53 protein-coding genes and 1 other annotated feature (1 of these 54 running past the window's edge) are annotated in these 57671 nt (G+C 43.4%); of the genes, 41 read left to right on the top strand and 12 right to left on the bottom strand.

Going from position 1 to position 57671, the window contains the following annotated elements:
• Positions 1-294: 294 nt before the first annotated feature.
• Complete coding sequence (locus DET59_RS00005; RefSeq protein WP_113967505.1) at positions 295-1029, top strand: glycerophosphodiester phosphodiesterase; 735 nt, start codon at positions 295-297, stop codon at positions 1027-1029.
• A gap of 14 nt (positions 1030-1043) precedes the next feature.
• Here DET59_RS00005 and DET59_RS00010 read toward each other — a convergent pair whose 3' ends face one another.
• The gene (locus DET59_RS00010; RefSeq protein WP_113968006.1) at positions 1044-1283 is read right to left on the bottom strand and encodes a DUF2627 domain-containing protein; all 240 of its coding nucleotides are present in this window, start codon (positions 1281-1283) and stop codon (positions 1044-1046) included.
• Positions 1284-1417: 134 nt separating this feature from the next.
• Here DET59_RS00010 and DET59_RS00015 point away from each other — a divergent pair, with 134 nt between their 5' ends.
• From DET59_RS00015 to DET59_RS00105, 18 genes are all read left to right on the top strand, one after another.
• Positions 1418-3487 carry a sigma-54 interaction domain-containing protein gene (locus DET59_RS00015; RefSeq protein WP_113968007.1) on the top strand — a complete coding sequence of 690 codons (2070 nt, stop codon included), beginning with the start codon at positions 1418-1420 and terminating at the stop codon, positions 3485-3487.
• Positions 3488-3623: 136 nt separating this feature from the next.
• The gene (yqiS, locus tag DET59_RS00020; protein WP_113967507.1) at positions 3624-4532 is read left to right on the top strand and encodes a phosphate butyryltransferase; all 909 of its coding nucleotides are present in this window, start codon (positions 3624-3626) and stop codon (positions 4530-4532) included.
• Positions 4533-4571: 39 nt separating this feature from the next.
• Positions 4572-5669 (top strand): branched-chain amino acid dehydrogenase, encoded by a 1098-nt coding sequence (gene bcd, locus DET59_RS00025; RefSeq protein ID WP_113967509.1) that lies wholly within the window; start codon positions 4572-4574, stop codon positions 5667-5669.
• A 136-nt stretch (positions 5670-5805) separates the two neighbouring features.
• Positions 5806-6927: a butyrate kinase gene (gene buk, locus DET59_RS00030; protein WP_181778004.1), complete on the top strand. Its 1122-nt coding sequence runs from the start codon at positions 5806-5808 to the stop codon at positions 6925-6927.
• Between the two features lie 19 nt (positions 6928-6946).
• On the top strand, positions 6947-8371 hold the full coding sequence (gene lpdA / locus DET59_RS00035; protein WP_113967512.1) for a dihydrolipoyl dehydrogenase: 1425 nt from the start codon (positions 6947-6949) through the stop codon (positions 8369-8371).
• Between the two features lie 220 nt (positions 8372-8591).
• Entirely contained in the window at positions 8592-9590 is a 999-nt protein-coding gene (locus DET59_RS00040) for a thiamine pyrophosphate-dependent dehydrogenase E1 component subunit alpha (RefSeq protein ID WP_113967514.1), read from the top strand.
• A 14-nt stretch (positions 9591-9604) separates the two neighbouring features.
• Complete coding sequence (locus DET59_RS00045; protein ID WP_113967516.1) at positions 9605-10588, top strand: alpha-ketoacid dehydrogenase subunit beta; 984 nt, start codon at positions 9605-9607, stop codon at positions 10586-10588.
• A 47-nt stretch (positions 10589-10635) separates the two neighbouring features.
• Positions 10636-11955 carry a dihydrolipoamide acetyltransferase family protein gene (locus tag DET59_RS00050; protein ID WP_113967518.1) on the top strand — a complete coding sequence of 440 codons (1320 nt, stop codon included), beginning with the start codon at positions 10636-10638 and terminating at the stop codon, positions 11953-11955.
• Positions 11956-12467: 512 nt separating this feature from the next.
• Positions 12468-16820 carry a S8 family serine peptidase gene (locus DET59_RS00055; RefSeq protein ID WP_113967520.1) on the top strand — a complete coding sequence of 1451 codons (4353 nt, stop codon included), beginning with the start codon at positions 12468-12470 and terminating at the stop codon, positions 16818-16820.
• A 752-nt stretch (positions 16821-17572) separates the two neighbouring features.
• Positions 17573-19354, top strand: a complete 1782-nt coding sequence (locus DET59_RS00065; protein WP_113967523.1) for a methylmalonyl-CoA mutase family protein — start codon at positions 17573-17575, stop codon at positions 19352-19354.
• The gene (scpA, locus tag DET59_RS00070; protein WP_113967525.1) at positions 19341-21497 is read left to right on the top strand and encodes a methylmalonyl-CoA mutase; all 2157 of its coding nucleotides are present in this window, start codon (positions 19341-19343) and stop codon (positions 21495-21497) included. Before DET59_RS00065 ends, scpA begins: the two co-directional genes overlap by 14 nt.
• Positions 21497-22534 carry a methylmalonyl Co-A mutase-associated GTPase MeaB gene (gene meaB / locus DET59_RS00075; RefSeq protein ID WP_113967526.1) on the top strand — a complete coding sequence of 346 codons (1038 nt, stop codon included), beginning with the start codon at positions 21497-21499 and terminating at the stop codon, positions 22532-22534. The genes scpA and meaB overlap by 1 nt, the downstream gene beginning before the upstream one ends.
• Positions 22535-22651: 117 nt before the next feature.
• Positions 22652-23089, top strand: a complete 438-nt coding sequence (locus tag DET59_RS00080; protein ID WP_113967527.1) for a BrxA/BrxB family bacilliredoxin — start codon at positions 22652-22654, stop codon at positions 23087-23089.
• 416 nt (positions 23090-23505) lie between these two features.
• Positions 23506-24282, top strand: coding sequence for a transporter substrate-binding domain-containing protein (locus DET59_RS00085; RefSeq protein WP_113967529.1), 777 nt, complete (start codon positions 23506-23508; stop codon positions 24280-24282).
• Positions 24283-24350: 68 nt separating this feature from the next.
• The gene (locus DET59_RS00090) at positions 24351-25010 is read left to right on the top strand and encodes an amino acid ABC transporter permease (RefSeq protein WP_113967530.1); all 660 of its coding nucleotides are present in this window, start codon (positions 24351-24353) and stop codon (positions 25008-25010) included.
• Positions 25003-25719, top strand: coding sequence for an amino acid ABC transporter ATP-binding protein (locus DET59_RS00095; protein WP_113967532.1), 717 nt, complete (start codon positions 25003-25005; stop codon positions 25717-25719). The genes DET59_RS00090 and DET59_RS00095 overlap by 8 nt, the downstream gene beginning before the upstream one ends.
• Positions 25720-25826: 107 nt before the next feature.
• Positions 25827-26813 (top strand): aromatic acid exporter family protein, encoded by a 987-nt coding sequence (locus DET59_RS00100; RefSeq protein ID WP_113967534.1) that lies wholly within the window; start codon positions 25827-25829, stop codon positions 26811-26813.
• Positions 26814-26834: 21 nt separating this feature from the next.
• Positions 26835-27338 (top strand): L,D-transpeptidase, encoded by a 504-nt coding sequence (locus tag DET59_RS00105; RefSeq protein ID WP_113967535.1) that lies wholly within the window; start codon positions 26835-26837, stop codon positions 27336-27338.
• Between the two features lie 50 nt (positions 27339-27388).
• Here the strand turns inward: DET59_RS00105 and prli42 are convergent, their stop codons facing one another.
• A complete protein-coding gene (prli42, locus tag DET59_RS21455; protein ID WP_148969555.1) occupies positions 27389-27484 on the bottom strand; it encodes a stressosome-associated protein Prli42 in 96 nt (31 codons plus the stop codon).
• 190 nt (positions 27485-27674) lie between these two features.
• On the opposite strand from prli42, the gene mce reads away from it, so the two are divergent.
• The 8 genes from mce (at position 27675) to DET59_RS00145 (ending at position 36505) form a co-directional block, all read left to right on the top strand.
• Entirely contained in the window at positions 27675-28088 is a 414-nt protein-coding gene (gene mce / locus DET59_RS00110) for a methylmalonyl-CoA epimerase (protein WP_113967537.1), read from the top strand.
• 4 nt (positions 28089-28092) lie between these two features.
• Positions 28093-29640 carry an acyl-CoA carboxylase subunit beta gene (locus DET59_RS00115; protein WP_113967538.1) on the top strand — a complete coding sequence of 516 codons (1548 nt, stop codon included), beginning with the start codon at positions 28093-28095 and terminating at the stop codon, positions 29638-29640.
• A 76-nt stretch (positions 29641-29716) separates the two neighbouring features.
• The gene (locus DET59_RS00120; protein WP_113967540.1) at positions 29717-30841 is read left to right on the top strand and encodes a tripeptidase T; all 1125 of its coding nucleotides are present in this window, start codon (positions 29717-29719) and stop codon (positions 30839-30841) included.
• Positions 30842-31225: 384 nt separating this feature from the next.
• Positions 31226-31696 (top strand): chemotaxis protein CheW, encoded by a 471-nt coding sequence (locus tag DET59_RS00125; RefSeq protein WP_113967542.1) that lies wholly within the window; start codon positions 31226-31228, stop codon positions 31694-31696.
• Between the two features lie 21 nt (positions 31697-31717).
• Positions 31718-32971 carry a DNA polymerase IV gene (locus DET59_RS00130; RefSeq protein ID WP_113967544.1) on the top strand — a complete coding sequence of 418 codons (1254 nt, stop codon included), beginning with the start codon at positions 31718-31720 and terminating at the stop codon, positions 32969-32971.
• Positions 32972-33171: 200 nt separating this feature from the next.
• Positions 33172-34578: an NADP-dependent phosphogluconate dehydrogenase gene (gene gndA, locus DET59_RS00135; RefSeq protein WP_113967546.1), complete on the top strand. Its 1407-nt coding sequence runs from the start codon at positions 33172-33174 to the stop codon at positions 34576-34578.
• A gap of 352 nt (positions 34579-34930) precedes the next feature.
• Entirely contained in the window at positions 34931-35950 is a 1020-nt protein-coding gene (locus tag DET59_RS00140) for a serine hydrolase domain-containing protein (RefSeq protein ID WP_113967547.1), read from the top strand.
• Positions 35951-36025: 75 nt separating this feature from the next.
• A complete protein-coding gene (locus DET59_RS00145; RefSeq protein WP_181778005.1) occupies positions 36026-36505 on the top strand; it encodes a GNAT family N-acetyltransferase in 480 nt (159 codons plus the stop codon).
• Between the two features lie 172 nt (positions 36506-36677).
• Here the strand turns inward: DET59_RS00145 and DET59_RS00150 are convergent, their stop codons facing one another.
• Complete coding sequence (locus DET59_RS00150; protein ID WP_113967551.1) at positions 36678-37298, bottom strand: cyclase family protein; 621 nt, start codon at positions 37296-37298, stop codon at positions 36678-36680.
• Positions 37299-37314: 16 nt separating this feature from the next.
• Positions 37315-38817 carry a glucose-6-phosphate dehydrogenase gene (gene zwf, locus DET59_RS00155; protein WP_397540904.1) on the bottom strand — a complete coding sequence of 501 codons (1503 nt, stop codon included), beginning with the start codon at positions 38815-38817 and terminating at the stop codon, positions 37315-37317.
• A 313-nt stretch (positions 38818-39130) separates the two neighbouring features.
• On the opposite strand from zwf, the gene rnz reads away from it, so the two are divergent.
• The 3 genes from rnz to DET59_RS00170 are packed head-to-tail and all read left to right on the top strand — an operon-like array spanning position 39131 to position 41389.
• The gene (gene rnz / locus DET59_RS00160; RefSeq protein ID WP_113967554.1) at positions 39131-40057 is read left to right on the top strand and encodes a ribonuclease Z; all 927 of its coding nucleotides are present in this window, start codon (positions 39131-39133) and stop codon (positions 40055-40057) included.
• Between the two features lie 10 nt (positions 40058-40067).
• Positions 40068-40607, top strand: coding sequence for a histidine phosphatase family protein (locus tag DET59_RS00165; protein WP_113967556.1), 540 nt, complete (start codon positions 40068-40070; stop codon positions 40605-40607).
• Positions 40608-40633: 26 nt separating this feature from the next.
• Positions 40634-41389, top strand: coding sequence for a GNAT family N-acetyltransferase (locus DET59_RS00170; protein WP_113967557.1), 756 nt, complete (start codon positions 40634-40636; stop codon positions 41387-41389).
• A 61-nt stretch (positions 41390-41450) separates the two neighbouring features.
• Here DET59_RS00170 and namA read toward each other — a convergent pair whose 3' ends face one another.
• The 3 genes from namA to proC form a co-directional block, all read right to left on the bottom strand.
• Positions 41451-42467 carry an NADPH dehydrogenase NamA gene (gene namA, locus DET59_RS00175; protein ID WP_113967559.1) on the bottom strand — a complete coding sequence of 339 codons (1017 nt, stop codon included), beginning with the start codon at positions 42465-42467 and terminating at the stop codon, positions 41451-41453.
• 99 nt (positions 42468-42566) lie between these two features.
• Positions 42567-43718 (bottom strand): glycosyltransferase, encoded by a 1152-nt coding sequence (locus DET59_RS00180; RefSeq protein WP_113968008.1) that lies wholly within the window; start codon positions 43716-43718, stop codon positions 42567-42569.
• Between the two features lie 73 nt (positions 43719-43791).
• Positions 43792-44610: a pyrroline-5-carboxylate reductase gene (gene proC / locus DET59_RS00185; RefSeq protein ID WP_113967561.1), complete on the bottom strand. Its 819-nt coding sequence runs from the start codon at positions 44608-44610 to the stop codon at positions 43792-43794.
• A 51-nt stretch (positions 44611-44661) separates the two neighbouring features.
• Positions 44662-44884, bottom strand: a binding site (T-box leader).
• Positions 44885-45133: 249 nt separating this feature from the next.
• Here proC and DET59_RS00190 point away from each other — a divergent pair.
• The 7 genes from DET59_RS00190 to DET59_RS00220 all read left to right on the top strand — a co-directional run bounded on the left by DET59_RS00190 (position 45134) and on the right by DET59_RS00220 (position 51368).
• Positions 45134-46093 carry an MBL fold metallo-hydrolase gene (locus DET59_RS00190; RefSeq protein ID WP_113967563.1) on the top strand — a complete coding sequence of 320 codons (960 nt, stop codon included), beginning with the start codon at positions 45134-45136 and terminating at the stop codon, positions 46091-46093.
• Positions 46094-46109: 16 nt separating this feature from the next.
• Positions 46110-46904, top strand: a complete 795-nt coding sequence (locus tag DET59_RS00195) for an SDR family NAD(P)-dependent oxidoreductase (RefSeq protein ID WP_113967567.1) — start codon at positions 46110-46112, stop codon at positions 46902-46904.
• 49 nt (positions 46905-46953) lie between these two features.
• The gene (locus tag DET59_RS00200; protein ID WP_113967569.1) at positions 46954-47478 is read left to right on the top strand and encodes a DUF3221 domain-containing protein; all 525 of its coding nucleotides are present in this window, start codon (positions 46954-46956) and stop codon (positions 47476-47478) included.
• 254 nt (positions 47479-47732) lie between these two features.
• Positions 47733-48584, top strand: coding sequence for a GRP family sugar transporter (locus DET59_RS00205; protein ID WP_113968009.1), 852 nt, complete (start codon positions 47733-47735; stop codon positions 48582-48584).
• A 12-nt stretch (positions 48585-48596) separates the two neighbouring features.
• Positions 48597-49382, top strand: a complete 786-nt coding sequence (locus tag DET59_RS00210; protein WP_113967571.1) for a glucose-1-dehydrogenase — start codon at positions 48597-48599, stop codon at positions 49380-49382.
• 365 nt (positions 49383-49747) lie between these two features.
• Positions 49748-51010, top strand: a complete 1263-nt coding sequence (locus tag DET59_RS00215; RefSeq protein WP_113967573.1) for a Y-family DNA polymerase — start codon at positions 49748-49750, stop codon at positions 51008-51010.
• Between the two features lie 25 nt (positions 51011-51035).
• Positions 51036-51368, top strand: coding sequence for a YolD-like family protein (locus DET59_RS00220; RefSeq protein WP_113967574.1), 333 nt, complete (start codon positions 51036-51038; stop codon positions 51366-51368).
• 54 nt (positions 51369-51422) lie between these two features.
• On the opposite strand, the gene DET59_RS00225 is transcribed toward DET59_RS00220, so the two are convergent.
• Complete coding sequence (locus DET59_RS00225; RefSeq protein ID WP_113967576.1) at positions 51423-51638, bottom strand: CDGSH iron-sulfur domain-containing protein; 216 nt, start codon at positions 51636-51638, stop codon at positions 51423-51425.
• Positions 51639-51769: 131 nt separating this feature from the next.
• On the opposite strand from DET59_RS00225, the gene DET59_RS00230 reads away from it, so the two are divergent.
• Positions 51770-52102, top strand: a complete 333-nt coding sequence (locus DET59_RS00230) for an iron-sulfur cluster biosynthesis family protein (RefSeq protein WP_113967578.1) — start codon at positions 51770-51772, stop codon at positions 52100-52102.
• 108 nt (positions 52103-52210) lie between these two features.
• Here DET59_RS00230 and DET59_RS00235 read toward each other — a convergent pair whose 3' ends face one another.
• The 4 genes from DET59_RS00235 to DET59_RS00245 all read right to left on the bottom strand — a co-directional run bounded on the left by DET59_RS00235 (position 52211) and on the right by DET59_RS00245 (position 55261).
• The gene (locus DET59_RS00235; RefSeq protein WP_142675552.1) at positions 52211-53089 is read right to left on the bottom strand and encodes an aminoglycoside phosphotransferase family protein; all 879 of its coding nucleotides are present in this window, start codon (positions 53087-53089) and stop codon (positions 52211-52213) included.
• A gap of 23 nt (positions 53090-53112) precedes the next feature.
• Complete coding sequence (locus tag DET59_RS00240; protein ID WP_113967581.1) at positions 53113-54039, bottom strand: alpha/beta hydrolase; 927 nt, start codon at positions 54037-54039, stop codon at positions 53113-53115.
• 129 nt (positions 54040-54168) lie between these two features.
• Positions 54169-54300 (bottom strand): hypothetical protein, encoded by a 132-nt coding sequence (locus tag DET59_RS21905; RefSeq protein ID WP_258549516.1) that lies wholly within the window; start codon positions 54298-54300, stop codon positions 54169-54171.
• A 58-nt stretch (positions 54301-54358) separates the two neighbouring features.
• On the bottom strand, positions 54359-55261 hold the full coding sequence (locus DET59_RS00245; protein ID WP_113967583.1) for a hydroxymethylglutaryl-CoA lyase: 903 nt from the start codon (positions 55259-55261) through the stop codon (positions 54359-54361).
• A gap of 173 nt (positions 55262-55434) precedes the next feature.
• Between DET59_RS00245 and DET59_RS00250 the strand changes: the two genes are divergently transcribed.
• The 3 genes in view from DET59_RS00250 to DET59_RS00260 are tightly spaced (at most 35 nt apart) and all read left to right on the top strand, a layout consistent with a single transcriptional unit that may run on beyond the window.
• Positions 55435-56622, top strand: a complete 1188-nt coding sequence (locus DET59_RS00250) for an acetyl-CoA C-acetyltransferase (protein ID WP_113967584.1) — start codon at positions 55435-55437, stop codon at positions 56620-56622.
• A 35-nt stretch (positions 56623-56657) separates the two neighbouring features.
• A complete protein-coding gene (locus tag DET59_RS00255; protein WP_098353600.1) occupies positions 56658-57350 on the top strand; it encodes a CoA transferase subunit A in 693 nt (230 codons plus the stop codon).
• Positions 57351-57368: 18 nt separating this feature from the next.
• Positions 57369-57671: the start of a CoA transferase subunit B gene (locus DET59_RS00260; RefSeq protein ID WP_113967586.1), read on the top strand. The gene runs 360 nt beyond the window's last position; only the first 303 of its 663 coding nucleotides appear in the window; its start codon is at positions 57369-57371; its stop codon lies off the right edge, out of view.

Here is a 57671-nt window from a genome sequence, read left to right on the forward strand (position 1 = left end):
TCCTGCGGAAGTACGGTCGTGCCGAGACCCCGGAAGCGAAGCTGAGGAGGCTCGGCCGAACGTCCGCGGAAAGCGGAGCAGTTCCCCTCACCATCTAGCATAAACCTGGTTGACAGAGCCCTGGCAGATTCTATGCTAGAAAATAACAATCTTTGCGAAAAGAGCCTTTTTATAAAGGTTTCATCCTTTGAGGAGATTTAAAATAAGTATATAATGGGAGTAGACAAACATTCACAAGGAAGATAAAGAATGTACATACAGGAATAGATTATCTTAAGAAAAGGGAGTGCACTCATGACGCTAATCTTTGCACACCGGGGCTCAGCCGGGACTCACCCGGAAAATACGATGGACGCATTTTATGAAGCCGAAAGAGTAGGGGCGGACGGTATTGAATTAGATGTTCAGCTAACCAAAGATGGAGAAATCGTCGTCATTCATGATGAAACGGTTGATCGCACAACCAATGGGAAAGGGTTTGTCAAAGACTATACGTGTAAGGAAATTCAAAAGCTGCAGGCGAATTTCAAATTTAAAAGTAAGTTGTTCAAAAAAAATCGTGTACCCTCATTGAGAGAGGTATTTCAGTGGTTAAAGGGCAATGAAATGCTTTGTAATATTGAATTGAAAAACAGCATTATAGACTATCAGGGCTTGGAAGAAAAAGTGATCGGATTGATTAGGGAGTTTGGGTTTGAGGATCGAATCATCATTTCTTCCTTTAATCACTATTCGATCGTGGCCTGCTACCGATTGGAGCCTGCAGTTGAAATTGCTCCATTGTACTCATCGGGTCTATATATGCCCTGGATTTATGCCAGGTCCATCAGGGCGAAAGCGATACATCCCAATTTAAAGGCTGCCCCCGATGAGATCATTATAGAAGCCATGAAAAACGGGATAGCTGTCAGGCCCTATACGGTAAATAAGGTGGATCAGATGGAGAGACTTCTCAGTATCGGCTGTTCAGGGATTGTGACGGACTTTCCTGATCGGGCATTGAAGTTAAGGAATCATAAAAAAAGCTAGCGTAGAAAACTACGCTAGCTTTTTTTCGTGAATCGGGACTGTACTTTATTGCGCTTTCGATCACGGTGCAGAACAAATCCCGCAATAAAACCGAGACCGCAAATAAAGAATAGCAAACCGATCACGAATTGCAGCCATAAATAAGGAATGGGTGACTGCAGAATACCAAATAACATATCTCTCATCAATTTAATCCCCAGTGCAGCAAGTGCGCCGGGAATCAACATTATAATAAGGGCAATTAGTCGGACCATGAGGTGCATAACTCCTTTTTTCGCTTCCATACTAAAATTCTAACTCCAACTAGAAAATTGTCAAGTTTAGAAAAGTAGTGTAACATTATGGTTGTGAAAAAAATTGCAGGTATTGATAGTCGGGGTGAAAAATGTTGCAAGAGGTTCTAATTGTCGGTGGGGGTAAAGGTGGAACGGCGATTTTAAAAATCCTCCACGAAGCTTCCGTCATGAAAGTGATTGCAGTTATAGACCTAAATGAAAACGCTTCAGGTATATTGTTGGCTAAAGAGATGGGGATACCAGTTGGTACTGATTGGCGACAATTCCTGAATGATACTGTTGATATCGTCATTGAAGTGACCGGTGAACAAAAAGTGTTTGAAGATATAAGAGACATGCGGGGGAAGAATACAGTCATTATTCCAGGCAGTGTTGCCTTTCTTATCTCAAAGCTTCTCGAAGATAAGGAAAATCTCATTCATCAATTAACAAGTGAGTCGTTTAAAAGAGATCTTATTTTTAACTCGACTGATGATGGTATGGTCGGGATTGATGATCAAGGAAATGTGATGCTCTATAATAAAAGCGCAGAGCGGATGATTGGGAAAGATCAGGAAGACGTTATCGGGATGCATATCTCTGACGTGATTCCCGAGAGTAAATTAACCACCACGATGGAAACACGGCGTACTGAAACCAATCAAGAAGTGGTGTTGGATAATGGGCTGAAGATCATCTCCAATCGGATTCCGATGATTACCGACAATGATGAGATCATCGGTGCTTTTTCTGTATTTAAAGACATCACGGAGGTCGTGAATCTTGCCGAGGAAATAACGAACCTCAAAGAAATCCAGACCATGCTTGAGGCTATCATTCATTCCAGCGATGATGCCATTTCTGTAGTCGATGAAGAGGGGAAAGGAATACTGATAAACCCTGCTTATACACGAATCACAGGGCTCACCCAAGAAGAAGTAATCGGAAAACCGGCGACAGCAGATATTTCCGAAGGGGAGAGTATTCACTTAAAAGTCCTTCAAACAAGAAGGGCCATCAGGGGAACAAGAATGCGGGTCGGTCCAAAACGGAAAGAAGTGATCGTTAACGTAGCTCCTATCATAGTGAACAATAAGCTCAAAGGGAGTGTCGGTGTCATCCATGATATGTCTGAGATTCAGTCACTCACCCAGGAGTTGGATCGTGCGAGAAGAATCATTCGGACCCTTGAAGCGAAGTATATGTTCGAAGACATCATCGGGGACTCAGAGGAAATGATGATTGCCGTAGAACAAGCGAAATTGGGGGCGAAAACGCCTGCCACTGTTCTTCTTAGGGGTGAATCCGGTACGGGAAAAGAATTATTTGCACACGCGATACATAATGCGAGTGATCGAAAGTTCAACAAATTCCTGCGGGTCAATTGTGCTGCATTATCGGAGAATCTATTGGAAAGTGAATTATTTGGATATGAAGAAGGTGCCTTTTCTGGAGCAAAGCGGGGAGGCAAACGAGGATTATTTGAAGAAGCCAATAATGGCAGCATATTCCTGGATGAAATTGGGGAGTTGAGCGCCAACACTCAAGCCAAGTTACTGAGGGTCCTGCAGGAGAGCGAAATTGTTCGGGTTGGGGGGACAAAATCCATCCAGATTAATGTCCGGGTCATTGCGGCGACGAATGTGAATTTGGAAAAAGGAATCGCTGACGGTTCTTTCAGAGAAGATCTTTACTACCGGCTCAACCGAATGCCCATTCAAATACCTCCACTGAGACATCGTAAATCAGATATTCCGCTCATTTCTGAAACCCTGATCACCAAGATCAACCAGGATTACGGCAGAAATGTTGAAGGAGTTACTGAAGAAGCGATGAACAAGTTAATGAATTACCATTGGCCAGGGAATGTCAGAGAGCTTGAGAATGTATTGGGTCGAGCGATCATCTTTATGAATTACAATGAAGTAATGATTGCCGGCAAGCATTTACCTCAGCTGGAGAATACATCAAAGAGGCATCTTAAAGAGGTTGCGGCCGATCCATCAGGAAGCCTCAAAGATTTGGCCACTCAAGTAGAACACTATGAAAAAAATATAATTCAGAAGGTTTTAGAGCAGAATAATGGTAACAAAACGGCAGCAGCCAAAGCGTTAAATGTTTCAGTTCGAAATTTGTATTACAAAATTGAAAAATATAACATTGAAATAACTAGCATGAAATAATTTGCGTAGTATGAAGAAAGTTGCATGGTTAAATATTTGGAAATGAAGCGTTTTCAACACTTCAAAAGTTGGCACGGTTCTTGCATATAGTTTAATGGGAACATAATAACAGAAAAAAGGGGTTGAAACGACATACATGAATCTACAATCTTTGGTGGAAAAAGCAACCCAGATAGAAAATTCCACTGTAGCGGTCGCAGCTGCAGAAGATAAAGAAGTCCTTGGGGCTGTCGCAATGGCAGTTGAAAAGAATATGGCCGAATTTTTATTGTTTGGTGATAAAGAAGAAATTCTGTCTCTTTTAGAAGAGGTCGCGCCACAGCTTCGGTCACACGGCAACATTAAAATCAAGCACGCTTTTTCTCCACAGAAAGCAGCGGAACTTGCTGTGAAGGCTGTAAAGGAAAACGAAGCAAGTGCTTTAATGAAAGGAAATGTTCCTACTGCTGTCATTTTAAAGGCAGTGTTAAATAAAGAGTGGGGACTCCGTACAGGTAATGTATTATCACATGTTGCAGCTTTTGAGGTGGCTGGGTTCGATAGATTGACATTAATAACGGATGCAGCTATGAACATTGCACCTGATTTGCAGCAAAAAGCGCAAATTATTGAAAATGCCGTTGGGATTGCCCGATCAATCGGTGTCATCCATCCGAAAGTTGCCCCGATAGCCGCGGTTGAAGTAGTGAATCCGGCCATGCAGGCAACAGTGGATGCCGCTTCCCTTACGATGATGAATCAAAGAGGTCAGATCCGTAATTGTGCCGTCGACGGACCGTTAGCCCTTGATAATGCAGTTTCCCATCATGCTGCTGAACATAAAGGGATTGAAAGTGAAGTCGCAGGACAAGCTGATATCCTGCTTGTTCCGAATATCGAAACGGGTAATGCTCTTTACAAGTCCCTGATCTACTTCGCAAAAGCGAAAGTCGGGGCTGTGATTGCGGGAGCAAAAGCACCCATTGTGTTAACATCCAGAGCAGACAGTGCAGAAAGCAAGTTATATTCATTGGCACTGGCTATATGCTCTGCTTCAAATAAATAAGAAACATTAAACATAATTAGACTTTAGGGGGAAATAAAAATGAAAATTTTCAGCTATATGGAACAATATGATTATGAGCAATTGGTATTCTGTCAAGATGAAGCATCAGGGTTAAAAGCGATCATCGCCATTCATGATACTACACTTGGGCCTGCACTTGGAGGAACCCGTATGTGGACATACGAATCTGAAGAAGCAGCGATTGAAGATGCTCTGCGTCTTGCCAAAGGAATGACGTACAAGAATGCAGCTGCAGGGCTTAACTTAGGTGGAGGGAAAACGGTTATCATCGGTGACCCACGCAAAGATAAGAATGAAGAAATGTTCCGTGCGTTTGGACGCTACATCCAAGGATTAAACGGTCGTTATATTACTGCAGAAGATGTTGGTACTACCGTTGCTGATATGGACTTGATCCATGAAGAAACAGATTATGTAACAGGTATCTCACCAGCCTTTGGTTCTTCAGGTAACCCTTCTCCTGTTACGGCCTATGGAGTATACCGTGGAATTAAAGCTGCAGCGAAAGAAGCCTTTGGAACAGATTCACTGGAAGGGAAAACAATCGCTGTTCAAGGAATCGGTAATGTTGCGTACAATATGTGCCGCCATCTTCACGAAGAAGGAGCAAATCTGATCGTTACAGATATCAATAAAGAAGCTGTTCAACGTGCTGTAGACGAATTCGGAGCAAAAGCTGTTGATATCAACGAAATTTATGGAGTTGAATGTGACATCTTTGCCCCATGTGCATTAGGAGCGATCATCAACGACGAAACCATTCCACAGCTAAAAGCAAAAGTCATTGCAGGGGCTGCGAATAACCAATTAAAAGAAACTCGTCATGGTGACGCGATCCATGAAATGGGTATCGTTTATGCACCTGACTATGTCATCAATGCAGGTGGAGTCATCAACGTGGCGGATGAATTATACGGCTACAATAGTGAAAGAGCGATGAAAAAAGTGGAGCAAGTGTACAACAACGTTGAGCGGGTTATTGAGATCGCTAAACGTGATAATGTTCCAACTTACGTAGCTGCTGATCGTATGGCGGAAGAAAGAATCGAGAAAATGCGCCGTTCAAGAAGCCAGTTCTTACAAAATGGTCAACATATTTTAAGCAGACGTGGATAATTAGAAGAAAAAACGCTTTACTTCTAACAAGAGTAGAGCGTTTCTTCCCTGTTAATGCGAACATCGAACAGATTAAGGGGTTATCTATCATAGGGGAAAAATTCTACGTACAAACATTACAATAATAGCTACCCAAATGGAGGTAACAACAGTGCAAGAGAATAAATATCGAATATTAGTCATTAACCCTGGATCGACATCAACCAAAATAGGTGTTTTCGATGATGATCGATCTATCTTTGAAAAGACGATTCGTCATGATACAGAAAAGATTAATGAATTTCCAACTATTATCGATCAGTATGAATTCAGAAAAGATACCATTCTTCAGACGTTAGATGAAGAAGGGATCAACATTTCAAAACTAAGTGCTGTTTGTGGCCGTGGGGGCCTTCTTAGACCGATAGAAGGTGGCACATACTTAGTGAATGATGAAATGCTCAAGGATCTTAAAGAAGGATTCTCGGGTCAGCATGCTTCAAACCTTGGTGGGATTTTAGCGTTTGAAATTGCCTCTGGATTGAACATTCCATCTTATATTGTCGACCCAGTGGTGGTGGACGAGCTACAATCACTTGCCCGGGTTTCAGGATTTTCACTCATTGAAAGAAAGAGTATTTTCCATGCGTTAAATCAGAAAGCGGTAGCAAGAAGAGTCGCAAAGGAACTCGGAAAGAAATATGAGGACCTAAACCTGATCATCACTCATATGGGTGGTGGAATTACCGTCGGTGCCCACCGAAATGGGAAAGTGGTGGATGTGAATAATGGTTTACATGGCGATGGCCCATTCAGTCCTGAAAGAGCAGGTACTGTTCCAGCGGGTGATTTAGTTGACCTATGCTTCTCAGGTGATTATTACCGTGATGAAATCATGAAAAAACTCGTTGGTCAAGGTGGCTTAGTCGGTTATCTTGGAACAAACGATGCGGTAAAAGTAGAGAAGATGATCGAAAATGGCGATGAAAATGCCAAAGCCGTGTACGATGCGATGGCGTATCAAATTGCAAAAGAGATAGGCTCAGCAAGTGCCGTCCTTAATGGGAAAGTAGACGCCATTGTGTTGACGGGGGGTCTAGCTTATGGGAAAGAGTTTGTCAAAGCGATAAGCAATCGAATCAATTGGATAGCAGATGTCGTGATTCAACCAGGAGAAAATGAACTGCAAGCTCTTGCGGAAGGGGCATTAAGGGTCTTACGAAGTGAAGAAGACTATAAGGTGTACCCTGGAAATGTAAAAGAAGAAGCAAGAGTATAAGAGCAAGGAGGACTCAAGATTGGCAGAAGAATATGATTTAGTCATTCTAGGGGGAGGCACAGGTGGCTATGTAGCCGCCATACGTGCTTCTCAACTTGGATTAAAAACAGCAATCGTTGAAAAAGGAAAACTGGGGGGAACATGCTTACACAAAGGATGTATACCTAGTAAAGCTCTTCTTCGCAGTGCTGAAGTATATGCTACAGCTAAACACAGTGAAGACTTTGGTGTGAAAATCAATGGAGTAGAGTTAGATTTCTCAAAAGTTCAATCCAGGAAAGACGGGATCGTTGAGCAACTTCACAAAGGCGTTCAACACTTGATGAAACAAGGCAAGATCGATGTCTTTGAAGGACTTGGACGTATTTTAGGACCTTCTATTTTCTCCCCGATGCCAGGGACGATTTCTGTTGAAATGAACAACGGGGAAGATAATGCAATGTTGATCCCTAAGAATGTGATCGTCGCAACAGGTTCCAGACCTCGTTCATTACCGGGACTTGATATTGATGGAGAATACGTATTATCCTCGGATGAAGCGCTTTCACTTGAAGCTCTTCCTAAATCGATCATCATCGTTGGCGGTGGGGTCATCGGTATTGAGTGGGCTTCCATGCTGTCTGACTTTGATGTTGAGGTAACCGTTGTGGAATACGCTGATAAAATCGTACCAACCGAAGACCATGAAGTTTCCAAAGAAATGCAGCGCTTAATGAAGAAAAAAGGCGTCAAAATCGTGACAGGTGCAAAGGTGCTTCCTGAATCCTTAGAAAAAGGGGACGGAGAGGTCACCATTAAAGCTGAGCATAAAGGAGAAGAAAAATCCTTTACAGCAGAGAAGATCCTTGTATCCGTGGGTAGACAGGCGAACGTCGAAGGCATTGGCTTAGAGAACACAGATATTAAAGTGGAAAAAGGCTTTATTGAAGTGAATGATTTCTTCCAAACAAAGGAATCTCATATATACGCGATCGGGGATGTCATCGGTGGACTTCAATTAGCTCATGTAGCATCTCACGAAGGAATCACAGCAGTGGAACATATGGCGAATGAGAAGCCTCATCCCATTGACTATTCACTGATTTCAAAATGCATCTACAGTAATCCTGAAATTGCAAGCGTAGGGATCACGGAGCAGGAAGCGAAAGAAAAGGGATATAACCTGAAGACCGGGAAATTCAGTTTCAGAGCTATCGGGAAAGCACTTGTTTATGGTGAATCGGATGGATTCGTCAAGATCATTGCAGACAAAGATACCGATGATATTCTGGGCGTGCACATGATTGGTCCACATGTTACAGACATGATTTCAGAAGCGGGGCTTGCTAAAGTATTGGACGCAACCCCATGGGAAATCGCGCACACCATCCACCCTCATCCTTCCCTCTCAGAAGCGATCGGAGAAGCAGCACTCGCTGTAGATGGAAAAGCGATTCATTCATAGAAAAGCGAAGCCGACTGTTCTGGCCCGACAAGCACAATGGGGAAATCCCAAAAGGCGTATTTTGCCTTATGGGATTTATCCATTGTGACCTCGAGGGCCAAGGAGGCGCAGCTGGACAAATAGAAAAGCGAAGATGGCTTATTGGCCGTCTTAAAAAACATAATAAGGTAGAGATCTTCTCTACCTTTTCAACCATTAGATTGTCTAGGAGGTAAATAAAATGGCAGAGAATCGTCATGAAGAGTTAGGCCTTTCCAATGAGAAAGTATTAGAAATGTATGAAACCATGCTGCTTGCCAGAAAAATCGATGAGCGCATGTGGTTACTGAACCGTTCGGGTAAAATCCCATTCGTTATTTCATGTCAAGGTCAAGAAGCGGCTCAAGTTGGTGCTGCATTTGCTTTAGATCGTGAAAAGGATTATGTACTTCCGTACTATCGTGACATGGGTGTTGTATTAACATTCGGGATGACGGCCCGTGAATTGATGCTATCAGGTTTTGCAAAAGCAGAAGATCCAAATTCAGGTGGACGTCAAATGCCTGGTCACTTTGGTCAAAAGAAAAATAATATCGTAACGGGTTCTTCTCCTGTAACCACTCAAGTGCCACATGCCGTTGGTATCGCTCTTGCCGGCAAAATGGAGAAGAAGGATGTGGTGACGTTTGTGACGTTCGGTGAAGGGTCTTCCAATCAGGGAGATTTCCACGAAGGCGCAAACTTTGCAGGTGTACATAAACTTCCTGTCATTTTCATGTGTGAAAACAATAAATATGCGATTTCGGTTCCGATTGAAAAACAATTAGCTTGTGAGAACGTGTCCGATCGTGCCATTGGATATGGAATGCCTGGAATCACGGTTGATGGAAATGACCCAATCGAAGTATATAAAGCGGTCAAAGAAGCAGCGGATCGAGGCCGTCGTGGGGAAGGTCCAACCCTTGTTGAAACAGTTTCTTATCGTTTAACTCCTCACTCCTCTGATGATGACGATCGAAGCTATCGCTCTCCTGACGAAGTGGCAAAAGCGAAAACAAACGATCCGATCATCACGTTTGGTGCCTATCTGAAAGAAACAGGCGTTATGAACGATGACATTGAGAAAGAAATCAATGATCGCATTATGAAGCTCGTGAACGAAGCAACGGATTATGCAGAAAACGCTCCATATGCTGAAGCAGAATCAGCGATGAAGTATGTTTATGCAGAAGAGAAGTAAGGGGGAATTCAATCATGCCAGTAATTTCATACATTGATGCCGTAACAATGGCCATTAGAGAAGAAATGGAACGTGATGAGAAAGTATTCGTTCTTGGAGAAGACGTAGGGAAAAAAGGTGGAGTTTTCAAAGCGACTCATGGATTGTATGATCAATTTGGAGAAGAACGTGTCATCGATACGCCACTTGCAGAATCAGCTATAGCCGGAGTTGGAATCGGAGCTGCCATGTATGGTATGAGACCGATTGCAGAAATGCAGTTCGCTGATTTTATCATGCCTGCTGTGAACCAAATCATTTCTGAAGCCTCACGTATTCGTTATCGCTCGAATAATGATTGGAGCTGTCCGATGGTTATTCGTGCTCCATATGGTGGTGGAGTACATGGAGCACTTTATCACTCACAATCCGTTGAGGCCGTTTTCGCTAACCAGCCAGGATTGAAAATCGTGATGCCTTCCACTCCATATGATGTGAAAGGCTTGCTGAAAGCGGCGATCCGTGACGAAGATCCAGTATTATTCTTCGAACACAAACGTGCTTACCGTCTCATTAAAGGAGAAGTACCCGAGGATGATTACACTCTTCCAATCGGAAAAGCAGACGTGAAGCGTGAAGGGGAAGACATCACAGTTATCACTTACGGCTTGTGTGTTCACTTTGCTCTTCAAGCAGCAGAAAAGCTTGCGCAAGATGGAATTGAAGCGCACATCCTGGATTTACGTACAATCTATCCATTAGATAAAGAAGCGATCATTGAAGCAGCATCCAAAACAGGGAAAGTTCTGCTCGTGACAGAGGACAATAAAGAAGGAAGTATCATGGGTGAGGTTTCTGCGATAATCGCTGAAAATTGTCTATTTGAGCTTGATGCTCCAATCAAACGCCTTGCTGGTCCCGACGTTCCTTCAATGCCATATGCACCAACAATGGAAAAATACTTTATGATTAACCCGGACAAAGTTGAAAAAGCAATGCGTGAACTTGCAGAATTTTAATCAGAGTAAATACCAATTAAACTCAACACAGTAAGGAGGGTTCCTCATTGGGTATTGAAAATATGAAAATGCCTCAGCTAGGGGAAAGTGTTACAGAAGGTACAATAAGTAAATGGTTGGTTTCACCTGGTGATACCGTCAATAAATATGATCCGATTGCGGAAGTTCAAACGGATAAAGTAAATGCAGAGGTGCCATCATCCTTTACGGGTACCATTAAAGATTTAATTGCTGACGAAGGGGACACTCTTGAAGTCGGGGAAATCATTTGTTCGATTGAAGTGGAAGGTGAAGGTTCTGCACCTGCTGAAGAAACTCCGAAAGAAGAGCCTAAGAAAGAAGCGGATGAAACACCTCAATCAGCACCTAAAACGAAGGCTCCAAGTAAAGATAGCGGGAATAAAGCAAGGTATTCCCCGGCAGTATTAAAGCTATCTCAAGAGCACGATATTGACCTGAATCAAGTGGAAGGCACTGGAAACGGCGGCCGTATCACTCGTAAAGATCTCAAGAAGGTCATTGAGTCAGGTAATATTCCAAAAGCAGGAGAGGCTCCGGCACCTAAGGCTGAAGCTCCGGCTCCTCAGCAAGCGCCTGTGAAAGAGCAAGCCGTTCAACAACCGGCGAAGCAATCGGCACCTGCAGCGAACGTTCCTGTTGTACCTGGGGATATTGAAATCCCGGTTTCGGGAATTCGTAAAGCCATCGCATCCAACATGGTTCGCAGCAAGCATGAAGCTCCTCACGCATGGACAATGATGGAAGTGGATGTTACAAACCTTGTTGATTACAGAAACTCACTTAAAACGGAATTCAAACAACGTGAAGGTTTTAATCTGACATTCTTCGCATTCTTTGTGAAAGCTGTAGCGCAAGCCCTTAAAGAGTATCCGCAAATCAACTCTATGTGGGCAGGGGACAAGATTGTTCAGAAGAAGGACATCAATCTTTCCATTGCAGTGGCCACAGATGATGCACTATATGTGCCTGTGATCAAAAATGCAGACGAAAAGACGATCAAAGGAATTGCAAGAGAAATTACTGAGCTTGCCGGAAAAGTCCGCAGCGGTAAATTAACTTCTCAGGATATGCAGGGAGGCACATTTACGGTTAACAATACCGGGTCATTTGGTTCGGTACAATCGATGGGCATCATCAATTATCCTCAAGCAGCGATCCTTCAAGTGGAATCGATTGTGAAGCGTCCAGTTGTCATGAACAACGGAATGATCGCAGTTCGTGATATGGTGAACCTGTGTATGTCACTTGATCACCGTGTACTTGACGGATTGGTATGCGGAAGATTCCTGCAGCGGGTGAAAGAAATTTTAGAAAACACATCAAAAGAAAACACATCAATATATTAATAGTGACAAGGACTGGCCCTGGGTGGTTAGTCCTTCTTTTTTTCTGCTTCTGGATAGAAAGAATTATAAAAACTGAATGCCACGCCCAAGGATTCGGGAAATAATGGAGAATTATAACTGGAAGAATATCCCGTAAATAAATTCTTTACTGTTTATAGGTCGTTTTCCGAGTGATTTCAAGATAAAATTCCCTCCTATGTCTTCTCTCTCATTTATTTCTTACTTAATCTGAAAAAGTAGGGATACCCCAACCTTTTACCCTATGAGATGTGCATTGTAATCCGAAATATTCCTGGAGTTATATAATCTGTGTGACTATATGCATACATGAAATAAGCGTGAGGGTGACTTTTCTATTAATTTCTGAATATTTAGATTTAATCCGACATATACTTACAACATTTTACATTACTGTTGGGTATCTTTGGTTTAACAACTACTTTTTACCAAGTAGTGAATCAGGGAGGTGTCGGGTTTACCGAAGGAATCAAAAATTACTGGGAGGGAATTAGATGACAAGTAGAAAGCGTAAGGCAAGATGGTTATCCATTGTACTCACCTTAGTAATGTTTGTCCCATTACTGTTTCCATTCAATGCAGGGGCAACAAATACCTCACAATCAGCTCTGGCTAAAGAAAAGCCATCCACTTCAGCAAGCGAAAGCGCAAAGGTAAGTCCACAATCAAAGATCACATCGAAACTACAGGATCAATTCAAGAAAGATAAGCACGTCACATACTTAGTGAAGTTCAAGGAGCAGCTTGATACGAAGGCTGTAGCTAAGAAGGCGGCTGAAAAAGCGAAAAAGCAGAAGCTGTCTGCTAACAGCAAAAAATTACTGAAACGAAATATGGTCGTTTCCGAGCTTCGTGCCACGGCCCTTGAATCTCAAGCAGAAGTAAAAGAATACTTAACGAAACAGAAGAAGTCCGGTGCAGTCAAAGAAATAAAAGACTTCTATGTTGTAAACGGAATGGCCGTTACTTCCACAAAAGAGGTAATGGATAAAATTTCAACATTTGCTGAAGTTGAGAAAATCTTACCGAATGAAACGCGTCAACTCATTCAACCGGCAAAAGCTGAAGCTTCAGCCAGCGTTGTAGAAAAAGAAGTCCAAAACAGTCCGGCATCCATTGAATGGAATATTGACAGGGTTGGTGCACCGGCAGTTTGGGATATGGGAATTGATGGAGCAGGAACCGTTGTAGCATCGATTGATACAGGTGTTCAATGGAATCATCCGGCTTTACAGGAAAAGTACAGAGGGTATGACCCTCAAAATCCTGATGCCCCTGATCATGAATTTAGCTGGTTTGATGCAACAGCCGGGCAAAGTGCGCCTTATGATGATCAAGGCCACGGTACGCATGTTACAGGAACAATGGTCGGTGCAGAACCTGACGGCAGCAATCAGATCGGCGTCGCTCCGGGAGCAAAGTGGATTGCTGTTAAAGCATTCACGGCTAATGGAGGAACAGATGTTGATTTATTAGAAGCGGGAGAATGGATTCTTGCTCCAAAGGATGCTGAGGGCAACCCGCATCCGGAGATGGCTCCAGATGTTGTCAACAACTCATGGGGTGGCGGTGCCGGTCTTGACGAGTGGTACCGGGATATGGTGAACGCCTGGAGAGCGGCCGAAATATTCCCAGAGTTTTCTGCAGGTAATACAACATTATTTAATCCTGGTGGCCCTGGTTCAATTGCTACTCCTGCAAATTACCCTGAGTCATTTGCAACGGGCGCCACTGATATTAATGACAACCTAGGAAGTTTCTCATTACAAGGTCCTTCTCCTTACGAGGAAGTTAAACCTGAAATATCCGCACCTGGAGTGAATATTCGATCTTCAGTACCAGGAAGTAACTATGAAGGTGGATGGAATGGTACATCAATGGCGGGTCCTCACGTCTCTGCAGTTGCAGCATTGTTGAGACAAGTGGATGCAAGTTTGACGGTTGACGAAATGGAAGAGATCTTAATGTCAACTGCTGTTCCATTGACGGACGGTACCTTCCCTGAAACGCCTAATAATGGATATGGTCATGGATTGGTTAACGCATTCGATGCCGTTTCATCCGTAATGAGCGGAATTGGAAAAGTTGAAGGGCAAGTTTCAAAAGAAGGGGATGACACTGAAGCTCCAGTAATCAGTCATGAAGCCCCAGGTGAAGCATTCGAAGGAATGAATTTGCCACTACAAGCAGATGCAAGTGATAATGTGAGCGTAACGAATGTTTCATTACATTATCAAAATCAGGATGGTGCTTGGGAATCTGTTGAAGCAACTAGATCTTCAGGTGACTATACATCAGGAACTTATGAGGCAACCATTCCTGGAGAAGCACTGACAGGAGGAGAAAGTGTTACTTATAAATGGTTGGCAAGGGACTTTGGCGGAAATGAAGTAGAAACGGATGCTTATTCTGTCACTCTTCTTCCGGGAATCACAGTTGGATATGAGCAGGACTTTGAGACTTCTCCAAGTGGCTGGAGTTCTTATGGTCCAGGAAACAGCTGGGAGTGGGGTGTACCTGTCAATGGTCCAGGTGCCGCTACTTCAGGAGAAAAGGTATATGCAACAAGTCTGGATGGTACGTATGACAACAGTGCCAACATGTCGCTGCAGATGCCTCCGATCGATTTACCTGAAGGGGATAGCTTCTTACAATTCAAGCAGTGGCATGAGCTGGAAAGAAACTATGATTACGGTCATGTATTTGTATCCACTGATGGTGAGACGTGGACACAGGCGCTACGTGTAAATGGCAATACGGATGGCTGGATCGACGGAGAAGTGGATCTAAGTCAATATGCCGGTCAGCGCGTCTACATCGCATTTAATGTTACAACTGATGGAAGTGTCGTGAAACAAGGCTGGTATATCGATGACGTTAAGCTAAGTGGAGAATCGATTCTTCCAGCTAAAAAGATGAACCTTGGATTGAAATCGAAGGATGAGAAGTCATCATCCGTTTCAAAGAAACCTAATGTAAATCCGACTAAAATCAAAATGGCTAAACAAGTAAGCAAAGAAACTCCTGTTGAAGGAAACGTACCAGGGCCAGTGCTTCTTCCATTGCAAGCAGAAGTAAGTGTACTGGAAACAGGACGTTCGGTATATACGAACCCTGCCAATGGATCGTACCAAATGACTCATGCAGCCGGTGAGTTTACGCTACAAGCTTCAACCTATGGTTTCAGATCAGAAACACAGAGTGTAACGATTGAAGCCGATCAAACATCCAACGCCAATTTTACACTTGAAGAAATTCCTCAAGGAAATATTACGGGAACAGTCACCAATGAAATTTCTGGAGAACCGGTTGAAGGAGCTACCGTCTTCTTACTTGAAGATGCTGTTGTGGAGCCGGTGGAAACGAATGAAAATGGTGAGTATGAACTGGAGGCTTATGAAGGTGAGTACACCCTTAAAGTAGTTGCACCTTACTACTATAGTAAGGAAATGACTGTAACAGTTGAAGGTGGAGAAGTCTCAAATGCCGATGTTTCATTAGAGCCTTTCATCGGGTATCCTGGTGAAATTGGTTACGATGATGGAACAGCTGAAAACGCCCGTGCATTCTATGATGCAGGTAATGGCTGGGCTGTGAAAATGTCTCTTGAAGAAGGCAATGAAACAGCATTGGTTACGGGTGGTTTATTCCGCTTCTGGGATACAGAATGGCCAGTTCCAGGAGGAACAGAATTCCAAGTTGCCGTTTATGATGCATCTGGTCCTGATGGCGCGCCTGGTAAGAAAGTAGCCGGACCGTTTGATGGAACTGCTTTACGTAACGGGGAATGGACACATGTAGATCTAAGTCAGCATGGCATCATGGTAGACGGTGACTTCTACATGGTTTACATTCAATCAGCTCCAAATCCGAATGCACCAGGACTTGGAACAGACGAAGATGGGGAATATGCAGCGAGAAGCTGGCAATTCGTTGGAGGTGCATGGTCACAAGCACCAGAAGATGAAGGGAACTATATGATTCGTGCAACAGTGAATTATGAAGTCACTGTTGCACGAATCACATCACCGAAAGATGGATCATTCACTAATCAAGATTCGGTTACGGTTGAAGGGACTTCTGCCCCGACCACAACGGTTCACCTCTTTAATGGTGACGACGAAGTGGCAACTGCAGAGACGACGGAAGATGGTACCTTCTCTGCAGATGTTTCATTACATGATGGAGAGAATTCGATTACAGCGAAAGCAGCAACCGAACAAGGGATGACAGGACCATCTGAGCCTGTAATCATCACCCTTGATCAAGTGAAGCCTGAGCTTGCCATCACGTCTCCGAAAGAAGGCATGAAAACGAATCGTGAAGCCATCACCGTAGAAGGGACGATTGTCGATGAAAACCTTGCTTGGGTAAAAGTAAACGGCGAGAAAGCTTCTGTAAGTGATGGAAAGTTCAGTCATAGACTGCTTCTGAATGAAGGAGAAAATGTCATCCAGGTAGTAGCGAAAGATAAAGCTGGAAACAAAAAGAAACAAAGAGTAACAGTCTTTGCAAAATTTGGTGACATCGCAGTTGAAAATCTTCTTCCTGCTGAAGATAAAGAGCTGAAGAAGGGTGAATCGGTTAAAATCGAATTTGACAGTGAGCCTGGTTTAGATGCCACATTTGTCATCCAAATGCCACTGACAAATGCCGGATCCCAAGTAACAAACGCAAATGAGCTTCCAATGATGGAAACATCAGAAGGTCACTACGTCGGTTACTATACAGCCACTTCAAATGTAAAAGCACCTGGAGCACTTATTGAAGTGAAGATTTCCGATGATTATGGAAATGTCACAACAAAACGTGCAGAAGGTAAATTGTATATCAATACAAAAAAATAAACCTTAAAGAAAGAAGAGTCGACCCGTCGACTCTTCTTTCTTTTTGGCTCTTTTCGCAAAGATTGTTGCTTATTGTAGAAGAGAAAGTAATAGTTGATTTCCGCTACAGGATGCTCGCTTTCCGCGGGGCTGGCGGTGAGCCTCCTCGGCTGCGCCTCCGGGGTCTCACCTGTCCAGCTATTCCCGCAGGAGTCGAGCATCCTTCCGCTACAATCAACTTTCTGAGCATGAATCCTTAATGGAAAATAATTAAAACAAGAATTTTAGCAAACAATCTCATTTAAGGTAAGTAGAGATTGATATTCCTTTTAAGGAAGAAGAATTCTTTTTTTTTAGTTACACTTTTTTCTAGCACACTTTGAAGCTCTGTCATGAAAATACTGTTAAAGATGGTGAGGGGAACTGCGCAGACTCCTGCGGAAGTACGGGCGTGCCGAGACCCGGTTCGGCTAAGCTGAGGAGGCTCGGCCGAACGCTAGCTGCAAGCGGAGTAGTTCCCCTCACCATCCAGCATAGGCTGGTTGACAGAGCCCTGGCAAATTCTATGGTAGAAAACAACAATCTTTGCGTAAAGAGCCTTCTCTTTTGATTCATTAACCAGAGAGATTGAAGAAATACGTTTTTTTTTATATACTAAAATAGTATTAGTATAAACATTTCGAATTTTCAGGTGAGGACTCATGCTGGTTTAGTAAGATTCTTCAGGTGGAAATGTAAACGATTACAATCATGCAGGTCGAAAGAGGGGTATTATGAAGCTTAGTGATATGAAAGATCAATCATTCAGTCGAAGAACACTTACAGAATGGCAAGAAGCAGCTGAAAAAGCATTAAAGGGGAAAGGGATTCGTTCCTTACATACAAAAACCTATGAAAATATTGAACTTAAACCGTTATACACGAAGGATGATTTGCCCGGCGTAGATAGGGTGAAAGATTATATTCCCAATGTTGAAGGGAAGTTGGAGCAGGCTCCAAAATGGTTCATCGCTCAAGCGGTCAAAAGGGGATCCTGGGAAGAACTCACTTCTGCAATGAAGGATGCATTATCCCGGGGACAGAACTGTGTTTCATTTGAAGTAGGTGACTTAGACATAACAGAAGGCTTCGATCCATTTATAAAAGAAGTCGTTGAGTTAGAGACCCCTGTCTTTTCCATTGAAAAAAAGACAGCTTTCTCTATACAGCGAATGATGAAAATTCCTGAACTGAAGGAAATCAAAGGTGTGATGGGCTTTGATCCGATAAATGAAAATCCTGAGCATGTATTTGAAGACTGGCTGGGGGTTGTAAAAGAAGTAGATGAGCATCTTCCTAATTTGAAGACCATAATCATTAATTCTGCCCTTTATCATAATAGTGGAGCGAGTGCCACGCAGGAATTGGCATACGGCCTGAGTGAAGGGATCGCTTATGTTGAAACACTTCAAGAAAAGGGATGGACCATTGAAAAAATTGCCGGTAAGATGCATTTTCACTTTTCGGTAGGCAGCCATTTCTTCATGGAAATAGCCAAAATCAGAGCCTTTAAGAAATTGTGGCAAGAAGTATTATCCTCTTATGGACTTTCAGAACAAGCGATTGCGAGTTCTGTCAGCTGCAGTGCGGAAACGTCTCAATTGAACAAATCCACACTGGATCCTTATGTCAATATGCTTCGCGGGGGTGGAGAAGCGTTTTCTGCGGTTCTTGCAGGAGTCGATTATCTTCTTGTTGCACCGTTTAATGAAGTGAGTGGGGAAGCGAACGCATTTTCTGAAAGGATTTCCCGGAATACTCAACTGATTCTCGGTGAAGAAGCTCATCTGGATAAAGTGGTGGACCCTGGAGGCGGTTCTTATTATGTGGAATGGTTATCAGAAGAGGTAGGGAAGAGTGCATGGAAGGAATTTCAGGACGTTGATGGGGATGGGGGAATTCTTGCCTGTCTGAAAAATGGTTCCATTCATGAAAAAATAAATAGAGTGAGAGAGTCGCGAATCCATGATTTAGCCACACGAAAGAACTCGATGATCGGGACGAATATCTATGCGGATCTTGAGGAGCCATTTCAAGCTCCATCATCAAATGTTGGAGAGCGTTTGTCACTTCCTTTTGAAAGATTAAGAGAAAGGGCATATAAGCTGGCAAAAAAACCGGTGGCAGGCTTGATAGGGTTAGGGAAGTTGAAAACCCATAAGCCCCGGGCTGATTTTGTGAAAGGATTTTTAGCAACGGGGGGTATTCATGCGAATCAAAGCAAAGAATGCTTCTCTAAGGAAGATGTACTTCAATTTGTGGAAGAAACCCGTTATCCATACTATGTCGTTTGTGGAACAGAGGAAGAATATCGAGGCAATTTGCCCATGCTGATTGAGTCCATTCATCATATTGATTCGACCATTGTGATTGACCTGGCAGGGGAAATACCTGATGAGCATGAGTGGGTTCGCCTCGGACTGAATGGATCCATTTACAACAAGCAAAACATACTTGAAAAAGTAGATGGGCTATTAACCATCTGGGAGGAGGGAACTGACAATGACAAAGCCTGATTGGCAAGGAATCAACCCTTATTCGAAAGAAGCGGGAACCAATGATGTTTCCCTAACAGGCAGCACCTATGAGACGAATGAGAAGATTGTCATTAAATCTCTTTATTCAGAACAGGACTCAAAGGATATATCCCATGGAGAAGACCTTCCAGGCTTGGCTCCTTATACAAGGGGACCGTACCCGACGATGTATGTGAATCGTCCTTGGACAGTAAGGCAATATGCAGGGTTTTCAACAGCAAAGGAAAGCAATGCGTTTTATAGAAGAAACTTAAGTATGGGTCAAAAAGGCTTGTCTGTCGCTTTTGATTTAGCCACTCATCGTGGCTATGATTCCGATCATCCCCGGGTGGTAGGAGATGTAGGAAAAGCGGGGGTGGCCATTGATTCGATTCTCGATATGAAGATTCTGTTTGATGGAATACCTCTTGATCAAATGTCTGTTTCCATGACGATGAACGGAGCGGTGCTGCCCATCCTTGCATTTTATATCGTCACGGCAGAAGAACAGGGCGTTTCGCAGGAGAAACTGTCCGGTACGATTCAAAATGATATTTTAAAAGAGTATATGGTGCGCAACACCTATATTTACCCTCCTGAAACATCCATGAAGATTATTGCTGATATTTTTGAGTATACGTCCAAACACATGCCGAAGTTTAATAGCATCAGTATTTCCGGTTATCATATGCAAGAAGCGGGTGCGCCTGCCGATATTGAGCTGGCTTACACGCTGGCAGATGGACTTGAGTATGTGCGTACAGGATTGCAGGCAGGGATCGATATCGACTCCTTTGCACCAAGACTTTCATTCTTCTGGGCGATTGGCATGAATTATTTCATGGAAGTGGCCAAAATGAGGGCGGCGCGAAGAATCTGGGCGAAAATGATGAAAACATTCAATCCCGATAATCCGAAATCGTTGGCGCTCAGAACCCACTCCCAAACATCGGGTTGGAGCTTAACCGAGCAGGACCCGTATAATAATGTCATTCGTACATTACTTGAGGCGCACGCAGCTGCTATGGGTCATACACAATCCCTTCATACCAATGCATTGGACGAAGCGATTGCCCTGCCGACAGACTTCTCTGCGCGGATCGCACGAAATACACAGCTTTACCTTCAAGAGGAAACCGGTATTACGAAAGTGATTGATCCATGGGCCGGTTCACATTATGTCGAATCCTTGACCGATCAGTTGATGGAGAAGGCCTGGGAGCATATAGAGGAAATCGAAGAGCTTGGCGGGATGACCAAGGCGATTGAAACAGGGTTGCCGAAAATGCGGATCGAGGAAGCGGCTGCGAGAAGACAGGCAATGATTGATTCGGGGGATGAAGCGATTGTAGGGGTAAATAAGTATCGCCTGGACAAGGAAGACCCGATTGAAACGCTGGACATTGATAATACTGTTGTAAGACAAAAACAAATAGAGCGAATTCAATTGCTTAAAGAAGAACGTAATGAAGATAGAGTAATCGAGACGCTCGGGGCATTAACGCAGGTAGCAGAAACAGGAGAAGGGAATCTTCTTGAAAAAGCGGTAGAGGCAGCGAGAGCGCGGGCGACACTGGGAGAAATATCTGATGCCATTGAAAAAGTATCAGGACGACACAAAGCAACAATCAGGAGTATAAGTGGGGTGTACAGCTCGAATTTTTCAAATGAGCAAGAAATCAATGTCGTGAAAGAGATGACAGAAGAATTTTTGGAAAACGAAGGAAGAAGACCACGGATCCTTATAGCGAAGATGGGACAGGACGGGCATGACAGAGGGGCTAAAGTGATTAGCACGGCGTTTGCAGACCTTGGCTTTGATGTGGATATCGGACCACTGTTCCAAACGCCTGAAGAAACGGCGTTGCAAGCAGTTGAAAATGACGTGCATGTCATCGGTGTAAGTTCATTAGCCGCAGGACATAAAACACTCCTGCCTCAACTGGTAGGGGAGCTAAAGAAATTAGGCAGAGAAGACATTCTCGTTGTCATTGGTGGAGTGATTCCGGCTAAGGATTATGACTTCCTATTGAATAACGGAGCTTCTGCCGTTTTTGGACCAGGGACGATCATACCTGTTGCTGCCCAAAAAGTCATCAAAGAAATTTATGAAGTGCTGGGCTATGAGGAAGTGGCTGAATAATGGCAGAGCATGATTCAGGGAGAAAAAAGCGGTTTGTGAAGAAAAAAAAGGATTCTGTATCGATTACCGAATTAAAGGACGGGGTCTTAAATGGAGACCGAAGCTACTTGGCGAAGGCCATCACTCTGATTGAAAGCAATGCAGAGCAGCATTATGCCATGGGACAGGAACTGTTACAGGAGCTCCTGCCCTATACGGGTAAAAGCTTCCGGATCGGCATTACAGGTGTGCCGGGAGCCGGTAAAAGTACATTTATAGAATCGTTCGGGGAGATGTTATGTGAGCAGGATCTCCGGGTTGCCGTCCTTGCGATTGATCCCAGCTCTTCCATATCCGGGGGCAGTATTCTGGGGGATAAAACAAGGATGGAACAATTATCGAAGAATCCCCGTGCTTTTGTAAGACCTTCCCCCACTGCAGGAACACTTGGTGGAGTACACCGGAAAACCAATGAAACGCTCCTCTTATGCGAAGCGGCAGGATATGATCTTTTGATCATTGAAACCGTTGGAGTCGGTCAAAGTGAAGTGATGGTGAGGCAAATGGTGGATTTCTTCCTCCTGCTCGTCATCACAGGAGCCGGGGACGAGCTTCAAGGAATGAAAAAGGGGATCATGGAGCTTGCCGATGCCTTACTTGTCAACAAAGCGGATGGAGAGAATAAACCCCTCGCTGAGAAAACAAGAAGAGAGCTGAACCAGATCCTGCACTTTTTGATTCCCGCCACCAAAGGATGGAGCTCAAAGGCTTATACCTGTTCTGCCTTGAAAAATGAGGGATTAAAAGAACTGTGGAATGTGATTCTACAGTTCGAGAAGCAAACAAAAGAACAGGGAGTCTTTGAAGAAAGACGACTTCTCCAAAAGCAGGAATGGTTTCATACGATGTTGAAAGAAAGGGTTCTCTCAGACTTCTTTTTTCATCAAAGCATAAAGTCTGTCCTTCCTCATATGGAAAAGCGGGTGAAAGAAGGAGACTTTACGACTTCTCAGGCAGTAGAAGAATTGCTAAAGCGATACAAGGATGCAATTCATTGACGGGTTTAGTTAATTTTAATTGAAACATAGGGATTGAAATTGTTATGATAGGGGTACATCAAAATTCCTGTTTTTATGGAGAATGATTAAGTCAACGATTAAAAGGAGAGTTCAAGCATGGATATAGATTTCAATTTATTTATGAATGATGTTGTACGCCAGGCTCGTCAAGAAATCGAACAAGCCGGTTACACTCAGTTAACAACCGAAGAAGAAGTAGATCAAGCTTTCACTAAAGAAGGTACGACCCTCGTGATGATCAACTCCGTTTGTGGTTGCGCCGGAGGAATCGCACGTCCAGCAGCAGCTCATTCCGTTCATTATGATAAACGACCAGATCAATTGGTAACGGTTTTCGCCGGTCAAGATAAAGAAGCCACTGCGAAAGCGCGCAGCTACTTTACCGGCTACCCGCCATCTTCACCGTCATTTGCTCTATTAAAAGACGGAAAGCTATTGACGATGGTCGAAAGACATGAAATTGAAGGTCACGACCCAATGTCGGTTGTGAACAAAATTCAATCTTACTTCGATCAGTATTGTGAAGAAGTGTAAGTAAGATGAAAATAGCCCGTCAGGTTTCTCACAGGTAGAGTGAGAAGCTTGACGGGTTTTTTATGTTGGTTGGGAGTTGGGATATTCCTTTTTTTACCAAAACGCGCAATTCCTTATTAAAATGACGCAAATAACGGAAAAACGACGTAATAAATTAAATAATGACGCAATTACCTCCCGAAATGACGCAATTAAGGTCACTAAGAATGCATATAATTTGAATAATATTCATCCTTCTCCATTTCCTCAAACTTATAAAAACCTAGTAAAAAGCACTTTAATTTTCAGAAAATATAAACATTTATCTATAATTATAAAAACTATTGAATAAATATTTATCTCTGCTACAATACGAATATAGTAATTAATATACATTATATATTATATTTATACACACCAACCAAGGAGGAACCACAATGAAAAAGCTATTATCTCTCGTATTATTATTGATCCTATCTACTACTCTAGCAGCTTGCGGCGCAGGAGAAGAGAAGGCGGCTTCAGGCGAATCAAAGAAACTGATCATGGGGACGTCAGCTGACTATAAACCTTTTGAATATGTCGACACGGCCAACAGTGATGAAATCATCGGATACGATATTGACCTTGCCAATATGCTCGCAGATGAAATGGGGTACGAAATCGAAATCAAGGATATGGAATTCAGCGGATTGATCTCAGCCCTCAAAACCGGGCAGGTGGATTTTGTGCTTTCTGCCATGACGCCAACGCCGGAGCGACAAAAGAACGTTGACTTCAGTGAAGTCTACTACACGGCGAAGGATATGATCATCTCGACAAAAGAAAGCGGAATTCAAAGTGAAAAGGATCTTGATGGGAAGACAGTTGGTGTTCAGTTAGGTTCCATCCAACAGGATGCTGCAGAAGAGCTTTCAAAGTCGATTCAATTAAAGGTGGAGACACGTGATCGTATTCCTGAACTGATCCAGGATTTGCAAAATGGACGTTTTGACGCCATCATCATCGAAAATACGGTGGCAAACGGCTATCTGGACAAGAACGACGAGCTTCAAGGAAACACGATGAATGTAAATGAAGAGGAGGCTGGTTCTGCAGTCGCTCTTCCAAAGGACAGCGAGCTGACAAGTGAATTCAATGACGCATTGAAGAAGCTCGAAGAAAACGGAGAATTGGATAAACTGGCTGAAAAGTGGTTTGACGGAGAACAGTAGATTGATTAAGGGCTAACCCATCATCGGTTAGCCCTTCCTATTTAACAGTACGATTGGAGGAGAATATAATGCCACTTGATTTTCAACAACTGATCCCTTCGATTCCTTTTATTTTGGAAGGATTGAAGGTCACTCTTAAAATTGTCGGGTTAGCAGGAATACTTGGATTCCTATTCGGTATTCTGCTTGCTCTTTGTAAAATAAGTTCCATCAAACCTTTAACATTACTTGCAGATATTTATACATCGGTATTTCGGGGGACTCCTTTAGTTCTGCAATTAATGATCATCTTTTATGGTTCCCCCCAGCTTTTTGGAACTCAGGTCGAACCGTATACAGCAGCCATCCTTTCTTTTTCCCTTAATTCAGCTGCCTATATTTCCGAGATCATTCGTGCGGGAATCAATGCAGTGGATAAAGGTCAAAAGGAAGCGGCCATGGCCCTTGGGGTTCCATATCGTTTGATGATGAAAGACGTGATTCTGCCTCAGGCCATTAAAAACATCCTGCCTGCCTTAATGAACGAATTCATCACTCTTACGAAGGAATCTGCCATCGTCACTGTTATCGGGGCAGCCGATGTGATGAGACGTTCGTATATGGTAGGAAGTGATTTATATTCCTTTTTCGAACCACTCCTATTTGCCGGACTGATCTATTATGTGCTTGTCATGGTTCTAACCTTATTAGGGAAAGCGCTGGAAGGGAGACTACGTGGAAATGATTAAAGCAGAAAAGATTACAAAGTCGTTTGGAAAGCTTCAAGTATTAAAAGGGATTGATGTCTCCGTAGAAAAAGGGGAGGTTGTCGCATTGATCGGTCCTTCAGGTTCCGGGAAATCCACTCTTCTCCGCTGTCTGAATTATTTAGAGGAGCCAACCTCAGGATCGATATCCTTTGAAGAAGCTGTTGTAAAAAGCAAAAATATAAGCAAAATGAGACAAGATATAGGCATGGTATTTCAACACTTTCATCTCTTTCCTCATATGACAGCGTTGGAAAACGTGATCTACGCTCCAGTGAAAGTGAAAGGGCTAAACAGAACAGATGCCAAAAAATTAGGGACGGACCTCCTGACAAAAGTCGGTTTGAAAGAAAAAAGGGATGAATACCCAAACCGTTTATCAGGAGGCCAAAAGCAGCGTGTGGCGATTGCAAGGGCACTTGCCATGGAACCGAAAGTGATGCTTTTTGACGAACCGACATCTGCACTGGATCCGGAAATGGTCAAAGAGGTGCTGGAAGTCATGAAATCACTCGCTCATTCAGGGATGACGATGATCATTGTCACCCATGAAATGGGCTTTGCCAGAGAGGTGGCAGACAGAGTCTTATTCATGGATGATGGAAAGATCGTCGAAGAAGGAGAGCCTCTTCCGTTCTTCACGAACCCGCAAAGCGATCGGGGAAAAGAATTCTTAGAAAAAATACTTTAGACGATGGAAGGATTAGCGAACCGTTTCGTTAATCCTCCTTTTTATGTTCAAGGGGAATTATGGTATTCTAAAGTAGCTAAAAAAAGAAAGAGTTAGGAGAAAAGTGAATGTTTCGAATCGGGTATCGAACACTTAAGACTGGGATCGGCACAGCGGTTGCGATCAGCATTGCACAGTGGTTTCAGCTGGATAACTTTGTATCAGCCGGGATTTTGACGATACTGTGCATTCAGAATACGAAGAAGAAATCGGTTAACGCTTCATGGAGCCGTTTCCTGGCCTGTGTGATCGCCATGGTGATTTCGGCTGCGTTCTTTGAGTTCATTGCCTATCATCCTGCCGTAATCGGCTTGTTATTACTTGTATTCATTCCAATTACGGTAGCCCTGAATATCAAAGAAGGAATCGTCACCAGTTCCGTTATCATTTTACATATTTATTCGGCAGGTAACGTGACCCCCGGCCTTTTTCAAAATGAATTAGGAATCATTGTGATTGGGATCGGGATCGCTCTTATTATGAATTTGTATATGCCAAGTGTTGATAAAGAGATGATCGGATATCAAGAAAAGATCGAATCCAATTTTTATAAAATCTTTTGTGAAATGATCAACTACCTGCGAACAAATGATAGCCAATGGGATGGAAAAGAAATCACTGAAACAGAACAATTACTTAAAGAAGCGAAGACCATAGCATTCAAAGATGTTGAAAATCACTTTTTACGACATGAGAACTTATATTATTTGTATTTTAAAATGAGGGAAAAACAGTTCGAAATCCTACAGCGTATTTTACCGATTGCGACATCGATCTCATTGACGGTAGAACAGGGACATCGGATTGCAGAATTTCTGGATGAGCTCAGTGATCACATACATCCGGGAAACACGGCCCTGTTATATTTGAAAAAATTGTACGATATGAAAGTGGAGTTTGAACAGATGGATTTACCGAAGACGAGGGAAGAATTTGAAACCCGGGCCGCTCTCTATCAATTTGTTCAAGAGATGGAGCAGTATCTTCTTCTGAAAAGTTCGTTTAAAGGAATAAAGAAGGATGAAAATGATCAAAAGGAAGTAAACTACACCTAAAACACGAAAAAAGGTGATAGGATGCGTATACTTCTTGCCATTATCTTGTTCGCTTCTCCCATATGGCCACTTGGAAGGAATCCACTGCCCGGGGATCCGTTTATTATCGTGAACAAGGAAAATAATCAATTAGCCTACATGGACGACGGGAAGATTCAGCGCACATTCCCGGTAGGAACAGGGAAAACGACGACCCTCACCCCTGAAGGACTCTTTAATGTAACAGTCAAAGCCAAGAACCCTTATTATCGCAAGAAGAATATTCCCGGTGGAGACCCGCGGAATCCATTGGGTTCGAGATGGATCGGGTTTGACGCCTTGGGGACTGATGGAAGGATCTATGGAATCCATGGAACGAATCAACCTTCAAGCATAGGCAAATATATCTCAAATGGATGCATTCGAATGCACAACAAACATGTCGAATATCTGTTTGATCAGGTGCCGGTCGGAACAAAAGTTCTAGTCGTCAAATCGAACAAAAGCTTCTATCAGCTGGGAAAAGATCACGGTGCGATAAAATAAAAAGGATCTGCTAATCGACCCGGTCGAAAAGCAGATCCTTTATTTTTCTATTATAATAAGAAAGTCAGTCCCGCCATGATCGTCGATGCAATCATCGCAAATAACATGACAAATACAATTATTTTTTGTAATTTTTTATTACCCATTGTATCTCTCCATTCTTCATCTCACCTTAAAGAGGCGATTTTCAACTCTATTTTAACGTGAATAGTGAGAGAAAACAACCATAGGCATAAAAGAAAACGCTTTAATTATTCGCGGGATTAGGAGGGAATTCGACACCGTTTATCGAATACTATACGGGTGGAGCATGTAAACAACAGGGGGATGATAGGGATGAAAAAGGTAGACCATATCGGAATAGCAGTATCATCAATAGACAATGTTCTTCCATTTTATGAAGATACTCTTGGGCTTTCACTCGTCAAGGTCGAAGAAGTGGGAAATCAAGGTGTGAAAGTAGCATTTATTGATGGTGGAAATATTAAGCTTGAATTACTTGAACCATTACATAAAGAAAGTCCGATTGCCACATTCATCGAGAAAAAGGGAGAAGGCATTCACCATATTGCCTTTGGTGTCGAAGGAATTGAAGAACGAATCAAGGAACTGCAAGTGAGTGGAGTCCGGATGATCAACGAAACGCCAAAACCTGGGGCTGGCGGAGCTGCTGTTGCCTTCATGCATCCTAAGTCAGCTCACGGTGTACTATATGAACTATGTGATAAATCAAACATCAAGGGGGAGTAACATAATGGATATCTATGAAAAGATTAATGAATTGTATGATCGCAGAAGAGAAGTAGAATTAGGCGGCGGAGATAAAAAAATAGATAAGCAGCACGAAAAAGGAAAACTGACGGCGAGAGAACGAATCGATATTTTAGTGGATCCGGGCAGCTTTGTCGAGCTGAATCCATTCATTGAGCATCGCTGTTCAGACTTTGGACTGGATGGGGTTCAGGGCCCTGGAGATGGAGTCGTTACAGGTTATGGAAAAGTAAATGGAAAACCCATCTACTTATTTTCTCAGGATTTCACCGTATTTGGCGGCGCATTGGGGGAAATGCATGCAAAGAAGATTTCAAATGTCATGGACCTGGCAGTCAAAAATGGTGCGCCTTTCATTGGATTAAATGATTCTGGTGGTGCAAGAATTCAAGAAGGCGTCGTTTCTTTAGATGGATACGGACATATCTTCTATCGAAACTCCATTTATTCCGGAGTGATTCCACAAATCTCCGTGATTATGGGACCTTGCGCAGGAGGAGCGGTTTATTCACCGGCCATCACGGATTTTGTGTTTATGGTAGATGAAACGAGTCAAATGTTCATCACAGGACCTAAAGTAATTGAAACAGTCACGGGTGAGAAAATCAGCTCAGAAGATTTAGGCGGTGCGAAGGTCCATAACTCCATCAGCGGGAATGCTCATTTCAGAGGGAAAACGGAAGAAGAGGTGCTTCTCGAGGTTCGAAGACTATTAGCGTATTTACCCCAAAATAATGAGGAGAAGCCTCCTCGTTTGGAAGTGGATGAAGAAGATGATTATCGTGGAAATTTAACGGACCTGATTCCATTCGATGCTATCCGTCCGTACGACGTCCGCACGGTCATCAATGAAATTGTGGATGAAGACAGCTTTATGGAGGTCCAGAAAGAATTTGCGAAAAATATCGTCGTTGGACTGGCCCGTATCAAAGGAGAAGTCGTTGGCCTTGTCTGTAATCAGCCAAAATTCATGGCAGGAGGACTCGACATTGATTCCTCTGACAAAGCAGCCCGTTTTATCCGTTTCTGTGATTCCTTCAATATCCCATTGATCACCTTTGAAGATGTAACAGGCTTCTTTCCTGGAATCAAGCAGGAGCATGGCGGGATCATCCGTCACGGTGCGAAAATCCTCTATGCCTATTCAGAAGCGACGGTTCCAAAAATGACGGTGATTTTACGAAAAGCCTATGGAGGTGCTTATGTTGCCCTAAACAGTAAGTCCATCGGGGCTGATTTAGTTTTTGCATGGCCTAATGCAGAAATTGCCGTCATGGGTCCACAGGGAGCAGCGAATATTATTTTTGCAAGGGAAATTGCAGGCAGTGAGAATCCTGAACAGCTCCGGGAGCAGAAGATAGAAGAGTACCGTGAGAAATTCGCTAATCCATATGTGGCAGCGTCCCGTGGTATGGTGGATGACGTCATTGATCCTCGTGAAACCCGGATCAAATTGATTCAAGGGTTGGAAATGATGAGAAATAAACGAGAAGAGAGACCAAAGAAAAAGCACGGAAATATTCCATTGTAGAAGCGATACCATTTGTTGAACCGGCCTATTCACGCTATACTATAGAAGTGAATACATAATTGTGGAGGTCGACTAAATGATTAATCATGAACGTTTACTAAATGAATTCCTGGAATTGGTTCAAATCGATTCTGAGACGAAAGAAGAAGCGGAAATCGCGAAAGTACTAAAGCAGAAATTCTCTGACTTGGGTGTAGAGGTATTTGAAGATGACACGATGGGTGAAACGGGCCACGGTGCCGGAAACCTGATCTGTACGCTGAAAGGAAACAAAGAAGGCGTGGATACCATCTACTTCACTTCCCATATGGATACAGTTGTTCCTGCGAAAGGGGTTAAGCCGACTCTTAAAGATGATGGCTATATTTACTCTGACGGTACGACCATTCTTGGAGCCGATGATAAAGCGGGTCTTGCAACGATGCTTGAATCTGTACGAGTACTTAAAGAAAACAATATTTCTCACGGTGATATCCAGTTCATCATTACAGTAGGGGAAGAATCAGGATTAGTCGGAGCGAAAGCACTGGATTCAACTCTTGTAAAAGCGAAATACGGTTTCGCCCTAGATAGTGATGGGAAAGTCGGGAATATCATCGTGGCCGCTCCTACACAAGCGAAAGTGAGAGCGACGATATATGGGAAAACAGCACATGCCGGGGTAGCTCCTGAAAAAGGCGTTTCTGCCATCACGATTGCGGCTAAAGCGATTTCCAAAATGCCACTCGGCCGCATCGACGAAGAAACGACTGCAAACATCGGACGCTTTGAAGGTGGAAAAGCAACGAACATCGTATGTGAACAAGCGGATATTCTTGCAGAAGCACGTTCACTCGTCCCTGAAAAAATGGAAGCTCAAGTAGAGAAGATGAAAGCTGCATTCCAATCCGTAGCAGAAGAAATGGGCGGAAAAGCGGAAGTTGAAGTACAGGTGATGTATCCAGGCTTCAAGTTCAAAGACGGTGACGAAGTAGTCGAAGTGGCAAAACGCGCCGCGAAGAAAATCGGTCGTCCAAGCGAGCTTCTGACAAGCGGAGGCGGAAGTGACGCCAACGTCATCGCAGGTTTCGGAGTGCCGACCGTCAACTTGGCAGTAGGATACGAAGAAATCCATACAAAGAGCGAAAGAATGCCTGTTGAAGAACTGAACAAGCTCTCAGAAATGGTTGTAGCAATCATTCAGGAAGTAGCTGGGGAATAGAAAAGCGGAGGCGGCTTGCTCAGGCCCGACAAGCATAAGATGAATCTGGCGGAAAGGCGTTCTTTGCCTTTTTGCCAGATTTAGCTTATGACCTCGAGGGGCTAGCCGCCGGAGCTGGACAAAAAGAAAAGCGGAGGCGGCTTGCTCAGAGGCGACAAGCATAAGACGAACCTGCCGGAAAGGCGTCCTTTGCCTTTTTGGCAGGTTTGACTTATGACCTCGAGCCTCTAGCCGCCGGAGCTGGACAGCTCGTCGATACATTCAAATGTCCGCGTTCAAAGGTTCTCCCTTTGAACGCGGACATTTTCTTCTTTCACCTAACCTTTCTAAAATATGGTACATTAATAGTATACATATCAGAAGTTAAAGAGGGGACGTTATACAATGCCGAAAGTAGTTGTCTTTCATGCTGGAAAAGAAGAATATGCTCTACCGATTGAGAACGTAGTATCGATTGAAAAAGTGGAAGAAGTGAGAGCCATCCCTCATCTGCCTTCATTTGTACAGGGACTTGTAAAGGTCAGGGGAGAGCTGATCCCTGTCCTGGATTTAGCAAATATCCTTTATAACACGAATGCAGATGCCGAAACAGGAATGTTTCTTCTCGTCGTTCACACAGAAACAATGCAGATCGGTTTAGTCGTAAAGGAAGCGAAAGAAATTCTTGAAGTACCGAATGACTCCTTTACAAACGTAGGTTTACTTGCGTATTCAAAAACAAACTATTTCTCAGGAATCATCAATCTTGAAGACTCGCTCATCACCCAGATTGACCCCGATGTTTTAATAGAGAGTTTAGAAGGTATTAGAGAGATAAAGGATTACGTGAACGAGCAAAAAACCCATCAAAATTAGACAAAGAAAGCCGCGATTTAAATGAACTCACATTATCCAAAAAACGGACGAGTGATCCTTCATGTCGATATGAATAGCTTCTATGCCTCTGTTGAAATGGCTTTTGACCCAACATTGAGGGGCAAGCCATTAGCTATTGCCGGGAATCCCCAAGAGAGACGAGGCATTATCGTGACATGCAGCTACGAAGCGAGAAGCTTCGGAGTGAAAACGACAATGCCTCTTTGGGAAGCCAAAAAACTGTGCCCCGAGCTCATTATCATGACGCCTAACTTTGACCGTTACCGCGCAGCCTCCAAAGGAATATTTGATATCCTCAGACAATATTCAGTATTAGTGGAGCCCGTCTCGATTGATGAGGGATATCTGGATATCACGGACTCCTTTGAAAAAGGAACTCCGTTACAAATTGCGTCAGACATTCAATCCCAAATTAAAGGTCAACTCGATCTTCCCTGCAGCATCGGGGTGGCCCCTAACAAATTCCTGGCGAAAACCGCCTCAGATATGAAAAAGCCCATGGGAATCACCGTATTAAGAAAGCGTGATATCCCTGAGAAGCTTTGGCCCCTTCCTGTCATCGAAATGCACGGCATTGGACTGAAGACCGCCGAAAAGCTCAATTCGTTCGGTATTCATACCTGCCATGACCTCGCTCATGCGAATGATATACAGCTGAAGTCAGTGCTTGGAATCAATGGTCTACGTCTCAAAGAACGCGCCAACGGGATCGATAGGCGAAGCGTGGACCCTGATTCGATCTATGATTATAAAAGCGTTGGAAACTCCACTACTTTACCAAAGGATACAACGAACCAACACGAGCTGTTAATGGTTGTAGAGAAACTATGTGCAAAAGTGTCGTCACGCCTGCAGCAGAAAGACGTTCTGGGGATGACCATCCAGCTCATGATCAGGGATAAATTCAGAAAAACGATTACAAGAAGCAAGAAGCTGGAAAATCCGATTTATAAAAAAGAAGATTTATTTCATTATGCGAAAGACTTATTGTTGAAGCACTGGGATGGAGATCCCGTAAGACTTTTGGGGGTCACCGCCCAGGATATAGTGGAAAAGAGTGAAGCAACCGAACAGCTGGACCTATTCTCTTATAAAAAGGTAGCAGAAAAGGAGCCGCTTTATAATGTATTATCACAGCTTCAGGAAAAGTTCGGGAAAGATTCCATCTCCCAAGGAATAAAAGGGAAGAACAAGAAGAAGACCTTTGACTCTAAACAGGACACAAGCTTCAACAAAGATTTTCTGAGGGAATGACCCATGAAGAAAGAGGACACCTTAAGGTAGATAGCGAACACTTCAAACGGATTATTTGCATCACCACACTATTCTTGTTAGATTGAAATAGAGTGCGAAATACAGATTTTGAAAAACGAATCAACTGGAGTTTTCTACATAATGTTGGTGGTTTTAAAAAGATGAAAACCAGTATTCTATAAATGAAAGGATGTTAATTCATGTCACAAGAAATTGGTGTTATCGGTTTAGCCGTAATGGGTAAAAACTTAGCTTGGAATATTGAGAGCAGAGGGTATTCTGTTTCTGTATATAATCGCTCCCGTGAAAAAACGGATGAAATGATCAGTGAATCTAAAGGAAAGAATGTCGTTCCTACATATACGATTGAAGAATTCGTTAATTCCCTAGAAAAGCCTAGAAAGATCCTCTTGATGGTGAAGGCAGGAAATCCAACTGATGCAACCATTGAACAACTAAAGCCGTTCCTGGAAAAAGGGGACATTCTGATTGACGGAGGAAATACGTTCTTCGAAGATACGCGCCGCCGCAATCATGAACTAAGCGAATTAGGTATTCACTTTATTGGAACGGGTGTCTCCGGTGGAGAAGAAGGTGCTCTTACTGGTCCTTCCATCATGCCTGGTGGACAGAAGGAAGCGTACGACCTTGTCGCTCCTATCCTGAAAGATATTGCAGCTAAAGTCGATGGAGACCCTTGTACGACGTATATAGGTCCTGATGGCGCGGGTCACTATGTGAAAATGGTGCACAACGGCATCGAGTACGGAGATATGCAGCTGATTGCAGAATCGTACTTCCTGATGAAAAATGTCCTGGGCTTAAGTGCCGAGGAACTGCATGAAGTGTTTGCCGACTGGAATAAAGGCGAGCTTGATAGCTATCTCATCGAAATCACAGCAGATATCTTCACGAAGAAAGATGAGGAGACAGGAAAACCGATGGTCGATGTCATCCTGGATAAAGCAGGACAAAAGGGTACAGGAAAATGGACAAGCCAGAGTTCGTTAGACCTTGGTGTTTCCTTACCGATCATCACTGAGTCTGTCTTTGCCCGTTTCATCTCAGCCATTAAAGATGAACGTGTGAAAGCAAGCAAAATGCTGAAAGGGCCTGACACGAAACCATTCCAAGGCGATAAAAAAGCGTTGGTTGAATCAATCCGTAAAGCTCTTTACATGAGCAAGATTTGTTCGTATGCTCAAGGATTCGCACAAATGCGCTCTGCATCCGATGAGTACAAATGGGATCTCGAGTACGGGGATATCGCAATGATCTTCCGCGGAGGATGCATCATCCGTGCTCAATTCCTGCAAAAGATCAAAGAAGCTTACGACCGTGAATCAAATCTTTCAAACCTTCTATTAGATCCTTATTTCAAAGAGATCGTAGAAAGTTACCAATATGCACTTCGCGAAGTCATCAGCGTAGCCGTCCAAAATGGTGTACCGGTACCCGGCTTCTCTGCGGCACTGTCTTACTACGATAGCTACCGTACAGAAACCCTGCCTGCAAACCTGATCCAGGCTCAGCGTGATTACTTCGGTGCCCATACGTATGAGCGAGTGGACAAAGAAGGTACTTTCCATACTGAGTGGATGAAATAATCGAATGAGTATAGCCCCTTTCCTTTTAGGAGAGGGGTTTTTATTTTTGGAAAATTCTATGGAGAACATTAAAAGATATTAAATTATCAGAATTTTATCGTATGCGAGAGTTAGGATGTGTTACCATAATATTGCATTACGATAGGGAAGGAGAATGCTTAAAAAGAAATCAAAGGAATGAACTTTTGGTTAGTCAAGGATTGATTTCCAGTGCCCGCCATTGAAATAAGAAGAGAGCAAGAAACAATACTCATATGATCTGGAAGAGATCGATGAATGATGTTTCCATCAACTTTAGTTGGTGAGTTTATTAGAGCCGGAACATATTTTAATAGAACGATGAGGGGTTATGATGAAACCACAAATGATCAACATACAAAAGCGCATGAAAGAGTATGGAGTAACGGGATTAAGCATGGCAGTCATTGAGGGGGGCAGAATCAGCAGCACAGAATGCTTCGGGTTACTCGAAGCAGGAACGGATAAACGGGTGGAAAGTGATTCGATTTTCAGTGCCTGTTCAATCAGTAAATTTCTAACCTCCATGTTGGTCATGACCCTGACGGAACAAGGCATTCTGGATGTAGATGAGGATGTAAATAAAATGCTAACTTCATGGAAGGTCCCTCTACATGGATATAATGGAAACGTTACCTTAAGAAATCTACTTAGTCATCAGTCGGGGGTTGTCGATCCTGAAGGTAGCTTCATTGAACTCGATCCGAAATTCGGAACGCCGACGATGGTTGAGTTGTTACAAGGCAAAACCGCTTATTGTAAGGTCCCTATTGAATTGAAATATGAGCCTGAAAGCGACTTTCATTATTCTGATGCAGGCTTTTGTATCATTGAACTTTTGATAGAAGATGTTACAGGGAAACCTTTTTCGGAAGTCATGAGGGAACGTCTTTTTCAGCCATTACATATGAAAAATAGTACATTTAGTCCTCTATTTCAAAATGTCTCATGCGGTCATGCTAATGATGGAGAATTAGTGAATGACAAATATCCAATTTATCCGTATCCGGCCGCTTCCGGACTGTGGACAACCCCAACAGACCTATCCCTTGTAGTGGTTGAACTCGTGCATGCGTTAAAAGGGAAAAGCAAACTCAAAATTTCGTCCAGTAAAGCAGCTGAAATGATCCATCCACAAGGTGGTAAGGCATGGACTGGACTGGGGGTTTTCCTGGATCAAAACGACAAGGGGATCGAAATATCATCGCTTGGGTGGGGCGTCGGTTTTCAATGTATGATGGTGGCCTATCCTCAACTGGAAAGGGGGTTGGTCATCATGACCAATACAGACTTAGGTGTTCATCAATTAAAAGGGATCATTGGGGACGTGTACAGGGCTTTTATAAATGATTGATTAAAGGCATGGTCTTAAATTTTATTGGGAAGTAGGAACAGGGGAACACTGAGCTACACAAAAGGGGGAATCAAATTGGAGTTTGTCTTAAGAGAAGCGACCTTAGACGATTACGAAAAAATAAAACCAATCCATAAAGAGGTTCACGATCTCCATGTTTCAGGAAGACCCGATCGATATAATGCGACTGAACATACGTTGGACATGGATTACTATAAGGGGTTGATTATGAACGATGACGCGAGAGTGTTTGTAATCGATCATAAAGATGTCATCATCGCATTTACTTTTTTAAGAAAAAACGAAAGCCCTGACCGGGAAACCGTGGTAAAAAAAGATTATGTTTTCATGGAAGACTTTGGGGTTAACGAAAAATATAGAGAAAAAGGGTTAGGAAAACGAATGTTTACAAAAGCAGTAGAATTTACAAAGGAAATAGGGGCCGAGAGCCTGGAACTTGGTGTTTGGGAATTTAATAGTACGGCTATTCAGTTTTACGAATCAATGGGAATGAAAACACAGGCGAGAAAAATGGAAATAAAGGTACATGGATAAGACGCGTGAAAATTACCGAGAGTGAGCTTTCTTTAAAGGGAAGCTTCTTTTTTGAATTTAAGGATTGAGCTTATAGTGAGGATTTGAAATTTTCACATAGTAGAAAATAGGCGCATTTTTCAGCAAATCAAAAAAACGACTCCCTAGTATTCTAGAGAGTCGTTTTCGGATATCACCCGATCAATTCATCAAACAACAACACACGTGCAGGTGATGCATCGGTGTTGTCAATCTTTAGTGGAGCGGCAACCATGAAGTATTGGCCGGCTTCAACGTCTTTCAGTTGAAGTCCCTCCATGATGATGACTCCGCTTCCCATTAAACTTCGATGAGTAGGGTGTCCTTCCTGGGCTCTTTCGATACCAAGTGCATCGATTCCAACCCCTGAGATTTTTTTGTCTGCAAGGTACGCCGCTGCATCTTCTGCTACATAGATGAATTCAAAGTTGAATTCGGTATCCCATGAATTTTTTGTTTTAAAGAGGATGAAATCATTCTCTTCAATTTCTAACCCTTCGATATCTTTGAGGCTGATTTTCTCATCCACTTTTGTTAGGTCGAATACTTTAACGGGACGAACGAGCTGCTCGATATCGATCGTTTCGATTGTTTCACCGTCGTTGATCATGTGAAGGGGAGCATCAACATGTGTTCCTGTATGAACATCCATTGAGATGCGGGACTCTGTTACATGACCATTCGTTTTTGTATCGATTGTAGGTTGTTTTTCCGGTTTGTTCTTATAAACCGGCATTCCGTTAAAGATTGGGGCTGTTACATCATAAATTTTCATTGTTTCCACACCTTCCTTAGCATTGGTCTACGTCTAGATTCGCAATTGGCCACCAGTAGAAGCTATCTTTAGCCAGCAGGTTGTCGGCGGCTTTCGGACCCATTGATCCTGCTGCGTAGTTCGGGAATTCTCCGTCACGTGTATGTTCCCATACTTCAGAAATCTTATCGACGAATGCCCAGGATAACTTCACTTCATCCCAATGAGTGAAGTTGGTTGCATCCCCGCGCAGGCAATCCAATAGAAGCTTTTCGTATGCTTCCGGCGTGTTCATCCCGTCTACACTGGTGTTGGCAAAGTTTAGTTTTACAGGAGTCGTTTCAATGTTTTGTCCGGATTTTTTCACGTTTAAGTGAAGGGTGATTCCTTCTTCAGGCTGAATGTGAATCACTAATAAATTTGGTGCCAGTGGCTTGTCCGGATTGTAATACAGATTCATTGGAATATCTTTGAATTGGATGACGATTTTCGTTGACTTTGTTTCCATTCTCTTTCCTGTGCGGATGTAGAACGGAACTCCGGCCCAACGGAAGTTATCGATCATCAGTTTCCCGGCAACATACGTTTCGGTATTGGATTGATCATCCACGTTCTCTGCTTCGCGATAACCTGGCAGATCCTGATTACCGGAAGTTCCAGGCCCATATTGACCCCGCACGAAATAATCTTTCACTTCTTCATGTTCAAACGGACGCAGGGATCGTAATACACGGACTTTTTCACTACGGATTTCGTCTGTCGTCAATTTGATTGGAGGCTCCATGGCAAGTAGCGCAACCATTTGAAGCAGATGGTTTTGAACCATATCGCGAAGAGCCCCACTCTTTTCGTAATAGCGTCCACGATCTTCGACACCCAGCTCTTCAGAGGAAGTGACCTGGATATTGGAGATGTAACGGTTGTTCCATAGGGGTTCAAACATCGCATTGGCGAAGCGGATGACTTCGATGTTTTGAACCATTTCTTTTCCAAGATAGTGGTCGATACGATAAATTTGATCCTCAGAGAACGATTCGCGGATTTGGCTGTTCAGTTTTTCGGCTGAAGGCAGGTCGTGACCGAATGGTTTTTCGATGACCAGTCGTTGGAAACCGTTTGTATCGGTTACACCTTGATTCTTCAGTTGCTCTGTAATCGTTCCGAAGAATTCAGGAGCCATCGCCAGGTAGAAAACGCGATTTCCTTCTAATTCATATGTTTCATCCAGTTCATCAGAAAGATTCTTCAACGCTTTATATGAGTCACTGTTTGAAACATCATTCGGCTGATAGTAGAAATGAGAGACGAATTCATCTATGTTTTCGTTGCTGCCTAATGCTTTATGTACCGATGTTTTGACGTGTTCCTGGAACTCTTCATTCGACCATTCACGGCGTGCTACCCCTACAACGGCAAAACGCTTCGAAATTTTCCCTTTACGGAACAAGTGATAAAGAGATGGATAAAGCTTTCTTTTTGCTAAATCACCAGTGGCTCCAAAAATCGTAATGAGAGATGATGGTGCAGTTGAATTATTCAATGTCATGACCTCACTTTATCTTGTTGCTAGCTTATTTAATGTATGTCTTCTTATTTAATATCCTATACAATTACTTAATTTTAAAGACTTATGGTTCAATTAGCAAATTATATGCTGATGACTTTTTTTATTAAAAACATGAAAACGTTTTATGCAGAATCTCTACGTCATTATATTGGCTTTAATTCACGTTCTTATTACTCAATTATGTTTCAGGGGGTGATAATGCGGTATGGACGATGGGAGAGAAAGGTAAATAATCGTTGGATGTGCTAAAATAATGGCAGTATGGCTCATCATAGGAGTGAATAAGTTGGAACTATTATTTTTAGGAACCGGGGCTGGAGTACCCGCTAAACTCCGGAATGTAACCAGTATTGCTTTGAAATTATTAGAAGAACGCGGTGCGGTTTGGCTTTTTGATTGTGGGGAAGCAACGCAGCATCAAATTTTACATACTAGCTTGAAACCGAGAAGAATAGAGAAGATTTTCATCACCCACTTACACGGGGATCATATATACGGGCTGCCGGGATTATTAGGCAGCCGCTCCTTTCAAGGTGGAGAGTCCCAGCTTACGGTATATGGACCCAAGGGAATCAAAGAGTATATCCACGTGTCTCTATCAGTCAGCCGGACGCATCTTCTATATCCCCTTGAAGTGATCGAGATCGAAGAAGGGACCGTCTTTGAAGATGAAGGGTTTATTGTAGAGGCGAGGGGGCTGGATCATGCTCTTCCTACCTTCGGATACCGTGTGGTGGAAAAGGATAAACCGGGTGTCCTTCAAGTTGATCAATTACAGGAAAGAGGTATTCAACCGGGACCCGTCTACAAGAAATTAAAATTAGGTGAAGCTGTTCAGCTGGAGGACGGCACTGAACTCAATGGAGAGGATTTTCTTGGACCTTCGATTCCAGGACGGGTTGTCACGGTCCTTGGAGACACCAGGGTTTGTCCAAGTGCTGTCGATTTGGGAAGGTCAGCAGATGTACTCATTCATGAAGCGACCTTCAATCGGGATCAGGAGGAAATGGCCCGTGAATATTTCCATTCGACGACAAAGCAAGCAGGAGAGACAGCTTTACAAGCAGGGGCTAAATTGCTGTTTTTAACCCATATTTCTTCCCGATATGCAAAAGAGTCATGGGAAGAGTTGGAAAGGGAAGCAAGGGAAGTCTTTTCAGAATCCTATATCGCAAAAGATTTCATGGAGTACGTAATACCTGTAAGGAAGTGAGGGGAAGCAAATGAAGACGATTTATTTGGTGCGCCATGCGAAAGCCGAAGGGCAGCCTTTTCATTCTCCGTTAACGGAGGTGGGGAAACAGCAAGCGGTCGAATTGGCTGCATTTCTGGAAAGCCGATCGATTGAGGCAATCTATTCCAGTCCTTTTGTAAGAACCATAGATACTATATCACCATTTGCCAAACAGACCGGATTAACGATTCAAGAAGACGATCGCTTGGGAGAAAGAGTATTAAGTGATCGGGAGCTTCCTGATTGGATGGAAAAGTTAAAGGATAGCTTTGATGACTTTTCTCTTGTTTTACCTGGTGGAGAATCGAATGACCAGGCAATGGAGAGAGCAAGGTCTTTTATAGAAAACGTATTAGAAAAAGAAGAAGATCATGTGGTGTGTGTGAGTCATGGAAACTTAACGACGCTGCTTTTGAAATTATTTGATGAGAAATACGGATATGATGAGCTGCTTGCACTTTCCAATCCTGATGTTTATGTAGTAAAAGTCGAAGAAGACGAGGCAATTGTTCAACGGATCTGGGAGTAAGTTCATAGAGGAAAAGGGGAGTAAGAATGAAGGAAATCACATTTGACCATATTTATAATCCAGGTCATGAAATAGGAGAGAATGATCTCTATAAACATATTCATTTTCCAGAAATGTTAACAAGGTATGATAGTAACTTTCTTGAACTCAAAAAGCATCCAACCCTGGCTGAATTTAAAGAGGCTGCTCACTTTTTAAGAGAATTTCATCAATCAAAAGGGCAAAAGCATGTGAAATTTTATTTTCCCCGGGATACAAAACCAACAGATGAGTTTATGGATTATTTTAAACGTGAAGGGTATGAATCAGGATTTAATGAACTATACAGTATAGAACCTGGTCAATTTCCTTCTATAGAAGACAATCCTGATATTGAAGTGAAAGTGGTGACCGACAGGGAATTGGATGCGTACCTGGCATTTCAATATAGGGAGGATCTTGAATACGGTGAAGCCTTCGCAAATCAAAAGGTCGATATGCATAAGAGGAATTTTCAAAATCCCCGTTTGATGCAGCTCCTCGCTTTCGATAAGGGGACCCCGGCCGGATCCGTGGATGTGATCATTGAAGACGGGACAGCAGAAATCGATGGACTGATGGTTCATGAATCGTTTCAAAAGAAGGGCATCGGCAGCAGGCTGCAACAGTTCGTCATGAGACAGTTCCCAGAAAAAACCGTGATTCTGGTAGCGGATGGAGAGGACACACCGAGATTGATGTATCAAAAACAAAACTACCGTTGTTTAGGGTTCAGGTATGAAGTCCAAAAAGTGTATGAATAAAATAAGAGAGCTGCACGCCCGTTGGCATGCAGCTCTCTTATTAAGTCTGACAAAACATTCCTTACCAGGCGCGATCATACTGCTTAGGCGCTTCGATCTCTACACCCAGGTCTTTGGCTGCCGTCCTTGGCCAGTATGGGTCACGAAGTAATTCACGAGCGAGTAAGACGAGGTCGGCACGGTCGTTTTGTAGGATTTCTTCTGCCTGAATGCCTGTCGTAATCAGCCCGACTGCACCTGTATCGATCTTCGCTTCTTTTTTAATGGTTTCAGCAAGCTTCACCTGATAACCAGGGAAGACCGGGATTCGCGCGGGTACGACGGCACCGGAGCTTACATCGATCAGATCGACTCCTTGTTCCTTCATCCATTGGGCGAATACCACATAGTCTTCAACGTCCAATCCATCTTGGTTATAATCTTTGGCCGAAACACGAACAAGGAGAGGTCCGTCCCATACTTGTTGAATTCCGTCGATGACTTCACGAAGGAAGCGGTAACGGTTCTCAGCAGATCCACCGTATTCGTCCGTACGTTTATTGGAAAGCGGGGACAGGAATTCGTTGATGAGATATCCATGTGCCCCGTGAATCTCAATCACATCAAAGCCCGCTTTCTTCGCTCTTTCGGCTCCTTTGATGAAGGCATTGATCGTCTCTTTAATATCATTCGCCGTCATTTCTACAGGTGTTTTCATCTCATCGTTGAACGGGATGGCAGATGGAGCAAGAATATCTCCTTCGAGTACGGCCTTTCTTCCTGCATGAGCAAGTTGAATACCTGTCTTCGCACCCTGTTCTTTGATTAACTCCACTAACTCTCTTAATCCTTCAATATGCCCGTCATCCCAAATCCCTAAATCTTGAGGGGAGATTCTTCCTTGGGGCGTGACAGCTGTAGCTTCCTGAATGATGAGCCCAACGCCTCCCACTGCACGGCTTGTATAATGAGTACGATGCCAGTTCTCGACTTTTCCGTCTTCGTTATGAGAAGAATACATGCACATAGGTGCCATGACAATTCGATTCTTCAGTTCCACATCTTTAAGCGTATATGGTTGAAATAGCTTTGCGTTCATTTCTGATCACCTTCCATGACGTGGTATTTATTTCGGGTTTCTAAATAGTACTACACATGAATTATAACAACACCTTTTTTGTTAGAAAAGAAATGTGCTTTACTTTCTTCTCTGCTTCAGTTCCTTATACGAATAAACCGTTCCACGCCATTCGATTCCGCCTCGTTTAAAGGTTAAAAACGTAGCTCGTCCAATGGAATAGATAAATAATAGGGCTGTTACAGGTAATGCAAGAAAAAGAAGAGGAGACTCATTCGTCATCTGCTTTATGACTTTGAAATAAGTGATGCCAATGAATAAAATGATCAATAGACTCACGATTCGAATGGGAGGTGACGCTGAAAAAATCGTGATGAAAGGGAGTACCGTAGAGCAGAAGATTCCAAACATGGCAAACACAACGAGCAGCATGGAATAATGCAGGCCGGCAAATGTATTTTTTTCCAATCCGTTGAAGGCTTCTTTCAAGGATCGATACCATTCCACTTCCAGATGCTGAAGGGCCGTGAGGAAAAATTGTTTTTTATGGTGTTTCTTTATCTGAACCCCCAGCTGCAGATCATCATCGGGCATATCCTTAATGGCTTCGTGAGTACCGATTTCCTCATAAGCCGGTCGGGTGATGAGGTTGAAGGCTCCAATGCCCATACCTGTCTTAGAGGAGGGATCGTTCGCTTTCCAGGGTCTTTTATAAAAAGAGAAACCAAATAAGAAAAAAGCCACAAAGCTCTTTAACCAAAAGGATCCCGATCGAATATTAGGAGCCAGTGTAACGTGGTCCAGTTTCTGTGAATGAAGAAAGGACACCGCTCTGGATAAGATGGTGGGGTCCTTAAAGATGATGTCGGCATCGGTGAAAAGGATCAGGTCTCCTTTTGCCATTTGATACCCTTTATACAATGCCTTATTTTTTCCCAGCCATCCCTGTTCCAGTGAGTCGATATGAAGTACGCTGATTCGTTTATCCAATTCGGCCAAAGCTTCAAGCTTTTCAGGAGTTCCATCTGTTGAACGATCATTGACTAAGATCCATTCAATTTGGTGATAGTCCTGTTTCAGCTGCGACAGGATGCTGTCTGTTATCGTGTCTTCTTCGTTTCTCGCCGGTACGATGACAGACAGGAGCGGCCCTTGAACTGTATAGGAAAATTCTTGAATGGAAGAGAGCTTTGATAAGCCCCTCCACACATCAATGGTAAGAACCAGCCAGACCGCAAGTACAGTGTAAAGTAGAATGAGTAGGGAAATCATTGTGCCGACCTTCTTTTTTGCATTGATTGTATCAATGGAAATTGACATTTGCGAATGATGATGGGTTTTCACCTTATTTTTTCACAGATTGTTTTTTTAATTCCTTCCCAAGAACTTCAGAACGGTTTTTCGCAGATGAGACACATTGGAAAAAGGCATCTCTAACCTGGTAATCTTCCAATGTGGTGATTCCCGCCTCTGTCGTTCCACCTGGACTGGTCACGTTTCTCCTTAATTCCCGGGCTTCCAAACCGGATTCTGCAAGCATTGCACTTGCCCCTGCAATCGTTTGGGTAACGAGGCTTTTAGCGAGTTCCTCCTGCAGACCTAACTCTACTGCCGCATTCTTAAGTAATTCAGCTACATAATAAATATAAGCAGGTCCGCTGCCTGATAGAGCCGTTATAAGGTCTAATTGTTCTTCCGCTACTTCCACTGCTGTTCCTACGGATTGGAATAATGTTGTCGTCCATTCTTTCTGGGAGTCAGAGAGGTACCGGTTGAACGATACTGCCGTAGCTGATTTTCCCATGGCCGCACTGGTATTGGGCATGGCTCTTGCAATGGCTCCGTTAAAGGAAAGTTTGTCGCTAATATGTTCCATGGTGATCCCTGCTAATACAGAAATGACCACCGTATCCCTTGAAAGGTGGGTCCTGATAGAATCTGCTGCCTCATGAAAGTCTTTTGGTTTCATGGCCAGAATGACGACGTCGTATGGTGAATCATGTTCTACATGACGCACACCGAATTCGTGCACGATTTCGTTTAAACGCTCTTGGTTGGCCCGATTGGTAACATGCACTTTTTCATTCATCAGGACCCCGGCTTTCAGAGCTCCACTCATTAAAGCGTAAGCCATCGACCCTGCTCCAATAAACAATGTCTTCATTCGTTCATTCCTCCTCCGTAATTTCCGAAAAAAAAACAGACCCTCTCATCCATAAAGGACGAAAGGGTCTGCTTCCGTGGTACCACCTTGTTTTGTTCATTCCTCACTGGACGAAACGAACACACTTCACTTCCATGTAACGCTGGAAAAACGTTCTGCTTTAAGACGCTCAAAAGGCAGGTTCACAAATAGAGGGGATGACGGTGCCTTTCAGCCGGTGGGCACCGATCTCTAACATCATCTATTCATTACTAGTCTTTATCATCGCTTTTTCTTTTATCATTATGTAAGGTGACTTTTCAATGGTAAACGTATATTATAGGTGATTATCATAGAAAGACAGCTTATCTGTCAAGTGATTATTTCAGTATATTCAATCATTTTAAAAATGACATTTGTTTGGAAAAAATGTACACTATTAAATGAAGGGTCATTCATTTTTTGTTAACATCAAAGAAATGAATTGGTGAGGGCATGTCGTTTTGGCTGCCTACCCTTTTATTATGGAGAATGTGGTGAATTTATGACAACTTTAGTGAATAATATGGCAAAAATTACTCTATCAACTCCTTTTGCCGTTGGAGATGTGAATGTGTATTTGGTTAAAGGGGACGCCTTGACATTGGTGGACGCAGGGCCCCTTACAGATACAGCCTGGGTACAGTTGACCGAGCAATTATCCCTTTTGGGGTATACACCTCAAGATATTGAACAAATTGTTCTGACCCATCATCATCCCGATCACGCGGGGCTCCTTGATCGGTTTTCTTCCTCCGTCAAAATATATGGTCATCCCTATAACAAGTTTTGGCTGAATCGCAACGAATATTTTCATGAAGTGTATGATCGCTTCTTCCTTCAATTGGCGATAGAATCTGGTTTACCTCAAGAGTATCTTCGAGCAATTCATAAATTTAAGAGTCCTTTGAAATTTATGGGGAACCGAAAACTGGATATTGAAATAAAGGAAGGGGACGTCATACCCGGAATGGAAGACTGGACGATCATTGAAACGTTAGGGCATGCTCAGAGTCACTTATCCTTTTACCGGGAGAGTGATGGTGTTCTGATAGCCGGAGATCATATACTCGCGAATATTTCTCCTAACCCACTCATTGAACCTCCTTTTGAAGGGGAGCCGGAACGTTCAAAGCCATTGCTTCAATACAATGAGTCTTTGAAAAAGTTATTGTCTATTCCCATTTCCCTTGCCTATACAGGTCATGGGGACAATATTACGGATGTTCATGGATTAATTCCCAGGAGATTAGGGAAACAGGATGAAAGAGCACGCGGGGTACTCGAAATGATCAAAGGTAACCGTCTGACCGTATTCGACATCTGTAAGACACTATTTCCTTCCGTCTATCAAAAGGAACTGGGCCTGACACTGTCTGAAACAATCGGACAATTGGATTATCTTGAATCACTTCACTACATAAAGAAAGAATCGCACGAAGGAATCTATTATTATTTTGCCTAGAAAGATGGGACGAGACATGAACAGTAGAATAAAAGGAAAAACCATTGTCATTACCGGTGCCTCTGGAGGAATCGGGGAACAAATGGCCATAAAAGTAGCGGAAAGCGGCGGTAATCTCGCCTTGATTGCGCGTCGCGTCCATCTGCTTGAAGCATTAAAAGAAAAGCTCATAACCGAATACCATTGTAAGGTGGAAGTGTACCCGTTAAATGTAACGGATTACGACGAAATCCCACGCACCTTCAACACCATCCTGAAGGACTTTGGAGCGATTCATGCCTTGATCAATAACGCAGGCTATGGAATATTTCAGGAAGCACATGAAACATCATTCCAGGATGTAAAGGGAATGATGGACGTGAATGTTCTTGGACTTATGGCATGTACGGGAGAAGTCCTTCCTTATATGCGTCAACAAGGTTCCGGTCATATCATCAACATTGCCTCTCAGGCAGGTAAGTTCGCTTCGCCAAAGTCGAGTGCGTACTCTGCCTCTAAGCATGCTGTACTGGGATATACGAACAGTTTAAGGATGGAAGCGAAAAGGTACGGTGTGACGGTGACTGCGGTGAATCCCGGGCCGATCGCCACAGACTTTTTCTCCATTGCCGATGAATCCGGGACGTATGTGAAGAATGTAGAAAAGTTTATGCTTGATCCGGCACATGTCGCTCAAAAAGTCGTAGAAGCCCTTTTTACCAATAGGAGAGAAATCAATCTGCCGCGATGGATGAATATGGGAAGTGTCATCTATCAATTATTCCCATCTTTTGTCGAAAAAGTAGGAAATAACCTTTTCTTCAAAAAATAGTGAAACTAAATCATGCTCTCATTCGTCTAATCTAATAAGGGGGGAGTCTATGAAGAAGTGTTTGACTGTTCTGATCATTTGTTTCTGTTTTCTATTTACCGGTTGCGGGCCTGCAACATCTGTAAATTCATCACAAGAGGGCACAAATTTCATAGGCTTTGTTACCCAGCTTGAAGATAATCAAGTGCTTATTAATGATGTTTGGTTTTCATTCAGTGATCAAACCGTCATGAAGACAGACAAGGATAAAAAACTGCAAAAAAAAGATATTGAAGTTGGTGAAAAAATAGATGTGACATTTGACGGTAAGCTCCAGGAGTCATTCCCGCGCAGAGCTTCTGCAGATCAATTGGTTTTTCTGACAGATCAACAAAGCAAAACCGAAGAAGGCGCCGTTAAATTAGTCATGAAAGACCCTCGATTTTCACAAGTCGTTATACAATCCATCGAAAAAAATCCTACAGGCCTATATTCAATACGATTCAAAGATCTCTCCATTAACAGAGATGTACACGTCATTGTGAATGTGGACAATGACCGGGTGATTGTGCCCATACATACCTCTACAAAATGACAAAGGAGGAAGCATTGGTTTATAAACCAATGCTTCCTCCTTTGTCATCTATTTCATAGAATTGAAATTTCCTGTCAATCATCTTCATGATCCACCGTCTATCCATATTTCCATCTCACTTTGAGATTATACGGGACAAAATGAGGGTATGCATCAGAGAGTGGAAAAAATAGTTGTTTTCTTTCATGAATGGCTAGAATGTTCGTTTCAGTGGAAAACTATGATTATTGTTGGGAAAAGGATGTGGATGTATGATAGGGATTCTTTTAGCCCTGATCCCCGCAGTAGCATGGGGAAGTCTTGTGTTTGTAAGTGTAAAACTTGGAGGGAATGCCTACAGTCAAACGGTTGGGATCACCATTGGATCATTATTGTTTGCGGTTGGCGTATTCTTCATCAAATCCCCCGAATTGACGTTATTTGTGTGGGGAATCGGCTTCATCTCCGGCGTTTTCTGGGCAGTCGGTCAAGTCAATCAATTAGCGAGTGTGAAGTTCATCGGAGTTGCGAAAACCGTCCCGATTTCAACGGGAATGCAGCTGATCGGAACGACTCTCTTTGGCGTTTTAGTGTTTAAGGAATGGAAAACGACAGAAACGATCCTCCTCGGTAGCGGAGCCGTTTTAGCACTGATTATTGGTGTGGTGCTAACATCATTCACACAAAAATCCGAGGGAGATGACAAGTCTCAACTAAAAAAGGGTCTACTCACTTTATTGCTATCCAGTTGCGGATACATAGCCTATGTCGTCATTTTAAGATGGTTTGATATTGACGGATGGGAAGCGATTTTGCCACAGGCGATTGGAATGTTTATCGGGGCGGTTGTCATTACGTTCAGGCATAAGCCCTTTACAAAATATACGGTGAGAAATATCTTAACCGGTCTGATGTGGGCATCGGGGAATTTAGGGTTGCTGCTTGCGCTTCCACGCATCGGGGTGGCAACGAGCTTCTCCCTATCTCAAACAGGGATCGTCATTTCTACCCTTGGAGGTTTGTTTTTCTTAGGTGAAAAGAAATCCAGGAAGCAGATCCTTCTCGTCATTGCAGGGTGTGTTCTTATCATTATAGGCGGTGTTCTATTAGGCTTTACGAAAGATTAAGGAGGAATGGATATGTATTCAGATCTAACAGGGAAGGTTGTCGTTATAACCGGAGCTGCTACTGGAATAGGAAAGGCGATTGCCAAAAGATTTGCCAGTGAAGGCTGTAAAGTGGTCATTAATTATTTCAAAGAAGAAGAAAATCCTGAAGAACTAGTAAGGGAAATCGAAGAAGCAGGGGGAACAGCCTCCATCATTCAAGGTGATGTGTCAAAAGAAGCAGATGTTCAGGGCTTTGTTAAATTGGCCCATGATACATATGGTCGCCTTGATATCTATGTGAACAACGCAGGAATCGAGAATGAGGTACCCTCTGAGAATCTTTCACTCGAAGATTGGCAGAGAGTCATCAACACAAATCTGACGGGGACCTTTCTCGGGTGCCGCGAAGCAGCGAAATACATGCTTGATCATAATATCAAAGGGTCGATCATCAACGTTTCTTCCGTTCATGAAATCATACCGTGGCCTCACTTTGCTCACTATGCAGCCAGCAAGGGTGGGGTGAAATTATTAATGGAAAGTCTTGCATTGGAATTCGCACCCGATGGGATCCGGGTCAACAATATTGCTCCCGGGGCCATTGATACTCCCATTAATGCCGAGAAATTTTCCGATCCCGAAAAGAAAAAGGGAGTGGAAAAGCTCATTCCGATGGGCTATATCGGAGAACCGGAGCAAATCGCTTCCTGTGCAGCCTTTTTGGCTTCAGAGCAGGCAAGTTATGTTACAGGGACCACCCTCATCGCTGATGGGGGCATGACGAAATATCCAGGATTCCAAGCCGGGAGAGGCTGATGTATGTACCAGGAGTGGCCAACATCATAATGTGATGTTGGCTCTTTTTATTGTGTTATGGGTATAAGCATTCTTAATCCACTATAGTGATGATCCGCCTTCCCAAGCCGCCTCCGCTTTTCTTTTGTCCAGCTCCAGGGGCTTGGGGCTCGAGGTCATAAGCCAAGTAACCCAAAAAGGCAAAGAGCACCTTTTCGGGTTACTCGCCTTATGCTTGTCGCCCCAGGGCGAGCCCCTTCCGCTTTTCTTGTTATTCTCTCTATTTCCATTAATTTTAGTTGAAAGGGAACGTATATTCGTATAGAATCATAACTATACTATATAAGAACGTTTGTTCTATTTTAGGTAAAATGGAGGACGAATATATGACTGTCGATTACAGTGTGCTGCCACACCATAAGATTCTGTGCATCGATATGAAGAGCTTTTATGCTAGCTGTTCGGCTGTCATGCTGGGTCTCGATCCCCTTGAATGCCATTTGGCCGTAGTAGGGGATAGGGACCGCCAAGGAAGTATTGTTTTAGCGGCATCCCCCAGGCTGAAGAAGGACTTTGGGATCAAAACGGGCTCGCGGATGTTTGAAATCCCAAAGGACCCGCGTATCCGGCTTGTAGAACCGAAAATGGCTACGTATGTCAGGATCTCGACTGAGTTGACCCGGTTATTCCATCGCTACGTACCGAAAGATGCCATTCATACGTATAGTGTGGACGAAAGTTTTATTAAGATTGATGGAGCGACGAATCTTTGGGGGGATGCCACGACCATCGCGGGTAAAATCAAGGATGATATGGAAAGGGAGTTTCAACTTCCCTGCGCCATAGGCATCGGTCCCAATATGCTGTTGTCTAAGCTGTGCCTGGATCTCGAAGCAAAAAAAGGGGGGATTGCCGAATGGACCTATGAAGACGTTCCGGAAAAACTGTGGCCGTTATCACCTTTACGTGAAATGTGGGGGATTGGCGGACGGTTAGAAAAAACGCTCAATCGTATGGGCATTTTCTCTGTCGGGCAATTGGCGCAGTATGACCTGGAGAAGTTGGAGGCCAAGTTTGGCGTTATGGGCAATCAGCTCTATTACCACGCATGGGGAGTTGATTTATCTGAAATAGGAGCACCGATCATGGATGGTCAAATCAGTTTCGGCAAGGGGCAGATCCTGCTGCGCGATTATAAGGAGAAAGAGGAAATCAAACGAGTCATTTTAGAAATGTGTGAAGAAGTCGCCAGACGTGCCCGTACCCATCGAAAGGCGGGAAGGACGGTCAGCTTTGGTGTCGGTTACAGTCACGAAGAATTCGGTGGAGGATTCCGACGGTCAAGGACGATAGAGGAACCGACCAATATCACCATGGACCTGTACCGGGTGTGCCTGGAATTATTCGAAGAGAACTACAATGGGAAAACCGTACGGAAAATCAACATCGCCCTTTCCAATATTGTAGAGGACGCCGCGCTGCAGGTTTCCCTATTCGAACCTGACCGTTGGGAAAAACGGGAACTCGGGTATGTAGTGGATCGGATCCGAAACAAGTATGGATCAGCCGCCCTGCTCCGCGCCGTATCCTATACAGAAGCGGGAACAGCAAGGCATCGTGCCCGCCTGGTGGGCGGACATAAATCGTAACAAATAAATATAGGAGGTGAGAGGATTGATCCGTGATCGGGGAAGAATCAAGTGGACATCCATGATGCTGCCGGAGCATGTGAAATTACTGAGGGATTGGGCCAAGGAAGATACGCACGAGAAGAGGATCGAACTTGACGAGCAGGAACTGGACAGGATGAATGAAGTCGTCGCAGAGGCGATGGAGTTTGGTAGAATGGTGTCGATTACTCACTATGTAAAGCACCGTCATCAATTATCGATTGGAATCATTCACCATGTCGACTCACTGGATGGAAAGTTGCACGTCGTAGACAGGTTCGAAGACGTACACTATATTCCACTTGCATGCATTGTGGACATTCGCTTTTTCGATTGACAGCCCAATGAAAAGAGAGACTTCACCAGGGTGAAGTCTCTCTTTTCATTCCATTTACTCTTCGTCCAATACTTTTTCTGCCCGCACACATGATTCGAATTTTCCTTTATGGGATGCGTCACAAAACGGCATGTTTGTAGATAAACCACAGCGGCAAAGAGTAAACACCTGTTTCGTTGGAAATACATTTCCGTCAGCATCAATCAGTTCCACGTCCCCGCTTACACGAAAAGAACCATTATCATTCACTTTAATTTGAGCTTTTGCCATGAAAAACCACCCTTTCTATAAAATACAAAAGAATCCCCCTTATCGATAGTAAATTGAAAACAGGAAAAATGCAATATTCTAAAGGAAACAAATGAAATGTGATAATATGGTGGAGTAAGGGAGGTCGTAGAATGAAGATTGAATTAACGAATGAAGCAACTCAAAGGATTCAAGGTAAAATAGATAATCAAACCGGATACCTGAAATTAAAGTATGATACAGAGGGGTGTGGCTGTGTCGTAAGTGGAATTCCTACTTTATGGTTTGTACATGAACCTGAAGAAGGGGAAGATATAACGATTGAAACCAACAGCTATCCGATCCTGGTAGAAAAATCTAAAGTGGTGTTTCTTGATGAAGACCTGAAAATTGATTTTTCTTCCCAAAGTAACACGTTTCAATTAAAAAGCCCCGGGCAGATCATAAATGGAAGAATGAACTTTCTGATGTTTCCGGGGGAGTAAACATAAAAGCCTCAGATCTGAGTACATCCGGGATCCGAGGCTTTTTATAAATATAAAGCCATTTATGTATCGTGATGGATGTTGCGGCGGTAAATGGTTCTATAGATACTAATCTAGTTCATTCTCCAATTCCTCAAACAACCGGGCCACTGAAACCCCTGTCTCCCACCCGTCCATCCCGTCCTCTACAGACCAGCACGCAGATAAAACCGAATGACAGAACCCATAACGAATCAACCGTTCATAAGAGAGGGAGAGTAGAGAGGCCATTGTTTTAATTCTGTATCGAAGCAGCTCTATTGGAACATCCCATTTACTCCATTCATTTAATGTAAACTGAATGCAGTCATATTCTCTCTCACCGATCAGACCCTTGGGATCAATGGCCGTCCAGCCGGAGGATTTAGAGAATAGAATATTCCCGTGATGCAGATCACCGTGCAGAAGAAAGAAATCGGTGGAAGTACTGAGCAACTCAGGAAAAAGGTTTTCAGCTTGTAAGACGAGATCTGCAGGTATGGGCCCACTTCCTCCATTGAATCTTTCCCGCAGGCGCCCAATTCCTTTTGACCAGGAATGAACGGTAGGGTAGGGATGATGGCTGACAGGTTTATGCCATAAACGGTGAGCCACATGGGCGAACACCTGCAGGACCTCTTCTTCATCCTCAACGGAGTGAAGGGAGATTCCCGGTGACAGGCGATCTAAAAGGATCCATCCCTCCTCCTTATTGAAATCGAGGACTTCCACCATGCCCCTTCCTTGAAAATCTTGAAGAGCATGAAACTCATTTGAGAAGTCGTTGTTCGGGTACCCGATCTTTAGAACCGCATCCCGTTCATGATCCATTCGGACAGGAATCACAAAATTGTAGCTTAATGAAAAGGGCTCGCCATAGGTTAAGCACAGCCTTTCTTCCAAAATCACCATGAGCTCTTCCACGGTTGAAATCCATTCTTCACCCGATTTGCCGTACATGGTTTGCATTTTTGACCTGAAATCAGTTGGAATCAAGAGACATCATCCCTTTCATTTAATACAAATTGATGAAGAAACCGTTGAATCACGTGTTCATATTCCTCAGGGTTGTCATTATACGATTGAGCATGAGTGCCCCGGAAATCGAGAAACAGCTCTTTGGGTCCCTGTTTTTTTTCAAATAAATCCTTCGTCATTTGAGGCAGGATAAAGTCATCATTTGTGCTGTGGATAAATAACACGGGTTTTCGGATGTTTTGAACAACCGATATAGGTGATAAATCCTTTAATGTGTACCCTTGTCGCAGTTTTAGTGTGCCGCCTACGAGGGGAAGGAGAAATTTTGCCGGCATTTTCACTTCTACACTCATACGATAGGCGAGCTGTTCACCAAAGTCGGAAAAAGGGCAATCGGCAATATAAAAATCTGCCCGATCTTCCAAACTGCCTGCATATAAAAGCAGAGTAGCTGCACCCATGGACTCCCCGTGAATTCCGAAGAAAACATCCTCGCCTTCCCGATGGATCAACTCATCCACAACAGCCTTTAAATCATACTTTTCAAAATATCCGTAACTTGTCGTCTTCCCGCCGGACTCCCCATGACGCCTGTGGTCATAAATCACGGCATTGAAACCCTGTTTGATGAAAAGGTTCATATACTTGATCGAATTCCATTTGTTTTCTGTCACACCGTGGGAAAAGATCATGAATTTTTTGTGGGGGTGAGGCTTCACGAAAATCGCTTTAATGCCATATCCGTATTGGGAAGGGATCAGCACCTCTTCTTTAGGAAGTGAGTCATAATCCTCTTCTATCAGCCTGGTCGATTCTGTTTCACGAGACCGGATAAAGTCATCCCCTTTTTTCGGTAAATACATAAAACGATTCGTAATATAAATCCCAAGCAGACCTATGGACGAAAGGGTACCGCCAAGGATGGCAAGTTTTTTTCTCATCTTCATCACCTCAAAGCAATATCATTCTTACTCATATTGTAGCAAAAGGAGGAAAAAAGAGGAATTTTTGAATAGGGGAATACAAAGAAAAAGTGTCCCTTAAGAAGAGACACTTTCATGAATGGGTACTTATGATTTAGCATTTTGACCTTTAGTAGGATGAATGGCTTTTTCAAGTTCTTCCTTAGCCATCGGGTTAGAAACCGTGTCTGAGTTAGGTTTGCCCTTTTGGCTGAAGCCTTTATCGCGTTTTTGACTCATGAACTCATCTCCTTCAAGTATTATCTACTTTAGAATGCTCGAAGGAGAAGGAAGGTATTCATGATTGATTCAATTCATACAGACGGTAGTAACCGCTTTCAATGGGGCGGCTGACATGGGGCTTCACCAGCTCGATGGCATGAGCCAGCTTCCCTAAATCAATTCCTGTGGAGATTCCCATTTCTTCTAACATATACACGACATCTTCAGTCGCTACATTCCCTGTTGCACCAGGGGCGAAAGGACAGCCTCCAAGTCCACCGGCAGAAGTGTCAAAGCGGTCAACTCCCGCTTGAAGCGACGCAAGGATATTAGCAAGTGCCATCTTACGGGTGTCATGGAAATGCGCTGTCAGTAATGTGTGGGGCAATTCCTGTTTCAGTAACGCAAAGAGATGATAGGCTTCAGATGGATTAGCTCTTCCTATCGTATCGGCGACGCTCAATTCATCCACGCCCAATGAAACAAATTCCCGACAAAGAGAAAGGGTATCCTCTGGTAAGACCTTCCCTTCATATGGGCAGTAGAAAGCGGTGGAGATACAAGCTCTCACGAAGTAACCCCGCTCTTTTAACTCTGAAATCAGAGGGGCCAAGCCTTCAAGAGCTTCATCTGTCGTTTTATTAATGTTTTTCTGATTAAACGTATTGCTTACCCCTACAAATACGGCCACTGATCGACAGCCCGTATCATATAACCGCTCGATTCCCCTTTTATTGGGGGCGAGAACGATATCTCTTGAATCAATCGTCATGCAGGAGTCAACAATATCACTCGCATCCTTCATCTGGGGTACCCATTTGGGAGATACAAACGAAGTCAGCTCCATTTCCCTGATCCCCGATTGCTTCAGTCGAAGGATAAACTCTTTTTTTACATCAGTCTGAACAAAGTTCTTCTCATTTTGTAATCCGTCTCTCGGACCTACTTCAATAATCGTTGCTTTTTTAGGTAAATTCATAATTTCCCTCCCTCTTTCATTTTAAGAAAATTTCGACATATAAATCAATATAAAAATTTTTTGACGAATTTAGAGGAATTTAACCGCTTACATAGAATGAGTTAAAGTGGAACTGTTTTTAAAGGTTAGTCATAGGCAAACCAATCAGTCAGAAGAGAAAGGGAGGAAGAAAGATGTCGAATGAAGTCGTCATTGTGAGCGCAGTGCGCACAGCCATCGGAAGCTTTAACGGATCATTAAAAGGCATTTCAGCTCCGGAACTTGGAGCGATTGTCATTAAAGATGCCCTGGAGAAGGCTGGTTTAAATGCAAGTGATGTAGATGAAGTGATCATGGGGAATGTACTGCAGGCAGGATTAGGTCAAAATCCGGCTCGCCAAGCATCCATCAAAGCGGGACTCCCTGAGCATGTGCCTGCCATGACCATTAACAAAGTGTGTGGATCAGGATTAAAAACGGTCCATCTGGCAACGCAGGCCATCCTTGCTGGGGATGCGGATATCATCGTTGCAGGTGGAATGGAAAATATGAGTCAGGCTCCATATTTACTAAAAGGAGCAAGAGAAGGATACAAAATGGGAGACCAGAAAGTAGTCGACAGCATGATTTCCGACGGCTTATGGTGTGCCTTTAATGATTATCATATGGGCGTAACGGCAGAAAATCTTTGCGACCGCTATTCACTTACACGTGAAGAACAGGACGAATTTGCGGCCTGGAGCCAGCAAAAGGCAGCTGCTGCGATTGAATCCGGCCGATTTGAAGATGAAATCGTCCCGGTACATATCCCCGTGCGAAAAGGGGAGCCTGTTGTATTCAACCAGGATGAATTTCCCCGTAAAGGGTCGACTGCCGAGAAACTTTCCGGCCTTCGCGCAGCCTTCAAAAAGGAAGGCACTGTAACAGCTGGAAACGCATCGGGCATCAATGATGGAGCCGCTGCCGTTGTCGTCATGTCGAAGAAGAAAGCCGACGAACTGGGCATCACACCTCTAGTCACGATTAAAGGGAACGCCAATGCCGGTGTTGATCCAAGCGTTATGGGGATCGGCCCTGTTGCTGCCGTTAAAAAAGTATTGGAAAAAACAAAGCTGACGATTGAAGATATGGAATTAATTGAAGCCAATGAAGCATTTGCTGCCCAATCATTAGCGGTGGATAAAGAACTTCAATTCAAAAAGGATACTCTTAACGTAAACGGCGGAGCCATTGCATTAGGTCACCCGATTGGAGCCAGCGGAACACGGATCCTGGTGACCCTGATTCATGAAATGAAGAAAAGAGGCGTTCAAAACGGATTGGCTACCCTTTGTATCGGTGGCGGCCAGGGAGTAGCGACAGTCGTTGAACTTCATAAGTAAGGAATGGAAAGATCCAGATTCAAGGAGGGAATACAATGAAAGAAGTATACACTTCATATGACGAAGCGGTGGCAGACATCCACGATGGCGCCACTTTAATGGTTGGAGGATTCGGCCTGTGCGGGATTCCTGAAAAACTCATTCTTGCCCTTGTAGAAAAAGGTGTGAAAAACCTGACCGTCATCTCCAATAACTGTGGGGTAGACGACTGGGGCTTAGGTTTATTATTGAAAAATAAGCAGATTGATAAAATGATAGGCTCCTATGTCGGGGAAAACAAAGAATTTGAAAGACAGGTATTATCTGGGGAACTGGAAGTGGAATTGGTTCCTCAAGGTACGCTTGCAGAGAAGATCCGTGCCGGGGGAGCAGGGATTCCTGCCTTCTATACGCCGGCAGGAGTCGGGACACCGGTAGCCGAAGGAAAAGAAACACGCACATTTAATGGAAAAGAATACTTGCTGGAAGAGGCCTATACGGCAGACTTTTCCCTTGTTCGAGCGTGGAAGGCCGATAAGATGGGGAATCTGATCTACAACAAAACGGCTCAAAACTTTAACCCGATGATCGCGGCTGCAGGAAAAGTGACGATTGCCGAAGTAGAAGAGCTTGTTGAAATCGGAGAGATCAATCCGAATGAAGTGCATACCCCGAGCATCTACGTGCAGCGACTGATTCAAGCAGACCAGGAAAAACGCATTGAAAGAAGAACAGTGAAGCAAGCATAGAAGGGAGAGTGGAACGGGATGGATCGTGCCAAAATGCGTGAAAGAATAGCAAGAAGAGCGGAAAAGGAAATAGAAGATGGTTTCTATGTCAATTTAGGAATCGGGATGCCTACACTGGTAGCCAATTATATAACAGAAAACAAACAGGTTGTCCTTCAATCTGAAAATGGATTACTTGGAATCGGCCCATATCCTGAGGAAGAAGAAGTCGATGCAGATCTCATCAACGCCGGGAAAGAAACCGTTACGGCAATTCCAGGCTCCTCTTACTTTCATAGCTCGGAATCATTCGGGATGATTCGTGGAGGCCATATCAATATT

The sequence above is a fragment of the Rossellomorea aquimaris genome (assembly GCF_003315075.1).
Classification (GTDB): Bacteria; Bacillota; Bacilli; order Bacillales; family Bacillaceae_B; genus Rossellomorea; species Rossellomorea aquimaris_C.

Coding starts and splice junctions, on each gene's coding strand:
- meaB (WP_113967526.1), top strand. CDS start 21,497: ATGGCAGAGCATGATTCAGGGAGAAAAAAGCGGTTTGTGAAGAAAAAA.
- yqiS (WP_113967507.1), top strand. CDS start 3,624: ATGAATCTACAATCTTTGGTGGAAAAAGCAACCCAGATAGAAAATTCC.
- DET59_RS00080 (WP_113967527.1), top strand. CDS start 22,652: ATGGATATAGATTTCAATTTATTTATGAATGATGTTGTACGCCAGGCT.
- DET59_RS00240 (WP_113967581.1), bottom strand. CDS start 54,039: ATGAGAAAAAAACTTGCCATCCTTGGCGGTACCCTTTCGTCCATAGGT.
- DET59_RS00250 (WP_113967584.1), top strand. CDS start 55,435: ATGTCGAATGAAGTCGTCATTGTGAGCGCAGTGCGCACAGCCATCGGA.
- DET59_RS00065 (WP_113967523.1), top strand. CDS start 17,573: ATGAAGCTTAGTGATATGAAAGATCAATCATTCAGTCGAAGAACACTT.
- DET59_RS00115 (WP_113967538.1), top strand. CDS start 28,093: ATGGATATCTATGAAAAGATTAATGAATTGTATGATCGCAGAAGAGAA.
- DET59_RS00210 (WP_113967571.1), top strand. CDS start 48,597: ATGTATTCAGATCTAACAGGGAAGGTTGTCGTTATAACCGGAGCTGCT.
- DET59_RS00255 (WP_098353600.1), top strand. CDS start 56,658: ATGAAAGAAGTATACACTTCATATGACGAAGCGGTGGCAGACATCCAC.
- DET59_RS00230 (WP_113967578.1), top strand. CDS start 51,770: ATGAAGATTGAATTAACGAATGAAGCAACTCAAAGGATTCAAGGTAAA.
- buk (WP_181778004.1), top strand. CDS start 5,806: ATGGAGGTAACAACAGTGCAAGAGAATAAATATCGAATATTAGTCATT.
- DET59_RS21905 (WP_258549516.1), bottom strand. CDS start 54,300: ATGAGTCAAAAACGCGATAAAGGCTTCAGCCAAAAGGGCAAACCTAAC.
- DET59_RS00190 (WP_113967563.1), top strand. CDS start 45,134: ATGACAACTTTAGTGAATAATATGGCAAAAATTACTCTATCAACTCCT.
- bcd (WP_113967509.1), top strand. CDS start 4,572: ATGAAAATTTTCAGCTATATGGAACAATATGATTATGAGCAATTGGTA.
- DET59_RS00085 (WP_113967529.1), top strand. CDS start 23,506: ATGAAAAAGCTATTATCTCTCGTATTATTATTGATCCTATCTACTACT.
- scpA (WP_113967525.1), top strand. CDS start 19,341: ATGACAAAGCCTGATTGGCAAGGAATCAACCCTTATTCGAAAGAAGCG.
- DET59_RS00170 (WP_113967557.1), top strand. CDS start 40,634: ATGAAGGAAATCACATTTGACCATATTTATAATCCAGGTCATGAAATA.
- DET59_RS00200 (WP_113967569.1), top strand. CDS start 46,954: ATGAAGAAGTGTTTGACTGTTCTGATCATTTGTTTCTGTTTTCTATTT.
- DET59_RS00195 (WP_113967567.1), top strand. CDS start 46,110: ATGAACAGTAGAATAAAAGGAAAAACCATTGTCATTACCGGTGCCTCT.
- DET59_RS00040 (WP_113967514.1), top strand. CDS start 8,592: ATGGCAGAGAATCGTCATGAAGAGTTAGGCCTTTCCAATGAGAAAGTA.
- DET59_RS00140 (WP_113967547.1), top strand. CDS start 34,931: ATGAAACCACAAATGATCAACATACAAAAGCGCATGAAAGAGTATGGA.
- DET59_RS00125 (WP_113967542.1), top strand. CDS start 31,226: ATGCCGAAAGTAGTTGTCTTTCATGCTGGAAAAGAAGAATATGCTCTA.
- DET59_RS00005 (WP_113967505.1), top strand. CDS start 295: ATGACGCTAATCTTTGCACACCGGGGCTCAGCCGGGACTCACCCGGAA.
- proC (WP_113967561.1), bottom strand. CDS start 44,610: ATGAAGACATTGTTTATTGGAGCAGGGTCGATGGCTTACGCTTTAATG.
- DET59_RS00215 (WP_113967573.1), top strand. CDS start 49,748: ATGACTGTCGATTACAGTGTGCTGCCACACCATAAGATTCTGTGCATC.
- DET59_RS00245 (WP_113967583.1), bottom strand. CDS start 55,261: ATGAATTTACCTAAAAAAGCAACGATTATTGAAGTAGGTCCGAGAGAC.
- namA (WP_113967559.1), bottom strand. CDS start 42,467: ATGAACGCAAAGCTATTTCAACCATATACGCTTAAAGATGTGGAACTG.
- DET59_RS00095 (WP_113967532.1), top strand. CDS start 25,003: ATGATTAAAGCAGAAAAGATTACAAAGTCGTTTGGAAAGCTTCAAGTA.
- DET59_RS00235 (WP_142675552.1), bottom strand. CDS start 53,089: ATGCAAACCATGTACGGCAAATCGGGTGAAGAATGGATTTCAACCGTG.
- gndA (WP_113967546.1), top strand. CDS start 33,172: ATGTCACAAGAAATTGGTGTTATCGGTTTAGCCGTAATGGGTAAAAAC.
- DET59_RS00165 (WP_113967556.1), top strand. CDS start 40,068: ATGAAGACGATTTATTTGGTGCGCCATGCGAAAGCCGAAGGGCAGCCT.
- DET59_RS00090 (WP_113967530.1), top strand. CDS start 24,351: ATGCCACTTGATTTTCAACAACTGATCCCTTCGATTCCTTTTATTTTG.
- mce (WP_113967537.1), top strand. CDS start 27,675: ATGAAAAAGGTAGACCATATCGGAATAGCAGTATCATCAATAGACAAT.
- DET59_RS00055 (WP_113967520.1), top strand. CDS start 12,468: ATGACAAGTAGAAAGCGTAAGGCAAGATGGTTATCCATTGTACTCACC.
- DET59_RS00120 (WP_113967540.1), top strand. CDS start 29,717: ATGATTAATCATGAACGTTTACTAAATGAATTCCTGGAATTGGTTCAA.
- DET59_RS00100 (WP_113967534.1), top strand. CDS start 25,827: ATGTTTCGAATCGGGTATCGAACACTTAAGACTGGGATCGGCACAGCG.
- DET59_RS00105 (WP_113967535.1), top strand. CDS start 26,835: ATGCGTATACTTCTTGCCATTATCTTGTTCGCTTCTCCCATATGGCCA.
- DET59_RS00225 (WP_113967576.1), bottom strand. CDS start 51,638: ATGGCAAAAGCTCAAATTAAAGTGAATGATAATGGTTCTTTTCGTGTA.
- prli42 (WP_148969555.1), bottom strand. CDS start 27,484: ATGGGTAATAAAAAATTACAAAAAATAATTGTATTTGTCATGTTATTT.
- DET59_RS00010 (WP_113968006.1), bottom strand. CDS start 1,283: ATGGTCCGACTAATTGCCCTTATTATAATGTTGATTCCCGGCGCACTT.
- DET59_RS00180 (WP_113968008.1), bottom strand. CDS start 43,718: ATGATTTCCCTACTCATTCTACTTTACACTGTACTTGCGGTCTGGCTG.
- DET59_RS00130 (WP_113967544.1), top strand. CDS start 31,718: ATGAACTCACATTATCCAAAAAACGGACGAGTGATCCTTCATGTCGAT.
- DET59_RS00045 (WP_113967516.1), top strand. CDS start 9,605: ATGCCAGTAATTTCATACATTGATGCCGTAACAATGGCCATTAGAGAA.
- DET59_RS00150 (WP_113967551.1), bottom strand. CDS start 37,298: ATGAAAATTTATGATGTAACAGCCCCAATCTTTAACGGAATGCCGGTT.